This window comes from Streptomyces justiciae (assembly GCF_015163075.1).
Taxonomy (GTDB): Bacteria; Actinomycetota; Actinomycetes; order Streptomycetales; family Streptomycetaceae; genus Streptomyces; species Streptomyces justiciae.
In genome coordinates, this window is record NZ_JADDXU010000031.1 from 1 (window position 1) to 55653 (window position 55653).

Annotated in this window: 59 protein-coding genes and 1 pseudogene; 6 read left to right on the forward strand and 54 right to left on the reverse strand. The window is 67.8% G+C overall.

Annotated features, from left to right (window positions below; genetic code table 11):
* Window positions 1-141: 141 nt before the first annotated feature.
* From IQ210_RS44760 to glmS, 3 genes and pseudogenes are all read right to left on the reverse strand, one after another.
* Window positions 142-1554: pseudogene (locus tag IQ210_RS44760) on the reverse strand (NAD(P)H-hydrate dehydratase); the annotation flags it as partial.
* A 19-nt stretch (window positions 1555-1573) separates the two neighbouring features.
* A complete protein-coding gene (locus tag IQ210_RS44765; RefSeq protein ID WP_194085028.1) occupies window positions 1574-1945 on the reverse strand; it encodes a holo-ACP synthase in 372 nt (123 codons plus the stop codon).
* Window positions 1946-1978: 33 nt separating this feature from the next.
* Window positions 1979-3826 carry a glutamine--fructose-6-phosphate transaminase (isomerizing) gene (gene glmS, locus IQ210_RS44770; protein ID WP_194085029.1) on the reverse strand — a complete coding sequence of 616 codons (1848 nt, stop codon included), beginning with the start codon at window positions 3824-3826 and terminating at the stop codon, window positions 1979-1981.
* Window positions 3827-3995: 169 nt separating this feature from the next.
* Between glmS and coaA the strand changes: the two genes are divergently transcribed.
* A complete protein-coding gene (gene coaA, locus IQ210_RS44775) occupies window positions 3996-4985 on the forward strand; it encodes a type I pantothenate kinase (RefSeq protein ID WP_194085030.1) in 990 nt (329 codons plus the stop codon).
* 32 nt (window positions 4986-5017) lie between these two features.
* Window positions 5018-5956 (forward strand): DUF389 domain-containing protein, encoded by a 939-nt coding sequence (locus tag IQ210_RS44780; RefSeq protein WP_194085031.1) that lies wholly within the window; start codon window positions 5018-5020, stop codon window positions 5954-5956.
* Window positions 5957-6065: 109 nt separating this feature from the next.
* Here the strand turns inward: IQ210_RS44780 and glmM are convergent, their stop codons facing one another.
* The 3 genes from glmM to rplM all read right to left on the reverse strand — a co-directional run bounded on the left by glmM (window position 6066) and on the right by rplM (window position 8642).
* Complete coding sequence (glmM, locus tag IQ210_RS44785; protein WP_194085032.1) at window positions 6066-7424, reverse strand: phosphoglucosamine mutase; 1359 nt, start codon at window positions 7422-7424, stop codon at window positions 6066-6068.
* 209 nt (window positions 7425-7633) lie between these two features.
* The gene (gene rpsI / locus IQ210_RS44790; RefSeq protein WP_059192889.1) at window positions 7634-8155 is read right to left on the reverse strand and encodes a 30S ribosomal protein S9; all 522 of its coding nucleotides are present in this window, start codon (window positions 8153-8155) and stop codon (window positions 7634-7636) included.
* A 43-nt stretch (window positions 8156-8198) separates the two neighbouring features.
* Complete coding sequence (gene rplM, locus IQ210_RS44795; RefSeq protein ID WP_194085033.1) at window positions 8199-8642, reverse strand: 50S ribosomal protein L13; 444 nt, start codon at window positions 8640-8642, stop codon at window positions 8199-8201.
* Between the two features lie 261 nt (window positions 8643-8903).
* Between rplM and IQ210_RS44800 the strand changes: the two genes are divergently transcribed.
* Window positions 8904-9791 carry a hypothetical protein gene (locus tag IQ210_RS44800; protein ID WP_194085034.1) on the forward strand — a complete coding sequence of 296 codons (888 nt, stop codon included), beginning with the start codon at window positions 8904-8906 and terminating at the stop codon, window positions 9789-9791.
* 14 nt (window positions 9792-9805) lie between these two features.
* On the opposite strand, the gene IQ210_RS44805 is transcribed toward IQ210_RS44800, so the two are convergent.
* The 6 genes from IQ210_RS44805 to IQ210_RS44830 form a co-directional block, all read right to left on the reverse strand.
* Window positions 9806-10372, reverse strand: coding sequence for a GtrA family protein (locus tag IQ210_RS44805; RefSeq protein WP_194085035.1), 567 nt, complete (start codon window positions 10370-10372; stop codon window positions 9806-9808).
* Between the two features lie 9 nt (window positions 10373-10381).
* Window positions 10382-11143: a polyprenol monophosphomannose synthase gene (locus IQ210_RS44810; protein WP_079308648.1), complete on the reverse strand. Its 762-nt coding sequence runs from the start codon at window positions 11141-11143 to the stop codon at window positions 10382-10384.
* Window positions 11144-11228: 85 nt separating this feature from the next.
* Window positions 11229-13055, reverse strand: coding sequence for a glycosyltransferase family 39 protein (locus tag IQ210_RS44815; RefSeq protein ID WP_194085036.1), 1827 nt, complete (start codon window positions 13053-13055; stop codon window positions 11229-11231).
* Window positions 13052-14923, reverse strand: coding sequence for an ArnT family glycosyltransferase (locus IQ210_RS44820; RefSeq protein WP_228049588.1), 1872 nt, complete (start codon window positions 14921-14923; stop codon window positions 13052-13054). Before IQ210_RS44820 ends, IQ210_RS44815 begins: the two co-directional genes overlap by 4 nt.
* The gene (locus IQ210_RS44825; RefSeq protein WP_407699749.1) at window positions 14920-15963 is read right to left on the reverse strand and encodes a glycoside hydrolase family 26 protein; all 1044 of its coding nucleotides are present in this window, start codon (window positions 15961-15963) and stop codon (window positions 14920-14922) included. The genes IQ210_RS44820 and IQ210_RS44825 overlap by 4 nt, the downstream gene beginning before the upstream one ends.
* Window positions 15960-17561: a glycosyltransferase family 2 protein gene (locus IQ210_RS44830; RefSeq protein WP_194085037.1), complete on the reverse strand. Its 1602-nt coding sequence runs from the start codon at window positions 17559-17561 to the stop codon at window positions 15960-15962. Before IQ210_RS44830 ends, IQ210_RS44825 begins: the two co-directional genes overlap by 4 nt.
* A 366-nt stretch (window positions 17562-17927) precedes the next feature.
* Between IQ210_RS44830 and IQ210_RS44835 the strand changes: the two genes are divergently transcribed.
* Window positions 17928-22337 carry an Ig-like domain-containing protein gene (locus IQ210_RS44835; RefSeq protein ID WP_194085038.1) on the forward strand — a complete coding sequence of 1470 codons (4410 nt, stop codon included), beginning with the start codon at window positions 17928-17930 and terminating at the stop codon, window positions 22335-22337.
* 60 nt (window positions 22338-22397) lie between these two features.
* Here the strand turns inward: IQ210_RS44835 and truA are convergent, their stop codons facing one another.
* The 37 genes from truA to IQ210_RS45020 all read right to left on the reverse strand — a co-directional run bounded on the left by truA (window position 22398) and on the right by IQ210_RS45020 (window position 49078).
* A complete protein-coding gene (truA, locus tag IQ210_RS44840; RefSeq protein ID WP_194085039.1) occupies window positions 22398-23252 on the reverse strand; it encodes a tRNA pseudouridine(38-40) synthase TruA in 855 nt (284 codons plus the stop codon).
* Between the two features lie 72 nt (window positions 23253-23324).
* Window positions 23325-24734 carry a hypothetical protein gene (locus IQ210_RS44845; protein ID WP_194085040.1) on the reverse strand — a complete coding sequence of 470 codons (1410 nt, stop codon included), beginning with the start codon at window positions 24732-24734 and terminating at the stop codon, window positions 23325-23327.
* A gap of 140 nt (window positions 24735-24874) precedes the next feature.
* Window positions 24875-25387, reverse strand: a complete 513-nt coding sequence (gene rplQ / locus IQ210_RS44850; protein WP_194085041.1) for a 50S ribosomal protein L17 — start codon at window positions 25385-25387, stop codon at window positions 24875-24877.
* A 104-nt stretch (window positions 25388-25491) separates the two neighbouring features.
* The gene (locus IQ210_RS44855) at window positions 25492-26514 is read right to left on the reverse strand and encodes a DNA-directed RNA polymerase subunit alpha (protein ID WP_003966937.1); all 1023 of its coding nucleotides are present in this window, start codon (window positions 26512-26514) and stop codon (window positions 25492-25494) included.
* A 113-nt stretch (window positions 26515-26627) separates the two neighbouring features.
* On the reverse strand, window positions 26628-27032 hold the full coding sequence (gene rpsK / locus IQ210_RS44860) for a 30S ribosomal protein S11 (protein ID WP_003956432.1): 405 nt from the start codon (window positions 27030-27032) through the stop codon (window positions 26628-26630).
* 70 nt (window positions 27033-27102) lie between these two features.
* On the reverse strand, window positions 27103-27483 hold the full coding sequence (rpsM, locus tag IQ210_RS44865; protein ID WP_030571236.1) for a 30S ribosomal protein S13: 381 nt from the start codon (window positions 27481-27483) through the stop codon (window positions 27103-27105).
* Between the two features lie 195 nt (window positions 27484-27678).
* The gene (gene rpmJ, locus IQ210_RS44870) at window positions 27679-27792 is read right to left on the reverse strand and encodes a 50S ribosomal protein L36 (protein WP_003998809.1); all 114 of its coding nucleotides are present in this window, start codon (window positions 27790-27792) and stop codon (window positions 27679-27681) included.
* Between the two features lie 60 nt (window positions 27793-27852).
* A complete protein-coding gene (infA, locus tag IQ210_RS44875) occupies window positions 27853-28074 on the reverse strand; it encodes a translation initiation factor IF-1 (RefSeq protein WP_003948620.1) in 222 nt (73 codons plus the stop codon).
* A gap of 286 nt (window positions 28075-28360) precedes the next feature.
* Entirely contained in the window at window positions 28361-29197 is an 837-nt protein-coding gene (gene map, locus IQ210_RS44880) for a type I methionyl aminopeptidase (RefSeq protein WP_194085042.1), read from the reverse strand.
* 99 nt (window positions 29198-29296) lie between these two features.
* A complete protein-coding gene (locus IQ210_RS44885; RefSeq protein WP_097267814.1) occupies window positions 29297-29959 on the reverse strand; it encodes an adenylate kinase in 663 nt (220 codons plus the stop codon).
* Window positions 29959-31272 (reverse strand): preprotein translocase subunit SecY, encoded by a 1314-nt coding sequence (secY, locus tag IQ210_RS44890; protein WP_194085043.1) that lies wholly within the window; start codon window positions 31270-31272, stop codon window positions 29959-29961. Before secY ends, IQ210_RS44885 begins: the two co-directional genes overlap by 1 nt.
* A gap of 244 nt (window positions 31273-31516) precedes the next feature.
* Window positions 31517-31972 carry a 50S ribosomal protein L15 gene (gene rplO / locus IQ210_RS44895; RefSeq protein WP_067018996.1) on the reverse strand — a complete coding sequence of 152 codons (456 nt, stop codon included), beginning with the start codon at window positions 31970-31972 and terminating at the stop codon, window positions 31517-31519.
* 2 nt (window positions 31973-31974) lie between these two features.
* On the reverse strand, window positions 31975-32157 hold the full coding sequence (gene rpmD / locus IQ210_RS44900; protein ID WP_003974250.1) for a 50S ribosomal protein L30: 183 nt from the start codon (window positions 32155-32157) through the stop codon (window positions 31975-31977).
* Window positions 32158-32159: 2 nt separating this feature from the next.
* Entirely contained in the window at window positions 32160-32765 is a 606-nt protein-coding gene (gene rpsE / locus IQ210_RS44905) for a 30S ribosomal protein S5 (RefSeq protein ID WP_009190144.1), read from the reverse strand.
* Window positions 32766-32804: 39 nt separating this feature from the next.
* Window positions 32805-33188, reverse strand: a complete 384-nt coding sequence (rplR, locus tag IQ210_RS44910) for a 50S ribosomal protein L18 (RefSeq protein WP_055632352.1) — start codon at window positions 33186-33188, stop codon at window positions 32805-32807.
* Window positions 33189-33191: 3 nt separating this feature from the next.
* Entirely contained in the window at window positions 33192-33731 is a 540-nt protein-coding gene (rplF, locus tag IQ210_RS44915) for a 50S ribosomal protein L6 (protein WP_079308656.1), read from the reverse strand.
* 24 nt (window positions 33732-33755) lie between these two features.
* Window positions 33756-34154: a 30S ribosomal protein S8 gene (gene rpsH, locus IQ210_RS44920; protein ID WP_007384075.1), complete on the reverse strand. Its 399-nt coding sequence runs from the start codon at window positions 34152-34154 to the stop codon at window positions 33756-33758.
* A 215-nt stretch (window positions 34155-34369) separates the two neighbouring features.
* Window positions 34370-34555 (reverse strand): type Z 30S ribosomal protein S14, encoded by a 186-nt coding sequence (locus tag IQ210_RS44925; protein ID WP_003956452.1) that lies wholly within the window; start codon window positions 34553-34555, stop codon window positions 34370-34372.
* Window positions 34556-34560: 5 nt separating this feature from the next.
* Window positions 34561-35118, reverse strand: a complete 558-nt coding sequence (gene rplE / locus IQ210_RS44930; RefSeq protein ID WP_194085044.1) for a 50S ribosomal protein L5 — start codon at window positions 35116-35118, stop codon at window positions 34561-34563.
* Window positions 35118-35441, reverse strand: a complete 324-nt coding sequence (gene rplX, locus IQ210_RS44935) for a 50S ribosomal protein L24 (protein ID WP_053674523.1) — start codon at window positions 35439-35441, stop codon at window positions 35118-35120. Before rplX ends, rplE begins: the two co-directional genes overlap by 1 nt.
* A gap of 2 nt (window positions 35442-35443) precedes the next feature.
* Entirely contained in the window at window positions 35444-35812 is a 369-nt protein-coding gene (rplN, locus tag IQ210_RS44940) for a 50S ribosomal protein L14 (RefSeq protein WP_003998823.1), read from the reverse strand.
* 107 nt (window positions 35813-35919) lie between these two features.
* Window positions 35920-36207 (reverse strand): 30S ribosomal protein S17, encoded by a 288-nt coding sequence (rpsQ, locus tag IQ210_RS44945; protein WP_126273792.1) that lies wholly within the window; start codon window positions 36205-36207, stop codon window positions 35920-35922.
* The gene (gene rpmC / locus IQ210_RS44950) at window positions 36207-36431 is read right to left on the reverse strand and encodes a 50S ribosomal protein L29 (protein ID WP_059079052.1); all 225 of its coding nucleotides are present in this window, start codon (window positions 36429-36431) and stop codon (window positions 36207-36209) included. Before rpmC ends, rpsQ begins: the two co-directional genes overlap by 1 nt.
* Complete coding sequence (gene rplP / locus IQ210_RS44955) at window positions 36431-36850, reverse strand: 50S ribosomal protein L16 (RefSeq protein ID WP_009327094.1); 420 nt, start codon at window positions 36848-36850, stop codon at window positions 36431-36433. The genes rpmC and rplP overlap by 1 nt, the downstream gene beginning before the upstream one ends.
* Before the next feature lie 5 nt (window positions 36851-36855).
* Window positions 36856-37677, reverse strand: a complete 822-nt coding sequence (gene rpsC, locus IQ210_RS44960) for a 30S ribosomal protein S3 (protein ID WP_014674374.1) — start codon at window positions 37675-37677, stop codon at window positions 36856-36858.
* Window positions 37677-38024: a 50S ribosomal protein L22 gene (rplV, locus tag IQ210_RS44965; RefSeq protein WP_003974262.1), complete on the reverse strand. Its 348-nt coding sequence runs from the start codon at window positions 38022-38024 to the stop codon at window positions 37677-37679. Before rplV ends, rpsC begins: the two co-directional genes overlap by 1 nt.
* A 44-nt stretch (window positions 38025-38068) precedes the next feature.
* Complete coding sequence (rpsS, locus tag IQ210_RS44970) at window positions 38069-38350, reverse strand: 30S ribosomal protein S19 (RefSeq protein ID WP_023547380.1); 282 nt, start codon at window positions 38348-38350, stop codon at window positions 38069-38071.
* Window positions 38351-38362: 12 nt separating this feature from the next.
* Window positions 38363-39199, reverse strand: a complete 837-nt coding sequence (gene rplB, locus IQ210_RS44975; RefSeq protein WP_059192905.1) for a 50S ribosomal protein L2 — start codon at window positions 39197-39199, stop codon at window positions 38363-38365.
* A 40-nt stretch (window positions 39200-39239) separates the two neighbouring features.
* Complete coding sequence (rplW, locus tag IQ210_RS44980; RefSeq protein ID WP_079308659.1) at window positions 39240-39659, reverse strand: 50S ribosomal protein L23; 420 nt, start codon at window positions 39657-39659, stop codon at window positions 39240-39242.
* Entirely contained in the window at window positions 39659-40315 is a 657-nt protein-coding gene (gene rplD, locus IQ210_RS44985) for a 50S ribosomal protein L4 (RefSeq protein WP_194085045.1), read from the reverse strand. Before rplD ends, rplW begins: the two co-directional genes overlap by 1 nt.
* 8 nt (window positions 40316-40323) lie before the next feature.
* Entirely contained in the window at window positions 40324-40968 is a 645-nt protein-coding gene (rplC, locus tag IQ210_RS44990; RefSeq protein WP_055517290.1) for a 50S ribosomal protein L3, read from the reverse strand.
* A 17-nt stretch (window positions 40969-40985) separates the two neighbouring features.
* Entirely contained in the window at window positions 40986-41294 is a 309-nt protein-coding gene (gene rpsJ, locus IQ210_RS44995; protein ID WP_003948644.1) for a 30S ribosomal protein S10, read from the reverse strand.
* Between the two features lie 438 nt (window positions 41295-41732).
* Complete coding sequence (locus tag IQ210_RS45000) at window positions 41733-42209, reverse strand: hypothetical protein (protein WP_194085046.1); 477 nt, start codon at window positions 42207-42209, stop codon at window positions 41733-41735.
* 10 nt (window positions 42210-42219) lie between these two features.
* Window positions 42220-46764, reverse strand: a complete 4545-nt coding sequence (locus IQ210_RS45005; RefSeq protein WP_194085047.1) for a DUF6531 domain-containing protein — start codon at window positions 46762-46764, stop codon at window positions 42220-42222.
* 250 nt (window positions 46765-47014) lie between these two features.
* Complete coding sequence (locus IQ210_RS45010) at window positions 47015-47572, reverse strand: hypothetical protein (RefSeq protein WP_194085048.1); 558 nt, start codon at window positions 47570-47572, stop codon at window positions 47015-47017.
* A 123-nt stretch (window positions 47573-47695) separates the two neighbouring features.
* Window positions 47696-48310 (reverse strand): hypothetical protein, encoded by a 615-nt coding sequence (locus tag IQ210_RS45015; RefSeq protein ID WP_322658459.1) that lies wholly within the window; start codon window positions 48308-48310, stop codon window positions 47696-47698.
* A 9-nt stretch (window positions 48311-48319) separates the two neighbouring features.
* Window positions 48320-49078 carry a hypothetical protein gene (locus tag IQ210_RS45020; protein WP_194085049.1) on the reverse strand — a complete coding sequence of 253 codons (759 nt, stop codon included), beginning with the start codon at window positions 49076-49078 and terminating at the stop codon, window positions 48320-48322.
* A gap of 65 nt (window positions 49079-49143) precedes the next feature.
* Between IQ210_RS45020 and IQ210_RS45025 the strand changes: the two genes are divergently transcribed.
* On the forward strand, window positions 49144-50124 hold the full coding sequence (locus IQ210_RS45025) for a hypothetical protein (RefSeq protein ID WP_194085050.1): 981 nt from the start codon (window positions 49144-49146) through the stop codon (window positions 50122-50124).
* A gap of 21 nt (window positions 50125-50145) precedes the next feature.
* Here the strand turns inward: IQ210_RS45025 and IQ210_RS45030 are convergent, their stop codons facing one another.
* Window positions 50146-50361 (reverse strand): hypothetical protein, encoded by a 216-nt coding sequence (locus tag IQ210_RS45030; protein ID WP_194085051.1) that lies wholly within the window; start codon window positions 50359-50361, stop codon window positions 50146-50148.
* Between the two features lie 154 nt (window positions 50362-50515).
* Here IQ210_RS45030 and IQ210_RS45035 point away from each other — a divergent pair, with 154 nt between their 5' ends.
* Window positions 50516-50911 (forward strand): phage holin family protein, encoded by a 396-nt coding sequence (locus tag IQ210_RS45035; RefSeq protein ID WP_194085052.1) that lies wholly within the window; start codon window positions 50516-50518, stop codon window positions 50909-50911.
* 79 nt (window positions 50912-50990) lie between these two features.
* Here the strand turns inward: IQ210_RS45035 and tuf are convergent, their stop codons facing one another.
* The 4 genes from tuf to rpsL form a co-directional block, all read right to left on the reverse strand.
* The gene (gene tuf, locus IQ210_RS45040; protein WP_059192910.1) at window positions 50991-52184 is read right to left on the reverse strand and encodes an elongation factor Tu; all 1194 of its coding nucleotides are present in this window, start codon (window positions 52182-52184) and stop codon (window positions 50991-50993) included.
* A 143-nt stretch (window positions 52185-52327) separates the two neighbouring features.
* Window positions 52328-54454 carry an elongation factor G gene (gene fusA, locus IQ210_RS45045; protein WP_109497757.1) on the reverse strand — a complete coding sequence of 709 codons (2127 nt, stop codon included), beginning with the start codon at window positions 54452-54454 and terminating at the stop codon, window positions 52328-52330.
* A 39-nt stretch (window positions 54455-54493) separates the two neighbouring features.
* Window positions 54494-54964, reverse strand: a complete 471-nt coding sequence (gene rpsG / locus IQ210_RS45050; RefSeq protein ID WP_009330725.1) for a 30S ribosomal protein S7 — start codon at window positions 54962-54964, stop codon at window positions 54494-54496.
* 2 nt (window positions 54965-54966) lie between these two features.
* Window positions 54967-55338, reverse strand: a complete 372-nt coding sequence (gene rpsL / locus IQ210_RS45055) for a 30S ribosomal protein S12 (RefSeq protein WP_003948652.1) — start codon at window positions 55336-55338, stop codon at window positions 54967-54969.
* Between the last annotated feature and the right edge of the window lie 315 nt (window positions 55339-55653).

Sequence of the window (55653 nt, forward strand, 5' to 3'; positions counted from 1 at the left end):
CACCGCGACCCCAGAGCCCCCCCCCCCCCCCCCCCCCCCCCCCCCCCCCCCCCCACCACCCACCACCCCCACCCCCCCCCCCCACCCCCCACCCCCCCCCCCCACCCCCCCCCCCCCCCCCCCCCCCCCCCCCCCCCCCCCCCAACCCCCCCCCCCCCCCCCCGCCACATCCCCCGCCCCCACCGGCCCCCCGTCCGCCGCAAGCCGCCCAGCCAACCCATGCAGATACGCCCCCACACTCCCCGCATCCACCGCAGAAAGCCCCGCCGCCAGCAACGACCCCGTCAGCCCCGACAACACGTCCCCACTCCCCGCCGTGGCCAGCCACCCCGTCCCGGTCGAGTTCACCCGCACCACCCCACCCCCCGCATCAGCCACCAGCGTCGTCGACCCCTTCAACAACACCGTCGCCCCGTACCGCCCCGCCAACTCCCGCACCGCCCCCAGCCGAGCCCCCTCGACCTCCTCCCGAGCGACCCCCAACAACGCCGCCGCCTCCCCCGCATGAGGAGTCATCAGCGTCGGCGCGCGACGCCCCCGCACCACCTCCCGATCCGCCAGCCGCAACCCGTCCGCGTCGATCAGCACCGGCACCTCCGCCTCCAGCACCTCCGCCACGGACGCCGCGTCGTCCCCCGCCCCGGGCCCGACGACCCACGCCTGCACCCGCCCGGCCTTCGCCGGCCCCTGGTCCGACACGAGCGTCTCGGGAAACCGTGCGATGACCGCGTCCCCGGCCGGCCCGACGTACCGCACGGCCCCCGCCCCACCCCGCAATGCCCCCGCGACGGCCAGCACAGCCGCACCCGGATACCGGGCGGACCCGGCGGCGATCCCGACCACGCCCCGCCGGTACTTGTCACTCTCGGCCCCGGGCACCGGCAACAGCCCGGCCACGTCCACATGCTGCAAGGCCTCGACCTCGGCCTCACCAGGCAGCGTCAACCCGATGTCCACCAGCCGCACCACCCCGGCGTACTCCCGCGCCGGATCGATCAGCAGCCCCGGCTTGTGCGTCCCGAAGGTGACGGTCAGGTCGGCCCGTACCGCCTCCCCGCGCACCTCCCCGGTGTCCGCGTCGACCCCGCTCGGCAGATCGACGGCGACGACGGCGGCCCGCGACCGCTCGACGACGGCGACCAGAGCCGCCGCGTCCGCCCGCAGCCCGCCCTTGCCCCCGATCCCGACGATGCCGTCGAGCACGAGGTCGGCCCGCAGGATCACCCCCTCCGCACCGGCCGCCGGCACCACGGAACCGCCCGCCCGCCGCAACGCCGCGCGCCCGCCCGCATGAGCCCGCTCAGGATTCAGCAGTACGGCACTCACCCCAGCCCCACGCCGCGCGAGCCGCGCCCCGGCGTACAGGGCGTCGCCCCCGTTGTCGCCGCTCCCGACCAGCAGCACGACCCGGCGGCCGTACACCCGCCCCAGCAAGTCCGCGCAGGCGGCGGCGAGTCCGGCCGCCGCCCGCTGCATGAGCGTTCCCTCCGGCAACCGAGCCATCAGCTCCCGCTCGACCGCCCTGACCGTCTCCACGCTGTAAGCAGTACGCATACGCCCGAGTCTCCCCGGACTACCCCTCCGCCACCACCACAGCAGAGGCCACGCCCGCGTCATGGCTGAGCGACACGTGCCAGGACCGCACCCCGAGTTCCGCGGCCCGCGCCGCCACCGTCCCCGTCACCCGCAACCGCGGCTGCCCGCTCTCCTCGACGTACACCTCGGCGTCGGTCCAGTGCAGCCCGGCCGGCGCGCCGAGCGCCTTGGCGAGCGCCTCCTTGGCGGCGAAGCGGGCGGCGAGGGAGGCGATCCCCCGCCGCTCACCGCTGGGCAGCAGCAACTCGCTGTCCAGGAACAGCCGTTGAGCCATGCCCGGCGTCCGCTCCAGCGCCGCCTCGAACCGCTCGATCTCCGCCACGTCGATCCCGACGCCGATGATGCTCATGCCGAGCACCCTACGAGGACGCAACCGCCCGGCTCACTCCACCGTCACCGACTTCGCCAGGTTCCGGGGCTGGTCCACCTCGTTGCCCCGGGCCGTCGCCAGCTCGCACGCGAACACCTGCAAGGGCACGGTCGCCACCAGCGGCTGGAGCAGGGTCGGGGTGGCCGGAATCCGGATCAGATGGTCGGCGTACGGCACCACCGCCTCGTCCCCCTCCTCCGCGATGACGATGGTCCGCGCCCCGCGCGCCCGGATCTCCTGGATGTTGGAGACGATCTTGTCGTGCAGCACCGACCGCCCGCGCGGCGACGGCACGACCACCACCACCGGCAGATCGTCCTCGATCAGCGCGATCGGCCCGTGCTTGAGCTCACCCGCCGCGAACCCCTCGGCGTGCATGTAGGCGAGTTCCTTGAGCTTCAGGGCGCCTTCGAGGGCGACGGGGTAGCCGACGTGCCGGCCCAGGAACAGCACCGTGTTCTTGTCGGCGAGCGACCGCGCGAGCGCCCGTACCGGCTCCATCGTCTCCAGGACCTTCTCCACCTCACCGGAGATCTTCGACAGGTCCCGGACGACGGCCACGATCTCGTCGCCCCACTTGGTGCCCCGCACCTGCCCCAGATAGAGCGCGACCAGGTAGCACGCCACCAGCTGCGTCAGGAACGCCTTCGTCGAGGCGACCGCGACCTCCGGCCCGGCGTGCGTGTAGAGCACCGCGTCGGACTCGCGCGGAATCGTCGAGCCGTTGGTGTTGCAGATGGCCAGCACCTTGGAGCCCTGCTCGCGCGCGTGCCGCAGCGCCATGAGCGTGTCCATGGTCTCTCCGGACTGGGAGATGGCGATCACCAGCGTCCGCGGGTCCAGGATCGGGTCGCGGTAGCGGAACTCGCTCGCCAGCTCCACCTCGCAGGGGACGCGCGTCCAGTGCTCGATGGCGTACTTGGCGATCAGCCCCGCGTGGAAGGCCGTACCGCACGCCACCACCACGACCTTGTCGACCTCGCGCAGCACACTCGTCGGGATGCGCACCTCGTCCAGCGTCAGCGACCCGGCCGCGTCGATGCGCCCGAGGAGCGTGTCGGCGACCGCCTTGGGCTGCTCGGCGATCTCCTTGAGCATGAAGTAGTCGTAGCCGCCCTTCTCGGCGGCCGAGGCGTCCCAGTCGACGTGGTACGAGCGGACATCGGCCGGGCGGCCGTCGAAGCCGGTCACCGTCACCCCGTCGCGGCGCAGTTCGACGACCTGGTCCTGCCCGAGTTCGATGGCCGAGCGCGTGTGGGCGATGAAGGCCGCCACGTCGGACGCGAGGAACGCCTCACCCTCCCCCACACCCACCACGAGCGGCGAGTTCCGCCGGGCCCCGACGACCACGTCCGGCTCGTCCGCGTGCACGGCGACCAGCGTGAACGCCCCCTCCAGGCGCCGGCACACCAGCCGCATCGCCTCCGCGAGGTCCCCGGCCGAGGAGAACTCCTCGGCGAGCAGATGCGCGACGACCTCGGTGTCCGTCTCGGACGCCAGATCGTGGCCGCGCTCGGCCAGTTCGGCCCGCAGCGCGGCGAAGTTCTCGATGATCCCGTTGTGGACGACCGCGACCCGCCCCGCGTTGTCGAGGTGCGGATGCGCGTTGGCATCCGTCGGCCCGCCGTGCGTGGCCCAGCGCGTGTGCCCGATCCCGGTGCCGCCGGTCGGCAGCGGCCGGTCGACGAGCTCCTTCTCCAGGTTGACCAGCTTCCCGGCCTTCTTCCCGGCGGCGAGCCCGCCGTCGGCGAGGACGGCGACACCCGCCGAGTCGTACCCCCGGTACTCCAGCCGCTTCAGTCCGGCCATCACGACCTCGAGCGCAGACTGCGACCCCACGTATCCCACGATTCCGCACATGCGCGGCAGCCTACGCATCCCCGCCCGGCCGAAAGGGCTTCCGCGTGCCCGATATCGGAAATTCCCACGGCCATACGAACGCGGTGGTAAGGACATGGGCGTACGAGCCTCGCTGGAGGCGTGACGGACCCCACCCGCCATCTCGTTCAAACTCCGTTAACAATGGACTGTGATCTCTCCGGTCTCCTCGACCCCCCGGAGCGCCCACCGGAACAAGCCGGAGGCGACTCCCTACGTCGACCTCACCCGTGCCGAGTGGAGCGCGCTGCGCGACAAGACGCCCCTGCCCCTGACGGCGGAGGAGGTCGAGCGGCTGCGCGGCCTCGGTGACGTCATCGACCTCGACGAGGTGCGGGACATCTACCTCCCGCTCTCCCGCCTCCTCAACCTCTACGTCGGCGCCACGGACGGCCTCAGAGGCGCCCTGAACACCTTCCTCGGCGAGACCGGCACCCAGACCGGCACCCCGTTCGTCATAGGGGTCGCGGGCTCGGTCGCCGGCGGCAAGTCCACGGTCGCCCGGCTCCTCCAGGCCCTGCTCTCCCGCTGGCCCGAGCACCCGCGCGTGGAGCGCGTGACGACGGACGGCTTCCTGCTCCCCACCAAGGAGCTCCAGGCGCGCGGCCTGATGTCCAGGAAGGGCTTCCCCGAGTCGTACGACCGCCGGGCCCTGACCAAGTTCGTCGCCGACATCAAGGCCGGCAAGGACGAGGTCACGGCACCCGTCTACTCGCACCTCATCTACGACATCGTCCCCGACGAGAAGCTCGTCGTGCGCCGCCCGGACATCCTGATCGTCGAGGGCCTCAACGTCCTCCAGCCGGCGCTCCCCGGCAAGGACGGCCGCACCCGCGTGGGCCTCGCCGACTACTTCGACTTCAGCGTCTACATCGACGCCAACCCCGACGACGTCGAGCGCTGGTACCTCAACCGCTTCAAGAAGCTGCGCCAGACGGCCTTCCAGGACCCCAACTCGTACTTCCGCAAGTACACCCAGGTCTCCGAGGAAGAAGCCCTCGACTACGCCCGCACCCAGTGGCGGACCATCAACAAGCCGAACCTGATCGAGAACATCGCCCCCACCCGGGGCCGCGCCACCCTGGTCATCCGCAAGGGCCCGGACCACAAGGTCCGCCGCCTGAGTCTCCGCAAGCTGTGAACAAGTGACCGGGGCCTGTTAGAAAAGGCGTCATGCTGCATCTGCGCCTGATCACTCCGTCCGACAGGACGGACGACGTGGTCCGCCTGATCGAGAAGACCGTCGGCACCACGCACCTGGTCGTCCTGCCGGGCACCGCCCGCAACCCGGCCGGGGACGTGGTGATGTGCGACGTGGCCCGCGAGGCGGGCGACGAACTCATCAGCGCGCTGCAGGAGTTGGACCTCGACAAGACCGGTTCGATCGCGGTCGAGAACATCGACCTGTCGCTGTCGAGGCGAGCGGACAAGGCCGAGGAGGAGGCACCCGGCGAGGGCGCGGACGCGGTCCTCTGGGAGCACCTGACGGACGCCACCCACGAGGAGTCCACGCTCTCCATCACCTACGTCGCCTTCATCACCCTGGCCACCATGATCGCGGCCTGCGGCGTGGTCCTCGACAACGCGATCCTCATCGTCGGCGCCATGGCCGTGGGCCCGGAGTTCGGCCCCCTGGCCGCCTTCAGCACGTCCATCGTCCAACGCCACCCCCGCCTGGCACTGCGCTCCCTGACCGCCCTGCTGGTGGGGTTCGCGGTGGCGATGGTGGTGACGGTGGGCTTCAGCTACTTCATGAACTCCGTGAACCTGTTCAGCGCCGAGCAGTTGGACGCCACGCGTCCCAACACCAACTTCATCTACCGGCCGGACTGGTTCTCGTTCGTGGTGGCGGTCCTCGCCGGCTGCGCGGGCACGCTGTCCCTCACCTCGGCCAAGTCGGGCGCCCTGGTGGGCGTGGCCATCTCGGTGACGACGGTCCCGGCAGCGGCGAACGCGGCGGTGGCCTTCAGCTACAGCGAGTACAAGCAGGCATGGGGCTCGACGGAACAACTCCTGCTGAATCTGCTGGGGATCGTCCTGGCGGGCACACTCACCCTGCTGTTCCAGAAGTGGCTCTGGTCTTCACAGCGCCGGAAGGCCAACGCCCTTTAGGGGCGCGGGGCTGTGCTGAATTTGCGGCTACCGCCGCGCGGGCGCGACAAGCCACGACGAACCCGCAGCCCGCAACGCACAGACCCCCCCCCACCCCCAACCCGGCGTTCTAACCCAGCGCCGACTTAACGGCATCAGCCAACCGCCCAGCCACAGACCGCGCCTGATCGATATCCGCGGCCTCAACCATCACCCGAACCAACGGCTCGGTCCCAGAAGGCCGCAACAACACCCGCCCAGTCTCACCGAGTTCCCGCTCAGCCTCAGAAACGGCAGCAGCAAGCTCAGCAGAGTTCCCGACCCGGGACCGATCGACATCCGGCACATTGATCAGCACCTGAGGCAACCGCTCCATCACGCCCGCCAGTTCCCGCAGCGACCGCCCGGTCTCCGCGACCCGCGCCGCGAGCATGAGCCCGGTCAGGGTGCCGTCCCCCGTGGTGGCGTGATCCAAAATGATCACGTGCCCGGACTGCTCGCCCCCGAGCGCGTACCCGTGCTCCTTCATCGACTCCAGCACATACCGGTCCCCCACAGCCGTCTGCACCAGCGTCAGCCCCTCCCGCTCAAGCGCCAGCTTGAACCCGAGGTTGGACATGACGGTCGCGACAACGGTGTCGGCCCGAAGCGCGGACCGCTCCCGCATGGCCAGCGCGAGGACGGCCATGATCTGGTCCCCGTCGACCTCCTCACCGGTGTGGTCGACGGCAAGGCACCGGTCCGCGTCCCCGTCGTGCGCGATACCGAAGTCGGCCCCGTGCTCGATGACGGCGGCCTTCAGCAGCCCCAGGTGCGTGGACCCGCACCCGTCGTTGATGTTGAGCCCGTCCGGGTCGGCCCCGATCGTGATGATCTCGGCCCCGGCCCGCGAGAACGCCTCCGGCGACACCCGCGCCGCGGCACCGTGCGCCTCGTCGAGGACGATCTTCAGCCCGTCGAGCCGGTTCGGCAGCACACCGATCAGATGGGCGACGTACTGATCGAAGCCCTCCAGGTACTCCCGCACCCGCCCGACCCCCGCACCGGTCGGCCGCTCCCACGGCTCGCCGTGCCGGTGGGCCTCGTAGACCGCCTCGATCCGGTCCTCCAGCTCGTCGTCGAGCTTGTGCCCGCCGCGGGCGAGGAACTTGACGCCGTTGTCGGGCATCGCGTTGTGGCTGGCGGAGAGCATGACGCCGAGGTCGGCGCCGAGCACACCCGTGAGATACGCCACGGCCGGGGTCGGCAGCACGCCGACCTTCAGGACGTCGACGCCGGCGCTCGCCAGGCCCGCCACCACGGCGGCCTCCAGGAACTCCCCGGACGCACGCGGGTCCCGTCCGACCACCGCCGTCGGCCGGTGGCCCTCGAAGGTGCCCGCCTCGGCCAGCACGTGGGCCGCCGCGACGGACAGACCGAGCGCCATCTCGGCGGTCAGGTCCGCGTTGGCGACGCCGCGCACGCCGTCCGTGCCGAAGAGTCGTCCCACTTGTCCTCCTGATGAAGCGTCACTTTCGAGGTCACCTTCGGAGATCACCCAGGATCACCCGATCACACAAGCCTTTGAGCGTCTTGTGCCGTTATACGCCCACGGCTGTGATAAACGAACGCCCCGGCGGCACTGTGGCGTGCCGCCGGGGCGTTCGGACGTACTGCGTACTGCGAACGTATGCGAGTACGGGCTGCAGGCAGCGAAGCTTAACGCTTGCTGTACTGCGGAGCCTTGCGGGCCTTCTTGAGACCGGCCTTCTTGCGCTCGACCGCACGGTCGTCGCGGCGGAGGAAGCCGGCCTTCTTGAGCGGGCCGCGGTTGTTGTCGACGTCGGCCTCGTTCAGCGCGCGGGCGACACCGAGACGGAGCGCACCGGCCTGACCGGAGACACCGCCACCCGCGATGCGGGCGATGACGTCGTAGCGGCCCTCGAGCTCGAGCACCTTGAAGGGCTCGTTGACTTCCTGCTGGTGCACCTTGTTCGGGAAGTAGTCCTCGAGGGTGCGACCGTTGATCTTCCACTTGCCGGTGCCCGGGACGATCCGGACGCGGGCGATGGCGTTCTTGCGACGGCCCAGGCCGGCGGCCGGCTGCGGGTCGCCGAAGCGGGACGCGAGCGACTCGGAGGTGTACTCGCCCTCGACGGGGACGTCCGACTCGGTGGTGTAGCTGTCGATGTCGACAAGCTCGGTCTCTTCGACCGGCTGCTCAGCGGTGGTCTCGGCCACGATGCTCCTCAGATTTCTTTTCTGTCTTAGGGGGTGGCCGGAACTACTGCGCGACCTGGGTGATCTCGAACGGCACCGGCTGCTGGGCAGCGTGCGGGTGCTGGTCGCCCGAGTAGACCTTCAGCTTCGAGAGCATCTGACGGCCCAGGGAGTTCTTGGGAACCATGCCCTTGATGGCCTTCTCGACAGCCTTCTCCGGGTTGTCACGGAGCAGGTCGTCGTAGCGGACGGAACGCAGACCGCCCGGGTAGCCGGAGTGGCGGTACGCCAGCTTCTGGGTCCGCTTGTTGCCGGACAGGTGCACCTTGTCGGCGTTGATGATGATGACGAAGTCGCCCATGTCCATGTGCGGGGCATAGGTCGGCTTGTGCTTGCCACGGAGGAGGTTCGCGGCGGTGGTGGCGAGACGGCCCAGGACGACGTCCTGAGCGTCAATGATGTGCCACTGGCGAGTCACATCGCCGGGCTTAGGGCTGTACGTACGCACTTCTCAGCCTTCTTCTTCAGGGATGGGTGCTGACACAAGGCATCCTTGAAGCGATCGTGCAGCTGGGGACGACAGAAGCCGGGAACGCTGCCCGTATGCCGCCCACTGGTAACTGCTCCAGGGAACCTACGTAAGGGCTTCTGGCGTAAGTACGACCTAGCCAATACGCATAACAAACTGGAAGGGTACTAGCGCTACCCCGGACGGGTCAAAACGAGCGACCCCGGCAGCCCCACGCGTCCCCCCTCTATGATGCGCCCCATGAGCTTTGGGCAGCAGGGGGGACCCCAGTCCCAGTGGGATCCCTGGAAACCGAATTCCCAGCAGCCGTGGAACGGCGGCAACGACGGCCAGACCCCGGACTGGGCGGCCCTCGCCGAGGCATCGGAGACCCGTAACAAGCGGCGCAAGCTGCTGTTCATCGTCGGCGGCGCCCTCGCCACCGCGGCGATAGGCACCGCCGTCGCCATGGCCGTGGTCTCCGCCAACGGCGGCGACGACGAGGCGTCCACCACGTCCTCGCTGCCCGCGACGGCGGACATCCCGAGCCAGTCCGCGACGGACCCGTCCTTCGCGCCGACCAGCGCCCCGCCGCCGCTGGACCCGAAGGACTTCATCTCCAGCAGGACCAAGGACACGGCCCCGCTCAGCGCGGAGATCCTCTTCCCCGGCACGCAGCTGACCATGGGAGAGACGGTCTACAAGAAGGGCGCCACGGCCGACACCAAGAAGTGCGCCTCGGCCGCCAACGCCAACGGCACCCTCGGCAAGGTCCTCACCGCCAACGGCTGCACCAGCGTGATGCGGGTGTCGTACATGAAGGACGGCGTCGCCGTCACGGTCGGCGTGGCCGTCTTCGACACCGAGGCCGAGGCGCGGAAGGCCAAGGGCCAGGCCGACGACAAGAGCGTCATCGCCTCCCTGTCCGGCGACGGGATCAAGCCGTTCTGCAACGCCGCGGTGTGCCGCACGACGACCAATTCCTACGGCCGCTACGCCTACTTCACCACCGCCGGTTTCCTCAACGGCAAGGACGTCACGACGAAGAGCACCCAGGTCGAGAAGACCGGCAACGACCTGGCCGAGTTCACCTTCCGCCAGATCCGCCGCCGCGGCGAGGCCCAGGCCTCGGCGGCGGCGAACCAGTAGGCGCTACCAGGTCTCTATCGGGTCTCCCAAGAGGTCTCCCAGGAGGTGGTCTCCCAGGAGGTCTCCCAGGGGACGTTCAGCACCGGCTCGGCGACCGCCGCTCCGCCCCGCGCCACCGGCGCGGGGTGCTCCGGCCGCCGGGCCACGGCCCGGAAGACCCATGTCCGGTACGACCAGAACCGGAACAGCGTTGCGACGCCGATGCCGAAGAACTTGCAGACGTTCGTGGCGAGCGTGCCGTCGAGGCCGAGGCCGTACGTGGTGACGTAGAGCACCCCGTTCTCGATGACCAGCCCGATCGCGCTGAAGAAGAGGAAGAGCCCCATCTCCTTGCGCCGGCGCATCCGCGTGTCCTGGTCGCGGTCCCGGTAGGTGAAGTACCGCAGGCCCAGGTAGTTGGTCAGGATGGCGACGGCCGTCGCCAGGACGCCCGCCCGCACGGGCGGCCATCCGAGGACGCCCGTGATGACGTTGAAGACCCCGAGGTTGACCACGAATCCCGAGGCCCCCACCAGGCCGAACTTGGCCACCTCGCGGTACAGCTTGCCGAACCGTGAGGGAATCGCGTGCCGTCCGCTCATGATCCCGGCTCAGCCCCGCCGGTTGCGCATCCGCAGCCGCAGCGGCACCAGGGCCGACTCGATCTGCGTGGACAGGTTCATCTTGGAGACGCCCTCGGTGCGCTCCTCGAAGCGGATCGGGATCTCGACGGCGCTGTGTCCGGCGCGCACGGCCTTGAACTTCAGCTCGACCTGGAAGCTGTAGCCGGCGCTGTCCAGAGTGGCGAGGTCGACGTCACGCAGGGTGGCGGCGGACCACAGGTTGAAGCCGGCCGTGATGTCCCGGATCTTGGTGCCGAGCACGGTCCGGGCGTAGCGGTTGGCGAAGCGGGAGAGCAGCACGCGGTGCTTGCCCCACTCCTCGTCCAGCGAGCCGCCCTCGACGTACCGGCTGCCGACGACCAGACCGACGCCGGAGGCCACGGCCGTGCCGAGCATGCGTGGGACCGCTTCCACGGGGTGGCTGCCGTCGGCGTCCATCTGGACGACGTACGCGGCCCCCTCGTCGAGCGCGGCGGTCATGCCCGCGACGTAGGCGCGCCCGAGCCCGTCCTTCTCGGTCCGGTGCAGCACGCTCATCCGGCGCCGCCCGTCCCAGTTGTACTTCTCGGCGAGCTCCTCGGCGATCCGCCCGGTGCCGTCGGGGCTGGAGTCGTCGACGATCTTCAGATGCAGCCCGTCGATGGGCAGCCCGAGCACCAGCTCGGCCATGCGAGGCAGGTTGGCTGCCTCGTTGTAGGTCGGCATCACGATGGTGACCGGGACGCCGGGGTATCTGTCGTAGCCCGTCATGTCTTTCTCTTCCCTCCCCTAGAGGCCTGGATAGTGCCTCTCCCCCACCGGGTCACGGGCCTGTCCCGCGCCCGGAATCCTTTCCTCAGGCGTGCACCTTGCGGCGGGCGGCGTCGTCCTGGTCCTCGGCCGAGTCCCCCGTGGCACCCTTGCGGCGCTCCAGGAGCACCAGCTGGAGGGAGTCCAGCTTGCGGGTCTTCACCACCCGGAAGGTCTTCTCGACCGCGGTCTGCGTCGCCTTCGGCATGCCGCTGAACGGCTGTCCGTCGAGGGTCGTCGAGACCACCCACAGCCGCTTGGCCTTCACCAGGCAGCTCCGGGGATGCGGGCACTCGGTCGCACCGAACGAAGCCTGCTGCTGCGGAGTGCGGTACATCAGCACGTCCCGCGGCCGCATGCCGGCGTCCCGCAGTTCGTAGTCCATGGCCCGGCGCTCGCTCATCACACCGCTGAAGGCGATGCCGTCGCCCTTGCGCTGCTCGTCCAGGACGATCCGGGCCGCGCCGCGGAAGTCCGGCTCGCCCAGCGCGTTGTGCCGGGTCTCGCGGAGGCCCGGCAGCGCCTGGAAGGCCAGCCCGGCGACCGCGGCCGCGGCCAGCGCCCATCCCAGACCTCGCCGCACGGCGGCGCCGGACCCGGCCTTGGCACCGACCACGGGACCGGCGAGCCGGCCCACGGCCACGGACGCGAGCAGCACCCACGCGGGCGCGGTGAACAGCAGATAGCGCGGCAGGAAGAGGTGCAGCTGAGCGGCGGTGGCGTAGGTCGCCACGGGTGGCAGCACGATCCAGAGCGCGAGCGGAAGGGCCCATCGGCCCGCGAAGAACAGCCCGATCACGCCGAGTGCCATGACGGGTACGGCCACCGCCCAGGAGCCGAACAGGTTCTTCGGGAAATCGATCAGGTCCTGCAGCACCGGGTTGTTCCACGCGATCTGGCCGCTCTGCCCCGAGCCCGAGATGGCCATCGGCGTGACGAAGCACACGCCCAGGCCACAGGCCGCGAAGTAGGCCCAGCCGACGATCCGGTCTCCCGCCCGCCGCTTGAGCAGCACCATGGCCAGGTGCGGGGCGAGCACCGCGAGGGAGGCCAGATGGCTCCAGCCGATCAGCGGCACGGACACCGTGTAGGCGATCCAGCCCTTGAACGAGGGCCGGTCCAGGGCCCGCGCGAGCAGCAGCGTCGACAGCAGGACCGCGGCGACGGCGAAGGCGTACGGCCGGATCTCCTGGCCGTACCGGGTGGTCAGCGGTACGACGGCGAAAGCGAGTCCGGCGGTGACGCCCACCTGCGTGGTGAACAGCCGCCGACCGAGCAGGGCGAGCAGCCCCGCCGACGCGGCCATGGCCACGGCGCCCGGGATGCGCATCGCGGTCGGGGAGTCCCCGGCGACCGCGATCCAGATGTGCATCATCACGTAGTACGGCGTGAACACGACGTCGATCGAGCGGATCAGCTGGCTCAGATCGTGGAACGACAGCGTGGCCGCCCACCAGGTGGCGTGCTCGTCACGCCACAGCTCACGGTCGCCGATCCCGCGCCAGATCATGCCGAAGGCGAGCACAGTGGGCAGCAGAAACGTCACAGCGGTGGCGAACCGGCCGCCCTTCGCATCCTCGGGCTCGTCCTCCCCGGCCTCCTCCGCGGACGGCTCCGGGGCGACCGGTGCCGGTGCGACGGGTGCCGCGGGGGCCGCCGGGGTGGCGGTGCCGTACGGCGCGTACTCCGCGTACGGCTGCTGCCCCTGCCCCGGGTGGGCGTAGGCGTCCTGGGCCGGGTACCCGGGGTACCCGCTGCCCTGCCCCTGGTACTGCTGCTGGGAGGCCCCGGCGACGTAGGCGTCGTACTCGGCGAACGGGTCCTGGCCCTCGGGGTATCCCCCGTTCTGGCGCGTGACCGCGTCGTGGCTCATCGCTTCACCCAAATCCGGTAGGCGCTCTCTCCGCTGCTCGTGGTGAACGGGAACACCGCCGCCAGCCGGTAGTGGGAGTTGTTCTTCAACCCCTCCTTGACCGCTGCGTACGTCGCCGGGCTGACCGAGCCATGCATCACGATCGCGTCGAACTTTCCGTCACGAACCGCCTGCCGGAAGGCATCGGGGCCGGTGTACTGCTTGCCGTCCTTGCCGCGGTAGTCCATGAAGTAGGTGTTCTGCCACTGGTTCCAGTCGGTCTTGTCCCGCAGGTAGTAGGCGGGGACCTCCTGCTCCTCGGCGAGGTAGGTGCCCTTCTTGTCGACGACCGTGCGCAGGTAGTCGGTCATCTGCGTGGAGTCCGGGAAGCTGTACGCGCGCTGGGCCTGCACCATGCCGAACACCAGCGTCAGGACGTACAGCAGGATCCCGAGCTGCGGATGCCGGAAGTGCGGACCGACCAGGCGGGCCATTCCGAGGCCGGCCATCGGCGCCGCGAAGAGCAGCCCGAAGCCGACGTGCTTGTAGAGCGAGATCTCGGTGTGAAGGTGGATCTGGTACGCGGGGGCCAGCAGCGCGGTCCCCGTCAGCACCAGGCCGAGCGCAACACGCCGCCAGCGCCCCGAGGTCTCGGCGCCGAGCCACGGCATCTCGCCCATCCGCGCGCGCAGCGCGTACGCGATCGAGCCGCCGAGCGCGGCCAGGAAGACCAGCCCGCCCCACTCCGCGCTGTGCGACAGCATCGTCGCGGCGGTGTCCGTGCCCTTCGCACGGTCGGTGGTCGTGGAGCTGATGCCGCCCAGCGGACCGGAGAGGACGTAGCCGATCCCGAGCAGAGCCACGATTCCCGCGCCCAGCACCACCCCACGGCCGACCGCCCGGATGCCGCGATGCCGGTGCGCGGTGATCACCGCGAGCACCACCAGGGTCGGCAGATACATGCCGGACGCGTACTTCACACCGAAGGCCAGGGCGGCCGGCGGTGCCGCGAGCAGCACGGCCAGGACGTTCATCCGGTCGGTCCGCACCACCGCCCAGGCGGCCAGCGCGAGCAGGAACACGGCGGCGGCGTCGTACGTGGCGAAGTTGCCGAGCACGATCGTCGACTGGAGCACCGAGAACAGCGCTGCGGCCCCGAGCCCGGCACGCGGGTTGAACAGGCGCCTGGTGAGCGAGTAGAGCAGCCCTGTGGCACCCAGCATGAACACGAGACTGAGCAGCCGTACGCCCGTCAGGCCGAACTGGCTGTCCACGACGGCCGCGACCACCGGGTACAGCTTGGGGTGCCCGGAGAAGTAGGCGGCGAAGTCCACCGGCAGCTTGTCGCCGTGCAACAGGTTGGCCAGTTCGTAGTGGCCGGACGCGATGTAGAGCGCCTCGTCCTGGAAGGCCGTCCCGCGCAGCCGCAGGGACAGCCCGGTCTGGATCAGCAGGATGCAGAGCAGCGCGAGCCGGCCGAGCAGCCGGCTGCGCTTGGTGTCCATCTCCCAGGCCGACTCCGGTACGGGCGGCAGCACATAGCCGGGCGTCTCCGGCACCACCGGCGCGGGGGCCGGCTGCGGTGCCGGGGCGGGAGCGGTGACGGTCGCGGTGGGTGCGGTGTACGTGGCGTACGGGTCGTACGGGGCGTAGGTCTCGTACGTCTGCTGGTCGGTGTACGCGGAGATCTGACCGTCGAACATCCAGCTGCCGGACTCGGTCACCTCCCTGCGCACGACCTCGCCCGGCACGACCTGGCCCTGGTGCGCCTCGCCCGCGTAGAACTGGTGCTCCTCCTGGTACTGCCAGGGATCGCGCGGCTGGGGCTGCTGGGGGTACGGCTCCTGGTTCTGGCCATACCCCTGATAGGTGTGCTGCTGGTCGGTCATGGCTTCGTCACATCGAATCCGAAGCGGGCGTCGGCGGCCTGCTCCCGGAAGGTCTTCTCGGACAACGGACCGCTGTTGATGCGCCAGTCCGTCTCCTTGTCGAAGTTGAACCAGACGAACCCGATGAAGTCCTTCCGCTTCGCGGTCCCCTGGAAGAGGTCCTTGATGTCCGCCGGTTTGCGCTCGCCCGCCTGCGCCGCGGTCTCCGCGATGATGAACGGTTTCTTCGTGAAGGAACGGATCTGCGTGATCGAGGGTCCGTAGAGCGCGTCCCAGGTCGACGGGCCGTCCGTCGCGTAGTAGCCGATGATCCCGACCCAGTCCACGTAGTCGTCGCCCGGGTAGTACGGCTTGAGCTTCACCTTCGGCATCGGGTTGACGACGTTCGGGCTCCACACCCAGATGACCTGGGTGGCGCCCTCGTCGTCGAAGACGTCATGGATGTGCTTGTACGCGGCGGTGAACTGCGCGGCGGTGGCCTTCTTGGTGCCCCACGGGTACCAGAAGCCGTTCATCTCGTGGGCGAAGCTCAGCGCCACGGGCAGGTTCAGTTCCTTGACGGACCGCGCGTACGTCCGGATGTAATCGTCCTCCTTGCCCGAGGCGATGTCCTTGAGATCCACGTCGAAGGGTTCCCAGGCGATGAAGGAGAGACCGCCGTAGTCCCAGGCGTTCTGGACGAGGCTCGTCTCGTAGCGGTCGCCCCAGGCGGAGTAGAACTCGATCAGGTTGGGCTTCTTGCCCGCCCGCTCGGCGAAGTCCTTGACGGCGTCCATCTTCTTGGGCGCCCCGTCGGCGGCCACCCCGAGGTACTCCTTGTCCGGCTGGAGCAGCGGCCGCACGTCGTACGGCGGCTCCGGCTTCTCGGACTCGGTCGCGTCGGCCGTGGCGCCCGGCTCCTCGCCCTGCGCGCGCTCGTACGCGTTACGGCCGTCGTCGGAGAAGGTGGTGCAGCCGCTGAGCAGGGCTCCGGCGAGCAGCGCAGCGGCAACTGCCCGCACCGGCCACATGGCCCGGGCGGGGGAACTGGGGAGAGTCATGCGGTCGCTTCCTGCGTTTCCCGGGCCCGCGGCTGAACGAGGACACGGCCGACGACAATGGCGTAGAAAAGGCCTGCTGACAGCATCAGGGCGAAGTCCGGCGGGTACTCCGTGAGCATCCGCCAGCCGGCGACGAGCACCCACAGGGCGGCGGTGCCACCGGTCCAGCCGATCATGCCGATCCAGTAGCGGCGCATGCCGTTCTTCTTGGCGCCCTGCGAACCGGTCGGCTTCCAGCCCATCGGACGGCCGCGCAGCATGTCCCACACGGCGAAGACATGCGACCAGCCGTACATCATCCGCACCGCCCAGGCCTCCAGGCGGTACGGCGCCCGGTGCCACAGCGGCAGCACCAGCGTCACGTAGGCCACGCTGGGCAGCACCCACATCGCCGCCTGGGCGCGCATCAGATCGGGGCGCAGCACCAGCAGCGACAGCGGGATGATCGGCATCAGGAACGTCGCCAGCGCCGTCTGGATGTAGTAGAGGAACCCGGAGATGTAGCACAGGCGGGTCTGGAACTTCAGGTCCAGCTCCCAGAACCGCTTGCCGGTGATCAGCTCCAGCGAGCCCATGCACCAGCGGTACTGCTGGTTGTGGAAGGCGCCGGCGGTGTCCGGGCAGACGCCCGCCGACAGGGCGACCGGGACGTACCGCAGCTTCCAGCCGAGCGCTCTGAGGTCGAAGCCGGTGTACATGTCCTCGGAGTGCTCGATGAGCGTGATGCCCCCGATCTCCGCGAGCGCCGCGCGCCGGTAGACCGCGCACGAGCCGACGCAGATCGAGCCGTCCTTGTCCTCACGGGAGGTCTGCACGGAGCGGTAGAACTGCTCCTGTACCGCACCGGCCCCGCGCTCGATCCAGTTCTGCCGGTCGGTGATGCGGAAGAACTGCGGCGACTGCACGATGCCGACGCTGGGGTCCGCGTCCATGTACGGCAGCAGTTCGTCGAGCAGATCGGCACGGGGCGCGAAGTCGGCGTCGAGGATCAGGATGTGGTCGCCGTGCGTGATGCCGAAGGCGTGGTGGAGGTTGCCGGCCTTCTTGAACCAGCCGCGGTTCTCGCGCACGACGTAGTGGAAACCGAAGTCCTGCGCCATGGCGCCGACCTCGGAGTCGGCGGCGTCGTCGAGGACGTAGACGTTGACCACGCCTCGGTAGGTGTCGGCGAGCCGGTTGACGTTGACCCAGGTGTTGTGGAGCACCTCCAGGGGTTCACCGCACACCGGAAGGAAGACGTCGACACTCGGGTGGACCGCAGGCCGCCACGCACGCACGAGGGCCTTGTGCGCGCGGACGTCGAAGTCGCTGCTGAGTCCGTCGAGGTAGAGCGAGATGAGGTAGTCCGCGACGACGATGGCGAGCAACGGCATGGTCAGCCAGAACCACGGGCTGGACGCCGTGAACAGGAACTGGCTGACGGCGAGGCACGCGAAACTGATCAGCGACCCGACCGTCAGCACCCATAGGTGCCGACGCGTGTACGAGTACTTCTCCGCGTCGTCCGGCGGCTGCGGCAGCAGGCCGTGACTCTGCACACCCTTGCGCCGCCTGCGCTGCTGAGGCGCACGCGCATCAGCGCGTACTGCACTGCTCATGAAAACAAACCCCCCGGGGCCCTCAACGGCCCGGTGATCCCCACCCTGATGTCCGGCTGCCCCATGAATCCGTTCAAACCTTCAACCGGAGTTCGAAAGCATAACCGAGTGCCTGACGATGTGCTCATATACCTGTGTTACGTGAGGGTTTCGTCACGTGATGCGGAATCCCCCCGTCCATCACCTCTTGGGTGATGTGTCCATGAGGACGGGGCGGCGTCCACGCGCATTCCGATCAGTGCGGGAGTCGTGCACGAAAAGGTCAACTGATGGTATGAACAACCACTCAGTCTTCACGTTTTAGTCGCACCTGTGACAACTCCGGGCGCGAACACTAGGGGAGGTCCCGATTTGCCCGGGTTTTCCATGCCCGCCCGCGGTGGCCGCCACCGCAACCGGCGGCGCAGATGGCTGGTCGGCACCGTGGCCGTGGCCGCCGCGGCACTGATCGGCACGACGATCAGTCTGGTGACATCCTCGGCTCAGGCCGACCAGACCACGCAGGGCGTCGACAACCTGCGCACCAACTGGACGCAGGACGCGAACGGGCTCTCCCCGGCCGTGGTCCAGTCGTCCGCCTTCGGACGGCTCTTCGCCACCCAACTGGACGGGCAGATCTACGCCCAGCCGCTGGTCGTCGGCGACGAGGTCATCGCGGTCACCGAGAACAACACCATGTACAGCCTCGACCGCACCACCGGCGCGATCGAGTGGAGCAAGAACTACGGGGCGTCCTGGCCGGCCTCCGCGATCGGCTGCGGTGACCTGACGCCCCAGATCGGGGCGACCGCGACCCCCGTCTACGACCCCGCCACCGAGTCCCTCTACTTCACCACCAAGGTCGACGACGGCACCTCCACGCACCGCCACCCGACCTGGCTGATGCACGCGGTGGATCCGGCCTCCGGAGCCGAACGCACGGGCTGGCCGGTCACGATCGAGGGCAGCCCCGTCAACGACCCGACCGTCAGCTTCGACGCCTACTACGAGCAGCAGCGCCCCGGCCTGCTCCTCATGGACGGCGTCGTCTACGCGGGCTTCGGCGCCCACTGCGACGCCTGGCCGTACCGCGGCTATGTCGTCGGCGTGAGCACCACCGAGCACAGCATCACCTCGATGTGGGCCACGGTGACCGGCGCCAGCACCGGCGGCGCCGGCATCTGGCAGTCGGGCGGCGGCCTGGTCTCCGACGGCGACGGCCGGATCTTCTTCAGCACCGGCAACGGCATCAGCCCGGCCCCCGGACCGGGCACCACCGTCCAGGGAACGCTCGCCGAGTCCGTCGTACGCCTCCAGGTGGGCGCGGACAACAGCCTCAGCACGGCCGACTTCTTCAGCCCGAGCGACGCCTCCACCCTGGACCTCACCGACCAGGACATCTCCTCGGGCGCCCCGATGGCGCTGCCGGACGGCTTCGGCACCGCCGAACACCCCCATCTGCTGGTCCAGCAGGGCAAGGACGGCCGGGTGTTCCTGCTCGACCGCGACAACCTCGGCGGCATGGGCCAGGGCGCCCAGGGCGGCGACGCCGCGGTGAGCGTGTCCGGCCCCTACCAGGGCATGTGGGGACACCCCGCGTTCTGGGGCGGCGACGGCGGCTACGTCTACATCGTCGGCAACCAGGGCCCCCTGCGCGCCCTCAAGTACGGCGTACGCAGCGGCGGCACCCCCGCGCTCACCCTGACCGGCCAGAGCCAGGACACTTTCGGATACACCAGCGGCTCCCCCCTGGTCACCTCCGACGGCACGGACGAGTCCAGCGCCCTGGTGTGGATGGTCTCCGCGACCAGCGCGTCCGGGGCGGACGGCACCCTGCGCGCCTACAGCCCCACCCCCGACGGCGACGGCCTGCTCCAGCTCCTGTGGTCCGCGCCGATCGGCACGGCGGCGAAGTTCGTCACCCCGACCGCGGACCGGGGCAAGGTGTACGTCGGCACCCGCGACGGTGTGCTCTACGGCTTCGGCAGCCCGGCCAGGACCGCTCTGACCGCGTCCTCCCTCGACTTCGGCCAGGTCGGCGTCGGCGGCACGAAGTCCGCCGACATGAAGCTGACCGCCACCCAGGACGTCTCCGTCACCGGGCTCAAGGCCTCCGGCGCGTTCGCGGTCGACCCGTCCGCCGTGCCCACGGCCGAGCAGCCCACGGCACTGGCGACGGACGCCACTCTCGACGTCCCGATCACCTTCACGCCCACAACCACCGGCGGCATCAACGGCACGCTGACCGCGAACCTGTCGGACGGCCAGAAACTGGTCTTCGCCCTGCACGGCGTCGGCACCAGACCCGGCCTCGGAGCAGCCCCCGCCGCGATGGACTTCGGGGAGGTGCCCACCGGCAGCACCTCGACGCGGAACCTGCAGATCACCAACACCGGCACCGAGGCGGAGACGATCGACTCGGTCGACTCGCCCAGCGGCGCGTTCACCACCTCGGGCCTGCCGGATGCGGGCACGGTCGTACCGGCCGGCGGCTCGTTCGTCCTCTCGGTCACCTACGCACCGGTCGGCGGCGAGCAGGACAGCGACGCCCTCGTGGTCAGCAGCAGCGGCGGCGGCGCGACGCACACCCTGAGCGTGCCGGTCAACGGGACGCCCGTCACGGGCCAGGGGCACCTGGAGTTCTCCACTGGCTCGCTGGACTTCGGGACGGTTCCGGTCGGCAGTTCGAAGTCGCTCTCGTTCAGCATCACCAACACCGGCAACATCCCGGTGAAGGTGACCAAGGCCAAGGCGCCGACAGGTGATTTCAACAGCGCGGTGCAGCTGTCCGAGGGCCTGGTCATCGGCCCCGAGCAGACCGCCGTGCAGAGCGTGACGTTCACTCCGCGCTCGGCCTCGGACCTGAGCGCCTTCTACGAGGTCACCGGCACCGGGGAGGACGACAACGGCGCCGCCCAGGGCGCCATGTACGTGACGATCAAGGGCACCGGCACGGGAACCGCCACGACCACCTCGGTCAAGGACGGGAAGTGGCAGACCAACGGCTCGGCGGTCGCCGCCGACGACGGCAGCGTCCAGCTGACCCCGGCCACCAGCCAGAAAGCGGGCACGGCGGTGTACACCGAGCCGCTCCGCACCGACGGACTGCGGGCCACCTTCACCACGCAGTTCGGTCCCGGCAACGGAGGAACGGGCATGACGCTCTCCCTCCTCGACCCCGCCAAGAACTCCGCCTCGGCAGTGGGCGCGGCCGGCACCGGCCTCGGCATCGCGGGCCGGCCCGGCACGGTGATCGCCTTCGACACCGGCTGGAACGACACGCTCCAGGCGATGAACTTCGTGGGGATCGGCACCAGTTCGGCCGACTCCTCGACGATCGACTACCAGACGACGGTCAAACTCGGCACGGCTCTGCGCCAGGGCACCCACCAGGTGGACGTCCTGGTGGAGGCCGGCCATGTGTACGTCTGGCTCGACGGGACGCAGGTACTGGACGCGACACCGACGACGCTGCCCTCCAGCGCCCTCCTCGCCCTCTCCGGAGGCACGGCCGACAGCGCCGACGCCCAGACGGTGAGCGGCCTGGTCGTCAGCCAGGGACCGGCGCCGGCCGCCAAGGCCTCGGTGTCGCTCGGCCTCACCGCCCCCGGCACCGCTGTGCCTGGCCGATCACTGACCGTCAGCGGCACCATGGCCTCGACCGAGGTGCTCGCCGCGGGCCAGACGGTGAGCGTCACCCGGAACGGAACGGCGCTGACCGAGGTGTCGACGGCGGCGGACGGCTCCTTCAAGTTCACCGACACCCCGCCCGCGGAAGGCACCTACACCTACGCCGCGAGCTACGCCGGCGACGCCACCCACGAGACGGCGACCGCCACGAGCCTGGTCCAGGCGACCAAGCTGCCCGGCACGGTCGCCCTGTCGGCCCCGGGCACCGCCACCCGCGCCAAGGAGCTCACCGTGACCGGCACGCTCTCCGGCTCACCCTTCACCACCGGCCAGGTCGTCAAGGTGACGAAGACCGACCTCGGGCACACGTCCGGGGTGGCGCTCGCCGACGCCAAGGTCGCCGCGAACGGCACCTTCACCTTCAAGGACACTCCGCAGATCGGCGGCGCCAACACCTACAAGGTGTCCTACGCCGGCGACGTCTCGCACAAGTCCGCCACCTCCACCGCCACCGTCCAGGTGTCCCGGGCCGCGACGACCCTGACCATCACCGCCGACCACTCGACGTACAAGTACGCCCAGTACGGGAAGATCACCGCCCACCTGGGCACGACCTACAACAAGCGCACGGTCTCGATCTACGCCAAGCCGTACGGCGGCACGTCGGTCCTGGTGAAGTCGGGCACGGTGGATTCCCACGGCAATCTGACGGCGTCCTACAAGCTCACCCGCAACACCACGTTCAGCGCGGTGTTCGCCGGCGACTACCGGTACGCCCCGAAGACCGTCGCCAAGAGCGTGCAGACCTACGTGCGTGTCACGGAGAAACTCTCCGGCTACTACACGAGCACGTACTACGGCAGCACTCTCTACCGGGTGTACCACCACACCGCCAAGGAGCAGCTCGACGTCACCGTCGCACCCAACAAGCACGGCCAGTGCGTGAAGTTCCGCGTACAGCGCTACTACAGCGGCGCCTGGCACACCCAGAGCACCAGCTCGTGCGCCGCGCTCAGTTCCAGCAGCACCGGCCGCCAGAAGATGTCTCTGAGCAGCAGCTCCGTCGGCCGCAAGTACCGCGTCGCCGCTCAGTACGTCCACAGCAGCTCGGACACGACCAACCTCAGCACCTGGGGCGCCTGGCAGTACTTCACCGTCAAGCAGTGAGCCCGACCTCGCCCCAGCTGTGACGAGCCCCGCCCCCGGCCACCGGCCCGGGGGCGGGGCTCAGCAACAGCCCCCCGGCAGCGTCCGCCGATTCCGCGCCTCCTTGTTCCGCGCGGCCAGCAACTCATCCGCCGGATACCCCACCTCCTCCAACGTCAGCCCATGCGGCCGCACCACATGCACAGCCGAGTCCCGCACCCCCGCCGCCAACACCTTCCCCGGCCACTCGGCGCCCCGATGCCCGTCCCCCACGAACAGCAGCGCCCCGATCAGCGACCGCACCATGTTGTGACAGAAGGCATCCGCCCGCACCGTCGCCGTGATGATCCCGTCCGCGCCCCGCTCCAGCCGAAGCTCCTGGAGCGTACGGATCGTCGTCGCCCCCTCCCGCTTCTTGCAGTACGCGGCGAAGTCGTGCTCCCCCAGCAGCCGTTCGGCCGCCTCGTTCATCGCGTCGACGTCGAGCGGCCAGTCGTGCCACAGCACATGGTTGCGCAGCAGCGGATCGACACCGCCCGGATTGTCGGTCACCCGGTACGCGTACCGCCGCCACACCGCAGAGAACCGCGCGTTGAACCCGCTCGGCGCCTCCCGCAGCGCCCACACCCGCACGTCCTTCGGCAACCGCCCGGCAAGCCGCTTCAGCAGCTTCTCGTGATGCTCGCGCCAGACGGACTCCGGCAGGTCCACATGAGCCACCTGGCCCCGGGCATGGACCCCGGCATCGGTCCGCCCGGCGACCGTCAGCTCGTACGTCGTCCCGCCCGACCGCGTCACCGTCCGCAGGGCATCCTCGATCTCCCCCTGCACGGTCCGCCGCCCGCCGGCCTGCTTGGCCCAGCCGGAGAACTCGGTCCCGTCGTAGGACAGGTCGAGGCGGACACGGACATCACCTGGCTTTACTTCGTCACTCACGCCTGAATCCTCTCAGGAACGCGCGACGGGTCCGCCCGAGCGGCGGACCCGTCGTGACGCAGCGGAGGCCGATCAGCCCCGGCGCGTCGGATTCAGCACGATCTCCCCGGAGTCGTTCGCGGGGTTCCCCTCGTTCGGCATCGTGTACGCGAAGAACGCCCGCCCGGTGGCGTTCTTGATCACCTCGTCGACGCGCAGGCCGAAAGTGAAGGTGCGGGAGGCGTCCTCCAGGATCGGCGTGCCGATGAAGCAGAAGTAGTCACCCTCGGAGCCCTCCCAGCCCGGCCGGCAGTCCTCGGGGACCGTGGTGGCCGTGGTGCCCGGGGGCAGGTCGACCCAGAACGAGATCGGCTCGCCGCCGGACCGGAGCAGCGCCAGCCAGGCGGGACCGTGGTTGGCGAAGCCGACGTCCACCGACACCGTCTCGCCCTTGTGGGCCCGCAGCCGCTCACCGGTCAGATCGAGGTCGAAGGTGTTCGTCGTCGGGAAGTCCGTCTCGGCCCACCGCGCGTACCCGGCCGGGTCCGCGTCGGGCAGCGGGACCAGGTCCAGCGCCGGGCCCTGGCCCGCCTGGTAGTCACCCTCGGCCAGCAGCTCGCGCGCCTGCTCGGCGGGCACCGCGCTGAAGGAGTACGACAGGTTGTCGTACAGCGCGAAGTCGGCCGTCGCGACGGGGAAGGGCGCGCTCAGCCCGTACGCCGCCTCTCCCGCGAACTCGCTGTCAAAGATGCACAGCGCCGTGGAGCGCCCGAGCAGGTCGTCGGCCTCCCGCGGGTCGTACCAGCAGTTGCCGAAGCTGCTGGGGAAGGACAGGCCCCGGCTGCCGGAGACCCGCAGCACGACCCCCTGTCCGCCCAGCCCGCCCACGTTGCGGAAGCCCAGCGGCGCCTGGAAGGTGTCGCCGGCCTGGAAGCCCGCGGGCTCGGTGAGCTGCTTCATCTGGAGTTCCGGCCCGCCGACCAGCACGTCCACCGTGTGCCCCGTGAAGGCCAGCCCCTCGCCCGCGGCGGTGATCTGGATGGTGCCGAGGTCGCCCGCGGCGCTCTCGTCGGTCACGTCCAGCCGGATGCCGCCGAGGTCGTTGTAGTCGCTCCCGGCGTAGATCTCGTAGCCGGTGCAGGTGGCGACCAGGCCCTCCACGGTGCACCCCTGAGACCCGCCCAGCCGGGAGAAGTCCACCGCGGCCACGCCCGCCAGGGAGCTCGCGTCCACCGTGACCGTGTACGCGCCGTTGTGGATCGGCCAGATGACGCCGTTGTCGTCGGGCACGGCTTCGCCGGGCGCCTGCAACCCCAGCTGGATCTGCGGCTCGTCGGACCCGTCGGGGTCCGGGTGCAGCGACAGGTTCACGCTGTCCGGCCCGGTGACGGTGACCGGCAGCGGGCCGTCCTCGGCCTGAGCGGGACCGGCCAGCGCCGTACCGACCAGCGCGGCCAGCGCGAACGCGGACATGCTGCGCCGCACTGCGGCGAGAGAAATCATGGGACCCCCGGGGTTCAGCCGTCGAGCGCCGCAGGATCAGCGGCGCACTTGCATGACCTGTGAACCCGCTGTGAGGTTGCCCCGGAAAACGGCGAACGGGCCCGCCCCCGAAGGGGCGGGCCCGTCACGACGCGGGAGCGTCAGGCGTCCTTGGACTCCTCGGTGGCGGCGTCCTCAGCCTCGTCGGCCTTGGTCACGTCGACCTTGGTCTCCTCGGCGGCCGGAGCAGCCTCGGCGTCCTTCGCGGCGCGCTTGGTGGCGGCCTCGGCCTCACCCGTCGCCTGCTGCGCGACCGTCAGCGCCTCGACCAGCTCGATGACAGCCATGGGCGCGTTGTCGCCCCGGCGGTTACCGATCTTGGTGATACGGGTGTAGCCACCCGGACGGTTCTCGTACCGCGGGCCGATCTCGGTGAAGAGCGTGTGGACGACGCTCTTGTCCGTGATGACCTGGAGCACCTGGCGGCGGTTGTGAAGGTCGCCCTTCTTCGCCTTGGTCACCAGACGCTCGGCGTACGGCCGCAGACGGCGGGCCTTCGCCTCGGTGGTGGTGATGCGGCCGTGCTCGAACAGCGACTTCGCGAGGTTCGCGAGGAGCAGCTTCTCGTGCGCGGCGCTGCCGCCCAGACGGGCACCCTTGGTGGGCTTCGGCATTTCTTTCTCCTTGGTCTGCCCCGGCCGTATCAGGTACCGGGGTCAGGAACCCGATGAGCGGATGCTCACCGGCAACGACCGATCAAGCACTGATCAGTACTGACTCAGTACTGCTCGGTCTCCACAAAACCCGCGTCCGCGTCGTCGTCGGCGCCGAAGGCGTCGGCGGCGGCGGTCGGGTCGAATCCGGGCGGGCTGTCCTTGAGGGCCAGGCCCATGCCGGCCAGCTTCGCCTTGACCTCGTCGATGGACTTCGCACCGAAGTTGCGGATGTCCAGGAGGTCGGCCTCGGAGCGGGCGACGAGCTCACCCACGGAGTGGATGCCCTCACGCTTGAGGCAGTTGTACGAGCGGACCGTGAGCTCCAGCTCCTCGATCGGCAGCGCGAGGTCGGCGGCCAGGGCGGCGTCCGTGGGGGACGGGCCCATGTCGATGCCCTCGGCGTCGATGTTCAGCTCGCGGGCGAGACCGAACAGCTCGACCAGCGTCTTACCGGCGGACGCCATGGCGTCACGCGGCCGCATGGCCTGCTTGGTCTCGACGTCGACGATCAGCTTGTCGAAGTCGGTGCGCTGCTCGACACGCGTGGCCTCGACCTTGTACGTGACCTTCAGCACCGGCGAGTAGATGGAGTCGACCGGGATACGGCCGATCTCCTGGCCCACCTGCTTGTTCTGCACGGCGGAGACGTAACCGCGGCCACGCTCGACCGTCAGCTCCATCTCCAGCTTGCCCTTGCCGTTGAGCGTGGCGAGGACCAGGTCGGGGTTGTGCACCTCGACACCGGCCGGGGGCGCGATGTCGGCGGCGGTGACCAGACCCGGGCCCTGCTTGCGCAGGTACATCACGACCGGCTCGTCGTGCTCCGAGGAGACGACCAGCTGCTTGATGTTGAGGATCAGGTCGGTGACGTCCTCCTTGACGCCCGGCACGGTGGTGAACTCGTGCAGGACACCGTCGATGCGGATGCTGGTGACAGCAGCGCCGGGGATCGACGACAGGAGGGTGCGGCGCAGGGAGTTGCCGAGGGTGTAGCCGAAGCCCGGCTCCAGCGGCTCGATCACGAACCGGGAGCGGAACTCGTCGACGACCTCTTCGGTCAACGAGGGACGCTGAGCGATCAGCATGTTGCGTTCCTTCTGTCAGGGGCGCCCGCTATTTGACGCCCTGATATGTGACAAGGGTACGGGCGATACGACTCAGAAGAGCCGTACCGCCCGAGAAGCCCTGCGAAGCGAGGTCAGACGCGACGACGCTTCGGCGGACGGCAGCCGTTGTGCGGGGTGGGCGTGACGTCCTGGATCGAGCCGACCTCGAGACCGGTGGCCTGGAGGGAGCGGATCGCGGTCTCGCGACCGGAGCCCGGGCCCTTCACGAAGACGTCGACCTTGCGCATGCCGTGCTCCTGCGCGCGGCGGGCGGCCGACTCGGCGGCCATCTGCGCGGCGAAGGGGGTGGACTTGCGCGAGCCCTTGAAGCCGACGTGGCCGGCGGAGGCCCAGGAGATCACGTTGCCGGACGGGTCCGTGATCGAGACGATCGTGTTGTTGAACGTGCTCTTGATGTGCGCGTGGCCGTGAGCGACGTTCTTCTTTTCCTTGCGGCGCACCTTCTTGGCAGCGCCCTGACGACCCTTGGGGGGCATCTACAAACTCCTACGGGGAGGTGGTCGGTCCTACAGCGAAGACCGCTGATGAAGCGTTGTCCGCTGAGGACTACTTCTTGCCCGGCTTCTTCTTGCCGGCGATGGCGCGACGCGGGCCCTTGCGGGTGCGGGCGTTCGTGCTCGTACGCTGACCGCGGACGGGCAGACCACGACGGTGACGGAGACCCTGGTAGCAGCCGATCTCGACCTTGCGGCGGATGTCGGCCTGGATCTCGCGACGGAGGTCACCCTCGGTCTTGATGTTGTTGTCGACGTACTCACGAATCGCGACGAGCTGCTCCTCGGAGAGGTCGCGAACGCGGGTGTTCGGGTCGATACCGGTCTCGGCCAGCGTCTGCTGGGAGAGGGTCCGGCCGATGCCGAACACGTAGGTGAGGGCGACCTCCACGCGCTTGTCGCGCGGGATGTCAACACCGGAAACGCGTGCCATTCAATGGCTCCTGGTGATCTTCGGAGGTCTTCCGCAGAACCGGCTCCCAGCCGCCGTACCAGGTACGAACTGGGTCCTCGGCCTCCGAACCGAGGGTGTCAGACGGACGATCGTCCGCCTGGGTCCTGCGTATGAACAATTCAGCTCGCGTCGCGCGAATCTCTGCGATGTCGATGCAGAGGGATTGGTCGTGCGTCAGCCCTGGCGCTGCTTGTGGCGCGGGTTCTCGCAGATGACCATGACCCGACCGTGACGGCGGATCACCCTGCACTTGTCGCAGATCTTCTTGACGCTCGGCTTGACCTTCATTGGGTGAGGTTCTCCGGGTCAGTGCCACCACCCCGTCCGAGGACGGGATGCGGGCAAGATCTACTTGTAGCGGTAGACGATCCGGCCACGCGTCAGGTCGTACGGAGACAGCTCCACCACGACCCGGTCGTCAGGGAGGATGCGGATGTAGTGCATACGCATCTTGCCGCTGATGTGTGCCAGGACCTGGTGGCCGTTCTGGAGCTCGACCTTGAACATGGCGTTCGGAAGAGACTCGACGACAGTGCCCTCGATCTCGATGGCACCTTGCTTCTTGGCCACGCTTCGCCCTTCGAATCGACTACCTTGATCGACTCCCGCACTTTTCCCTTACGGGTGCATGCGGACATGCGGGTGCACGAGAGCCGACGAGTCAGTCTACGTCAGCGCACCCGGAAAGACGAATCGAGGAAGAATGCCCGGCGGCGGAGATCATTAAGCACGCCGGGTACACAGACGCCGGTAGGGGCGCGGGGCTGTATCGATATGCGGCTCCGCCGCGTGGGCGCGAGCGACCACGACGAACCCGCAGCCGCCCGCCGACCGGACCGCCCTCCCCGGAACGCGCTCAGGCCAGCGGATCCGGAGCAGCAACCACGCCATACTCCGCCAGCTTCGCCTTGCCCCCGTCGGGAGCCGTAAGCACCAGCGGCCCCGCCTCCGTCAGCGCCACCGAGTGCTCCCAGTGAGACGACCACGTGCCGTCCGTCGTGATGACCGTCCAGTCGTCCGAGAGGACCTCGGTGCGCGGAGTGCCCAGCGACACCATCGGCTCGATCGCGAGGCAGAACCCGGGGACCAGCTTCGGGCCCTTGCCCCGGCGCCGGTCGACGTAGTTCAGCAGGTGCGGGTCCATGTGCATCTCGGTGCCGATGCCGTGGCCGCCGTAGTCCTCGATGATCCCGTACTTGCCGCCGCCCGGCTTCGGCTGGCGGCGGATGTACGTCTCGATGGCCTTGGAGACATCGATCAGCCGGTTGCCCTGCTTCATGGCGGCGATACCGGCCCACATCGACTCCTCCGTCACCCGGGAGAGCTCGATCAGCTCCGGAGCGTGACCCGAGCCGACGAAGGCGGTGAAGGCCGCGTCCCCGTGCCAGCCGTCGACGATCGCGCCGGCGTCGATGGAGATGATGTCGCCGTCCTTGAGGACGACCTCGTCGGAGGGGATGCCGTGGACCACGACCTCGTTGACGGAGGTGCAGATCGTCGCGGGGAAACCGCCGTACCCGAGGAAGTTCGACTTCGCGCCGTGCTCGGCGATCACCTTGCGGGCGACCTCGTCGAGGTCCTTCGTGGACGCCCCCGGCACCGCGGCCTCACGCGTGGCGGCATGGATCGCGGCGACGACCAGCCCCGCCTGACGCATCTTGGCGATCTGCTCGGGGCTCTTGATCTGCACCATGGGGTCCTGCGCTCTCCGTGACTCGACGGGTTCGGGTTACCTACACAACAGTACGGCCGTGCAGTCCCTCGGGACTCCACGGCCGTACCAGGACGACGACTACTGGTCGTCGCCCTCACGCTTCAGTGCGGCCAGCGCACGAGTGGTGACCTCGTCCACCGGGCCCATGGCCTCGATCGTCACCACCAGGCCCTGGGCCTTGTAGTAGTCGATGATCGGCTCGGTCTGCGTGTGGTAGACCTCCAGCCGCGTCCGGACGGTGGCCTCGGAGTCGTCGTCACGCTGGTACAGCTCGCCGCCGCAGACGTCGCAGACGCCTTCCTTGGCGGGCTTCTTGTACGAGACGTGGAAGACGTGCGCGGAGTCGTTGCGGCAGATGCGCCGGCCGGCGATCCGCTTGACGACCTCCTCCTCCGGGGCCTCCAGGTCGAGCACGGCGTCCAGCTTGATGCCCTCGGTGTTCAGCAGCTCGTCCAGCGCCTCGGCCTGCGAGACGTTCCGCGGGAAGCCGTCCAGGAGGAAGCCGTTGACGGCGTCCGCCTGCTCCATACGGTCCTTGGCCATCGCGATGGTCACCTCGTCGGGGACGAGGTTGCCGGCGTCCATGTAGGACTTCGCGAGTTTGCCGAGCTCCGTCTGCTGGCTGATGTTGGCGCGGAACAGGTCGCCCGTGGAGATGTGCGGGACACGCAGTTTCTCGGCGAGGCGCGTGGCCTGCGTTCCCTTTCCGGCGCCAGGCGGCCCGACGAGGACGATTCGCATCAGCGGAGGAACCCTTCGTAATTGCGCTGCTGGAGCTGGCTCTCGATCTGCTTCACCGTCTCGAGACCGACACCCACGATGATCAGGATGCTGGTACCGCCGAAGGGGAAGTTCTGGTTTGCCCCGAAACCAACCAACGCCATCGTCGGGACGAGAGCAATCAGGCCCAAGTACAGCGAACCCGGCCAGGTGATCCGGTTGAGCACGTACGACAGGTACTCAGCGGTCGGTCGGCCAGCCCGGATGCCCGGGATGAAGCCACCATACTTCTTCATGTTGTCGGCGACTTCCTCGGGGTTGAACGAGATAGCCACGTAGAAGAAGGCGAAGAACACGATGAGCAAGAAGTACATCGTGATGTAGATCGGGTGGTCGCCCTTGGTCAGGTTGGTCTCGATCCACGTCTTCCAGCTCGACGTACCACTCGAGAACTGCGCGATCAGGGCCGGGATGTAGAGCAGCGACGACGCGAAGATGACGGGAATCACACCCGCCTGGTTCACCTTCAGCGGGATGTACGTCGACGTGCCGCCGTAGGCGCGGCGGCCGATCATCCGCTTCGCGTACTGCACGGGGATGCGGCGCTGGGCCTGCTCGACGAAGACCACCAGGCCGACCATGACCAGGCCGACCGCGATGACGGTGCCGAACTCGATCCAGCCGTCGGCCAGGGTGCCGGACTTCTTGATGGCCCACAGGGCGGACGGGAAGGTCGCGGCGATCGAGATGAACATCAGGATCGACATGCCGTTGCCGATGCCGCGGTCGGTGATGAGCTCACCGAGCCACATGACGACGGCCGTACCGGCGGTCATGGTGATGACCATGACGACGGTGGTGAAGATCGAGCGGTCCGGGACGATCGTCGACGCGGCCGAGCAGCCGGAGAAGAGCGCGCCGCTGCGGGCGGTGGCGACGAGGCCGGTGCCCTGCAGGATGGCGAGCGCGACGGTCAGGTAACGCGTGTACTGCGTGATCTTCGCCGTACCGGCCTGGCCCTCCTTCTTGAGGGCTTCCAGACGCGGGATCACGACGGTCAGCAGCTGGAGGATGATGCTCGCCGTGATGTACGGCATGATCCCCAGCGCGAAGATCGTGATCTGCAGCAGTGCGCCACCGCTGAACATGTTGACCAGACCGAAGAGGCCCTGGTTCGCGGACGCCTCGTCGACGCACTGCTGGACGGACTTGTAGTCGACGCCCGGGATGGGGATGTGGGTACCGACCCGGTACACCACGATGATGCCCAGCGTGAAGAGCAGCTTCTTGCGCAGGTCGGGCGTCTTGAACGCCCGGGCGAACGCGGTGAGCACGGTGCCTCCTGCGACCCCCGCGCTACTGCGTCAAGGGTGACGGTCTTGAGGTTCGACGGATACAGACGAATGCATAACGGTCAACTGCCGCTCAGGGTGCCTCAGGTGAAGCACCCTGTGAAAGTTGGCAGTGCAGGCCACCTTACCGGCGAGACTGCCACCCTAGGAACGACCAACCGGGGATACCCCTTTTGTGGGGTATCCCCGGTCGGGATCGCTCAAGTCATCGAGACGCCTGAGGTGTTCAGACGAGCTCGGTGACGGTGCCGCCGGCGGCGGTGATCTTCTCCTTGGCGGAGCCGGAGACGGCGTCGACCGTCACCTGCAGCGCCACGGAGATCTCACCCTGGCCGAGGACCTTGACGAGGCTGTTCTTGCGAACGGCACCCTTGGCCACCAGACCCTCGACCGTGACCTCGCCACCCTCGGGGTAGAGCGCGGCCAGCTTGTCGAGGTTCACGACCTGGTACTCGGTCTTGAACGGGTTCTTGAAGCCCTTCAGCTTCGGAAGACGCATGTGGAGGGGCATCTGCCCACCCTCGAAGCGCTCCGGAACCTGGTAACGGGCCTTCGTACCCTTGGTACCACGACCGGCCGTCTTACCCTTCGACGCCTCACCACGACCCACACGGGTCTTGGCGGTCTTGGCGCCCGGGGCGGGACGGAGGTTGTGGATCTTGAGCGGGTTGTTCTCCGCCATGATCAGTCGACCTCCTCGACCGTCACGAGGTGGCGGACGGTGTGCACCATGCCGCGGAACTCGGGGCGGTCCTCCTTGACGACCTGCGTGTTGATGCCCTTGAGACCAAGGGAACGCAGGGTGTCACGGTGGTTCTGCTTGCTGCCGATGTAGGACTTGACCTGCGTAATCTTGAGCTGAGCCATGATTACGCACCCGCCCCGGCACGCGCACGGAGCAGAGCCGCGGGGGCGACGTCCTCGAGCGGCAGACCACGGCGGGCCGCGATCTCCTCGGGACGCTGCAGACCCTTCAGGGCCTCCACGGTCGCGTGCACGATGTTGATCGCGTTGTCGGAGCCGAGCGACTTCGACAGCACGTCGTGAATACCGGCGCACTCGAGCACGGCACGCACCGGACCACCGGCGATAACACCGGTACCCGGGGACGCGGGCTTGAGCAGCACGACGCCGGCAGCCTTCTCACCCTGGATGGGGTGCGGGATGGTGCCCTGGATACGGGGGACCTTGAAGAAGTGCTTCTTGGCCTCCTCAACGCCCTTGGCGATGGCGGCCGGCACCTCCTTAGCCTTGCCGTAACCGACACCCACGGTGCCGTCACCGTCGCCCACCACGACCAGCGCGGTGAAGCTGAAGCGACGACCACCCTTCACAACCTTGGCGACACGGTTGATCGCGACAACGCGCTCAACGTAAGCGGTCTTCTCGGCGGCAGCTGCGCCGCCGTCACGGCCCTTCCGGTCCCGCCGCTCGCCGCCACCGGCACCGCCACCGCGGCGCTGGGGTCCAGCCATTGGAATTACCTCTCTCTTTTTCCGCTAGCTACGAACGGCTCAGAACTTCAAGCCGGCTTCGCGGGCGGCGTCCGCCAGGGCGGCGATGCGCCCGGCGTACTGGTTGCCACCACGGTCGAACACGACGGCCTCGACACCGGCGGCCTTGGCACGCTCGGCGACCAGGGCGCCGACCTGCTTGGCCTGCGCGGACTTGTCGCCCTCGCCACCGCGGACCGACGTGTCCAGGGTGGACGCCGACGCCAGGGTGTGCCCCTTGATGTCGTCGATCACCTGGGCCACGATGTGGCGGTTCGAGCGGGTAACGACCAGGCGGGGACGCTCCGCCGTACCGGAGATCCGCTTGCGGATCCGGATGTGACGGCGCTTGATCGCGGCGCGCTTGTAGGCGTCGCCCTTCAGGATCTTCTGTCCGTATGCCATGGCTTACTTACCCGCCTTTCCGACCTTGCGGCGGATGACTTCGCCCTCGTACTTGACGCCCTTGGCCTTGTACGGGTCGGGCTTGCGCAGCTTGCGGATGTTGGCCGCAACCTCGCCGACCTTCTGCTTGTCGATGCCCTCGACCTGGAAGCGGGTCGGGGTCTCCACCTTGAAGGTGATGCCCTCGGGCGCCTCGACGGTGATCGGGTGGCTGTAGCCGAGAGCGAACTCGAGGTTCGAACCCTTGGCCGTCACGCGGTAACCGACACCGCTGATCTCGAGCTTCTTCACGTAACCCTCGGTCACGCCGGTGATCATGTTCGCCACCAGCGTGCGGGACAGGCCGTGGAGGGCCTTGTTCTGACGCTCGTCGTTGGGGCGGGTGACGTTGAGAACGCCGTCCTCACCCTTGGCGATGTCGATCGGCGCGGCAACGGTGTGGGTCAGCGAGCCCTTGGGGCCCTTGACCGAGACCGTACGGCCGTCGATGGTGACGTCCACGCCGGCGGGAACCGTGATGGGGAGCTTGCCAATACGCGACATAGCTGTTTCCTCCGTTCCCTTCCGCTACCAGACGTAGGCGAGGACTTCCCCACCCACGCCCTTCTTGCCGGCCTGCTTGTCGGTCAGGAGACCGTGCGACGTGGAGATGATCGCCACGCCGAGGCCACCGAGGACCTTGGGCAGGTTGGTGGACTTCGCGTACACCCGGAGACCGGGCTTGGAGATCCGCTTGATGCCCGCGATGGAGCGCTCACGGTTGGGGCCGAACTTCAGCTCCAGGACGAGGTTCTTGCCGACCTCGGCGTCCTCGACCTTCCAGCCCGTGATGAAGCCCTCCTGCTGGAGGATCTCCGCGATGTGAGACTTGATCTTGGAAGCGGGCATCGTCACGGAGTCGTGGTATGCCGAGTTCGCGTTCCGCAGACGCGTAAGCATGTCTGCGATCGGATCAGTCATGGTCATGAATTGGCCTTCGGCCTCTCTCGCCGGGGTTTCCTGATGCGCCATCCCTCTCCCCGATCCGAGACGGGACGGGTGCGGCGCGGTGGACCTACGGCGTAGTAAGTCGTACGGGCAGTCGTCAGACGCCCAACCCTCCCAGCCTAAGCCATGGAGAGGAGGGCGTCTGACACGCCCATTGCTTACCGAGAGCTTCGGGAATCCCTAAAAAGCGGGGATTACCAGGAGCTCTTGGTCACGCCCGGCAGCTCGCCACGGTGAGCCATCTCACGAAGGCACACGCGGCACAGGCCGAACTTGCGGTACACGGAGTGCGGGCGGCCGCAGCGCTGGCAGCGGGTGTACGCACGCACACCGAACTTGGGCTTGCGAGCAGCCTTGGCAATCAGAGCCTTCTTCGCCATCTCGCTCACGCCTCCTTGAACGGGAAGCCGAGGTGACGAAGGAGGGCGCGGCCCTCGTCGTCGTTGGTCGCCGTGGTGACCACGGTGATGTCCATGCCCCGGGTACGGTCGATCTTGTCCTGGTCGATCTCGTGGAACATGACCTGCTCGGTGAGACCGAAGGTGTAGTTGCCACGGCCGTCGAACTGCTTGGGGGACAGACCACGGAAGTCGCGGATGCGCGGCAGCGCGAGCGACAGGGTGCGGTCCAGGAACTCCCACATGCGGTCGCCACGGAGCGTGACGTGGGCACCGATCGGCTGGCCCTCACGCAGCTTGAACTGCGCGATGGACTTGCGGGCCTTGGTGACGGCCGGCTTCTGACCGGTGATCGTGGTGAGGTCGCGGATGGCGCCCTCGATCAGCTTGGAGTCGCGGGCGGCGTCGCCCACACCCATGTTGACCACGATCTTGACGAGGCCGGGGACCTGCATGACGTTCTCGTACTTGAACTCGTCACGCAGCTTGCCCGCGATCTCCTCGCGGTACTTCGTCTTGAGACGCGGAGTCGTGGTGGTAGCCATCAGATGTCCTCACCCGTCCGCTTGGCAACGCGGATCTTGTTGCCCTCGTCGTCGAAGCGGTAACCGACACGCGTGACGACCTTGTTGCCGTCCTTCTCAACGACCAGCTGGACGTTGGAGACGTGGATCGGCGCCTCGGTCGTGACGATGCCGCCGGCCTGGGAACCGCGAGCGGTCGGGCCGGCCTTGGTGTGCTTCTTGACCCGGTTGACACCCTCGACCAGGACGCGCTCGTCGCGCGGGTAAGCGGCAATGACCTTGCCCTGCTTGCCCTTGTCCTTACCGGTGATGACCTGGACCAGGTCGCCCTTCTTGATCTTCATGCTTACAGCACCTCCGGCGCGAGCGAGATGATCTTCATGAACTTCTTCTCGCGCAGCTCACGGCCGACCGGGCCGAAGATGCGGGTGCCGCGAGGGTCGCCGTCGTTCTTCAGAATGACGGCGGCGTTCTCGTCGAAGCGGATGTACGAGCCGTCCGGACGGCGGCGCTCCTTGACGGTGCGAACGATGACCGCCTTGACGACGTCACCCTTCTTCACGTTGCCACCGGGGATCGCGTCCTTGACGGTGGCGACGATGACGTCACCGATGCCCGCGTAGCGGCGACCGGAGCCACCGAGCACACGGATGCAAAGGATTTCCTTCGCACCAGTGTTGTCGGCGACGCGCAGTCGCGACTCCTGCTGGATCACGTCTATCTCCTGTTTGTCTGCCGGTTCCCGGCAGGGGCCCTTCTCTTACGAGGGGAGCCCCTGCCGAGCCTGGCGGAACTGACCTGCGGGGGGTGCCCCGCAGGAAATTACTTGGCCTTCTCGAGGATCTCGACGACGCGCCAGCGCTTCGTCGCGGACAGCGGCCGGGTCTCCGCGAGGAGGACACGGTCGCCGACACCCGCGGCGTTCTGCTCGTCGTGCGCCTTGAGCTTGTTCGTACGGCGGATGACCTTGCCGTACAGCGCGTGCTTCACGCGGTCCTCGACGGCGACGACGACGGTCTTGTCCATCTTGTCGCTGACGACGAGACCCTCACGGGTCTTGCGGAAGCCACGGGCCTCAGTGGTGTTCTCAGTCACGTTGTTCTCGCTCATCAGGCGTTCTCCACCGTTTCGATGCCCAGCTCACGCTCGCGCATCAGGGTGTAGATCCGCGCGATGTCCTTGCGGACCGCCTTCAGACGGCCATGGTTCTCGAGCTGGCCCGTCGCCGCCTGGAAGCGGAGGTTGAACAGCTCTTCCTTGGCCTCGCGGAGCTTGTTCAGCAGCTCCTCGTTGCCCAGCTCGCGCAGCTCGGACGCCTTGGTACCGGCCGACATCACGCTTCACCTGCCTCGCGCTTGACGATCCGGCACTTCATCGGCAGCTTGTGGGCCGCACGGGTCAGCGCCTCACGGGCGATCTTCTCGTTGGGGTACGACAGCTCGAACATCACGCGTCCGGGCTTGACGTTGGCGATCCACCACTCCGGCGAACCCTTACCGGAACCCATGCGGGTCTCGGCAGGCTTCTTGGTGAGGGGACGGTCCGGGTAGATGTTGATCCAGACCTTGCCACCACGCTTGATGTGACGCGTCATGGCGATACGAGCGGCCTCGATCTGGCGGTTCGTCACATACGCCGGGGTGAGCGCCTGGATGCCGTACTCGCCGAACGCAACCTGCGTGCCGCCCTTGGCAGCGCCGGAGCGCTTCGGGTGGTGCTGCTTGCGGTGCTTGACCCTACGGGGGATCAGCATGTCGGTCAGGCCTCCGTTCCGGTGCTCTCAGCCGGAGCGGCGGCGGGAGCCTCGGCCTTGGGGGCCTCGGCGCCGGCAGCCTGCTGCGGCTTGCGACCGCGCCGCTCGCCACCACGGCCACCACGGGCCGGGCGGTCGGCACCACCACGGGCCGGGCGGTTACCCGCACGGGCCGCAGCGTTCTCGGCGCGGACCTCGGCGATGTTCTTGACGTCGCCCTTGTAGATCCAGACCTTCACACCGATGCGGCCGAAGGTCGTCTTGGCCTCGAAGAAGCCGTAGTCCACGTTCGCGCGGAGCGTGTGCAGGGGCACACGGCCCTCGCGGTAGAACTCCGAGCGGGACATCTCGGCGCCACCGAGGCGGCCACCGCACTGGATCTTGATGCCCTTGGCGCCGGCCTTCATCGCCGACTGCATGCTCTTACGCATGGCGCGGCGGAAGGAGACGCGGGAGGAGAGCTGCTCGGCAACGGCCTGGGCAACCAGCTGAGCGTCGGTCTCGGGGTTCTTGACCTCGAGGATGTTCAGCTGGACCTGCTTGCCCGTGAGCTTCTCGAGGTCACCGCGGATGCGGTCGGCCTCGGCGCCACGGCGGCCGATGACGATGCCCGGACGAGCGGTGTGGATGTCCACCCGCACGCGGTCACGGGTGCGCTCGATCTCCACCTTCGAGATGCCGGCGCGCTCCATGCCGGACGTCATCATCCGACGGATGGCGACGTCTTCCTTGACGTAGTCCTTGTACAGCTTGTCGGCGTACCACCGGGACTTGAAGTCCGTGGTGACACCGAGCCGGAACCCATGCGGGTTAACCTTCTGGCCCATTACCGGGTTCCTTCCTTGCTGCTGACGACCACGGTGATGTGGCTGGTCCGCTTGCGGATCCGGTAGGCACGGCCCTGGGCGCGCGGACGGAACCGCTTCAGGGTCGGACCCTCGTCGACGTACGCCTCGGAGATGAAGAGGCTGTCGGCGTCGGTGTGGTCGTAGTTGTGCGCGGCGTTGGCGATGGCGCTGTCGAGCACCTTGCCGACCGGCACTGAGGCTGCCTGCGGAGCGAATCGCAGAACAGCCTGAGCCTCCGTGGCATCCATGCCACGGATCAGGTCCACCACGCGGCGGGCCTTCATGGGCGTGACGCGGATGTACCGCGCCTGGGCCCTGGCTTCCATGGTTGTCCCTCTCAGTTACTTACGTGTCTGAATGCGATCCGCTACTAGCGGCGCTTCGACTTCCGGTCTTCCTTGACGTGACCCCGGAAGGTGCGCGTCGGCGAGAACTCGCCGAGCTTGTGGCCGACCATCGACTCGGTGACGAACACCGGGATGTGGGTCTTGCCGTTGTGCACCGCGAGCGTGTGGCCGAGCATGGCCGGCACGATCATGGAGCGACGGGACCAGGTCTTGATGACGTTCTTGGTGCCGGCTTCGTTCTGGGCGTCCACCTTCTTGATCAGGTGGTCGTCGACGAAGGGCCCCTTCTTGAGACTGCGCGGCATCTAAACCCGCTCCTAGCGCTTCTTGTTCGTCTTGCGGCGGCGGACGATGTACTTGTTCGAAGCCTTCTTCGGCGAACGAGTACGACCCTCCTTCTGACCCCACGGGGAGACCGGGTGGCGACCACCGGAGGTCTTGCCCTCACCACCACCGTGCGGGTGGTCGACCGGGTTCATCGCGACACCACGGACGGTCGGGCGAACGCCCAGCCAGCGCTTGCGGCCGGCCTTACCCCAGTTGATGTTGCTCTGCTCGGCGTTGCCGACCTCGCCGACGGTGGCGCGGCAGCGCACGTCGACCAGGCGGATCTCACCGGAAGGCATGCGGAGGTGAGCCATCTGGCCCTCCTTCGCGAGCAGCTGCACGGAGGCACCGGCGGAGCGGGCGAACTTGGCGCCGCCACCGGGACGGAGCTCGATCGCGTGGATCGTGGTACCGACCGGGATGTTGCGGAGCGCCAGGTTGTTGCCCGGCTTGATGTCGGCCCCGGGACCGTTCTCGACGCGGTCACCCTGCTGCAGGTTGCGCGGGGCGAGGATGTAGCGCTTCTCGCCGTCGGCGTAGTGCAGCAGCGCGATGCGCGCGGTGCGGTTGGGGTCGTACTCGATGTGCGCGACCTTCGCCGGCACGCCGTCCTTGTCGTGACGACGGAAGTCGATCACTCGGTAGGCGCGCTTGTGTCCGCCACCCTGGTGGCGAACGGTCACACGACCGGCGTTGTTACGGCCGCCCTTGCTGTGCAGCGGGCGGACCAGCGACTTCTCCGGCGTGGACCGCGTGACCTCGACGAAGTCGGCGACGCTGGAACCACGACGGCCCGGCGTAGTCGGCTTGTACTTGCGGATTCCCATTTCTCAGTCCTCGTCCGATATCGGACGATCCGGACCGCCCTTAGGCGGTCGGACCGCCGAAGATGTCGATACGGTCGCCCTCGGCGAGGGTCACGATCGCGCGCTTGGTGGCCGCACGCTGGCCGAAGCCGGTGCGGGTCCGCTTGCGCTTGCCCTGACGGTTGATCGTGTTGACCCCGGTGACCTTGACCGAGAAGACCGCCTGGACGGCCTGCTTGATCTGGGTCTTGTTGGCGTTCGGGTCGACGATGAACGTGTACTTGTTCTCGTCCAGGAGCGCGTAGCTCTTCTCCGACACGACCGGCTTCAGCAGCACGTCACGGGGGTCCGTGTACGCCTTGCTGGGCGCGGTGATGACGGTGTTCTTGCCCTCGGCGGCGTGGCGGCGGGCCTTGGCGACGCGCGCGGCCTTGGCCTTCTTCGCGGCCTTGGAGGCAATCGCGGGGTGACGGATGGCCATCAGACCTCAGTCCCTTCGGTGTCGTTGGCCTTCGGGCCGGCGACGAAGGACTCGAGAGCGGCCTGGGTGAAGACCACGTCGTCCGAGACGATCACGTCGTACGTGTTCAGCTGGCCCGGCTCCAGGATGTGCACCTGGGGCAGGTTGCGGGCGGACAGCCACGCGGCCTCGTCGGCGCGGTCGACGACCAGGAGCAGGTTCTTGCGCTCCGAGATCTTGCCGAACAGCGTCTTGGCGGCCTTGGTGGAGGGGGTCTCGCCCTCGATCACGCCGGTGACGACGTGGATGCGGTTGTTGCGGGCCCGGTCGGTGAGGGCGTGACGCAGCGCGGCAGCCTTCATCTTCTTCGGGGTCCGCTGCGAGTAGTCACGCGGCACGGGACCGTGCACGACGCCACCACCGGCGAACTGAGGGGCGCGGGTAGAGCCCTGGCGCGCACGGCCGGTGCCCTTCTGACGGTAAGGCTTCTTACCGCCACCACGAACCTCGCCGCGGGTCTTGGTCTTGTGGGTGCCCTGGCGGGCAGCCGCGTTCTGCGCAACGACGACCTGGTGGATCAGCGGGATGCTGACCTTCTCCACGCCGAAGATCTCCGCGGGGAGTTCGACGCTACCGGTCTTCTCGCCGGCAGGCGAAAGGATGTCAACAGTGCTCATCGGTTACCTCAGGCCCCCTTGGCCGCGGTGCGGACCAGGACGAGGCCGCCGTTCGGACCGGGAACCGCGCCCTTGATGAGCAGCAGACCCTTCTCCGCGTCAACGGCGTGGACGGTCAGGTTCTGGGTGGTGACCCGCTCGTTGCCCATGCGACCCGCCATGCGGAGGCCCTTGAACACACGGCCCGGGGTGGCGCAGCCACCGATGGAGCCGGGAGAGCGGTGCTTGCGCTGGGTGCCGTGTCCGGCGCCGAGGCCCTTGAAGTTGTGACGCTTCATGACACCGGCGAAGCCCTTGCCCTTGCTCTTGCCGGTCACGTCGACCTTCACGCCGGCCTCGAACACCTCAGCGGTGATCTCCTGGCCCAGCGTGTACTCGGAGGCGTCCGCGGTGCGGATCTCGACGAGGTGGCGACGGGGGGTGACGTCGGCCTTGGCGAAGTGGCCCTTGAGGGGCTTGTTCACCTTGCGCGGGTCGATCTCGCCGAAGGCGATCTGGACCGACTCGTAGCCGTCGGCGTCGTTCGTACGGACCTGGGTGACGACGTTCGGGCCGGCCTTGACGACGGTGACCGGAACAACACGGTTGTTCTCGTCCCACACCTGCGTCATGCCGAGCTTCTCGCCCAGGATGCCCTTGATCTGCTTAGCCATTCTCAGCTCACCGACCCTCAGAGCTTGATCTCGATGTCGACACCGGCCGGGAGGTCGAGTCGCATCAGAGAGTCAACGGTCTTGGGGGTGGGGTCGAGAATGTCGATCAGGCGCTTGTGCGTGCGCATCTCGAAGTGCTCGCGCGAGTCCTTGTACTTGTGCGGCGACTTGATGACGCAGTACACGTTCTTCTCAGTGGGCAGCGGCACCGGGCCCGCGACCGACGCACCAGTGCGGGTCACCGTCTCGACGATCTTCTTCGCCGAGGAGTCGATGACCTCGTGGTCGTAGGCCTTGAGCCGGATGCGGATCTTCTGTCCCGCCATGGCTACTCAGTAGTCCTTTGTCTCGTAACGCTCTGGAACCCGGTGTTCCTGACCCTCGCTCCGACCCACGCGGTCGGGCGTGTCGCGCTTTCGCTGACACAGATGTCCCTTGTTCGAACATCCCTTGCCTGAGAAAGAGAATCACCGGGTGCCTGGCCGGTGCCGCACCTTGCTTCCCGAAAGATTCCCGTACGTCCGCCCCAGCGCTGCCGTGTGGCAGTTAGGGCGACGAGTACTGTGGGACTCGCTTCCGGTCCTCCCGGCGGGAGGCGCGCAGCATCAACACTCGACCGAGCAACTCCGACAGTCTGCCATATGGGGCGGGGGCTCCGCCAATCGAGCCGGAGAGAATACCCCGGGAGTGACGCAGGTCAAACAAGGGTGCTCACCGCGAGCGGCCACACAGGACCGGAAACAGCCCAGTGGACCGTGCTGCCGTCAGAAGGCCGGGTTCTCGTGGGAGACGAGGGCGGCCGTGAAATAGAGGGGAAGGCCGTCCTCCGGGTCCACCGGTACCTCCTGCGAGGTCTCGCGACTGAAGACGATCGTCAGGTCCCGCACCACCGGCTCCTCCGGACGGGAGTCATCGATCTCGTAGCCGGCGGCGGAGAAGATCTTCAGCAGCTCACGCGCCGGGGTCCGGAAGACGTCGTTGCCCCGCCACAGGACCCGCACGTCCGATTCCTCTTCTTCGGGGGCGGAGACATCCACGGCATTGACCGTCTCCTGGTCCCGGAGAATCACAATGACGTCGAAGCCGTCACCCATGGCCTGGATCTTGACGGTGGGGTTGTGCTCAAGAGGACCCACCACACGAACCTCACCCCAGGATGACGCGGCCTGCACAGCCTCCTCGAAGGGCATTCCCATGCGCACCGGCAGAACACCGTTCGGCGGGTCCAGGATGATCTCCATGCCGTCTGCCTCACTTCAGTAGGTCGTAGTTGATCGTCCAGCCGTTGTCGGTCAGCATTTTCTGCAACCCGGGGTTGTCCTTCATGCTGGCGACCATGTCGGCTATGTGCTGGTCGTACTTGTCGCCGAACAGGCCTCGAATATCGTCGATGTCCATCTTCATCGCCTCGTCGAACTTCCCCTGATCTATCAGGTCACGTTGGGCGTTACGCCAGGGGGTCGCCGAGTATCCACGTGAGTCCGTGCTGGAGACGAGCCGGTGATCGCGCCTTTCCATACGGATGGCGGGTCCCATCCAGTCGGTGAGACTCAGATGGGAATAGGCGGCCTTGGCCGGTATGTGGTTGATTTCGTTGCCCTTGCGTGCGGGCGAGAGCCTTCCGTACCAGCCGCCCAGGTCTGTACAGACAAGCCCGAGCGGATCGCTCCAGGTGAGGGGATTCGGGACGTAGGCGTAGTTGTTGGGAGCCGCGTCCAGGCCGAGGGGATCCGGTGAGATGTAGCGCGCGTTCTCCGCGTCGTAGTAGCGCCGGACGTTGTAGTCGAGTCCAGACTCCGGGTCGCGGTACTGGCCGGGAAAGCCCAGTGGACAATGTGCTTGCTCATCTGCGACGTCGAGGGGAAGTCCCCAGATCGACGCATGGCGGCTCCAGCGAATCCTCCCCTCCTCGTCGATGAGTTCTGTTGGTGTCCCGATCAGATCGGTGATGATCGCGTAGAAGCGGGTGTCGAACTCCTCCTGGCCCTCCGCGATGTGGTCGGACGCGGCACGCGCTGTCTCCGTCTGAGCCAGCGGCCGATGTTCTCCCGGCTGCCAGTGCCATGTGGTCGTCTTCAGGGCACCGTCGCCGCACGTCTGGATCTGCTCGGCAAGGCGGGTGCCCTCCCAAACGAAGTCGGTCTGTTCGGCGACCGCGCCGTCCTCTGTCAGTCGTTGTTTGGCAATGCGACGACCGTGCGGGTCGTACAGGTAGTGCCAGCGAGAACCATCGGGAGTGATCACCTCGGTGAGGCAGTCCAGGGCATCCCAGCGGTACCGCCACACCCGCTTTCCACCCGACAGCAGACGCCGCGTCACAGACACGACCCGTCCCTGACCGTCGTATTCGTAGCGGGTGCGGTCCAGTCGGCGCAGCAATGCCCCCTCGTATTCCCGGTTCCCGGAGACACCGGCCGCCTCGCCGGGCTCCGGGACTACTTGGCTGTTCACCAGGTTTCCGGAGCTGTCGTAGGTGTAGGTCTCCTGCCGGTCCGCGGTGCGGGCAGCGAGGATCCGGCCAACGGAGTCGAGAGTGAGCCGGTGAGATCCCTGCACGTTGTCGTCAATGGCTGTCAGGAAGTTGTCCGGGCGATAACCGTATGTGCGTCGCCAGATGTCGCTTCCCGATCGTGCGGAACGCAGCGCCAGCCCTGTGGTGCGGCCGACGGCATCCCAGCTCTGGTCGAGTACCGAGCCGGCCGCCAGGGTGCGCTGGACCTCCCGGCCCACGGCGTCGTAGGCGAGGCGAACACTGGTGCCCGCCGCGTGCAGTGCCGTCAGTCTGTGCTCCGCGTCGTACTCCCAATGCGTGGTGACCCCCATGGGAGTACGACGACGGGTGCGGCGCCCCATGAGGTCGTAATCGAGTTCCAGCGCGCGTCCGTTGCAGGTCTCGCGGACAACAGCGCCGAGTACGTCTCGCTCATAGGTGATCACGGCGGACGGGCTCGCTGCCTCCAGCAGTCGGCCGGCGCCGTCATACCGGTAGTGGGACACTCCGTCGTCGGTGGCCCGGGTGCGGAGATTGCCGCGCGGGTCGAAAGTGCAGACCACTCTCTGGCCGGCCCCGTTGAGACGTTCGATGGGCTGCCCCGCCGCGTCGTAGCAGTACTTCGTCTCCCTGCCGCTGAAGTCGCACTCGCCGAGCAGGTTGCCGACGGCGTCGTAGCTGTACGACCATGTCTGCCCCAACGCGTTGGTGACAGATGTGAGCCGCAGCTCCGTGTCGTATGTGTATGTGAGGCGGGACCCGTCCGACTGGGTCACAGCGATGGGCAGTCCGAAAGGGCCTTGTTCGTAGCGGGTGAGCGCTCCTGTCGCGCTCTCGAAAGCCACCGGGTTGCCGGCTGCGTCCAGCCGCCAGCGTTCGGTCGCCCCGTCCGGCCGCGACCGCGCCAGCAATCGACCCTCCACCGTCCACACGAATCTCGTGACGGCTTCGATGGCGTCCGCGACGGCCACCACCTGCCCCAGGGGGTTGCGACGATAGCTGGTGGTGTGGCCCAGGGAATCGGTGATCGAGACCGGGAGACCGACGGGATCGTTCTCGATGTGGCGAGAGTTTCCCAACGGATCGACGACCCGGGACCTCGCTCCCGTCTCGTCGTAGACGTAGCGCGTCGTACCTCCGACCGGATTCTCCGAGCTTGTGAGACGCCCACGCTCATCGTAGGTGTGCTGCCACCGTGCGCCATCGGCCTCGATGACTGTCACGGGCAGATGGGAGTCGTTGTACTCGGCACGCACGCTCGAACCGTCTGGGAGATGCAGTTCGACGAGATCGCCGCGATCGTCGTAGCTGTAGCGGGTGGTACGGCCCAACGGATCGGTCTCACACAGCAGACGGTCGTACCGGTCCCACTCACGAACCGTGGTCGAACCCAGCGGATTGATTTCGCGGACCACTTGGAAATGGTCGTTCATCTCGTACGTCGTGACATGACCGAGCGAATCGCTGTACTTCGTACGCCTATTCGCCTCGTCGTACGTGAAGTCACCGTTCATCAGGCCGCCCGGCCCGCGCGTCCGGACACAGCGTCCTTCGGCGTCGTATGCGTAACGGAAGATCGTTCCGATCCGGTCTTCCCAACTGCTGATGCGGCCCCGCTCGTCGTAGAAGAGCTTCTCGGAGTTGCCAGAGGTGTCGGAGACGCTTGTCAGCTGTCCCGTTGCGTCGTACCCGTATCGCCTCAGCACCGGCGCGGCAGGATCATTGGCAAGGACGACCCCTGTGATCCGGTCCGATGCGACGGATATGGCCAGCTGGTAGCCGCCGCTGTGCCTGACGGCTTCGGGTACGCCCTTGTCGCTGTAGGAGACAGTGATGGAATTTCCATGCCGGTCCGTAATCCCGACGAGAGACAGCTCGGCCGGCCGAGATCGGTTGATCGGAGCGAAGTGCAGGTCCTGACCGATCTCCGGCTGGTTGACGGTCAGCGGGTTGCCGGCCGCGCCGTCCCATGCGAGTTCCCAGCGAGGCCCCTCGACCGGCATGACGGGTAGACCTGGCTCTGGCGTCGGGTACTCGAGAACCATGCCGTCTTCGGTCACGAGCCGGACGCCGTACTCCTCCAGGATCAGCCTCTGGTCCAGCGTAGAAGTCCACGCCTTTCCGAACCAACGGCCGGCACGCTGATCCGTGACGTAATGCCGCCTGAGGATCAGCGGAAGCACACCCGGCAAGAAAACGTCGTCCTCAGTCATGACCATCTCGCCGGTCGCGACATCGATGGGGTCGTTCTTACAGGTGCGTTTGAGCATGCTCAACGCACGCTTGCGCAGGTTGCTTCCCAGTCCCTTGGCCATGCCCTTGAGGCCGACTTTGGCAAATGCCTTCATACCCTTGGCGAGCCCGCCGAGGGTGGTCAGGCCCTTCATCCCCGGTATGCAGTCCAGCGCGGCCAGGCCCACATCCCACAGGGAGGCCTGGCCTTTGGAGTATTTGTAGAGCGTGTCGGCGAGCACGACGAGTGCCGCGATCAGCACGATCGCGCCGAGGATCGGCCCACCGATGATCATCGCGATGACACCGACCACCGCCACGACGACCTTGCAGACGGCGACGATGTTGTCCCAGTTGTCGGAGAACCAGTCCCCGACCTCCTCCCACCACGACCGGTTCTGAATACCCGCGTCAGAGGCCTCGTCGATCTTCGTCTTCGCGGTGTGCGCGGCCTCCTCACGCATCTTGCGCGCGTCCTCGGCCATCTTCTTCGCCGCCGCCAGCGCACCCTGCGCGCTGTTCACGTCCGACTGAGCGCTGGTCTGCGCGGACTTGGCGTGCTGGGCATCACGGGTGGCGGCCCGGACCTTGCCCTCGTCCGGCTTGTCACCACCCGACTTACTGCCGGTGGGATCGTCCTTGTACTTGTCGGCTTCCTTGTTCGCGCGGGTCACCCACGAATCAGCGGACGCGAGACGGGAGTTCGCGGAGGAGAGATCGCTCTGAGCTTCCCTCCCCTTGGCGAGAGCCCGGTCGGCCAGGGCCTGGGCGCGCTCCAGCTTCGGCCAGAAGTCGGTCAGCGCGTCGCCGCACAACTCGTACGACTTCTTCAGCTTCTTGAGGTTCTTCGGGACGTCGCCGAACTCGTCCTTGAAGACCTCCGCCGACTTCCCGGCCCACTCCAGCAAGGTGTCCTCACCCGCCATGCCATTGACCAGGCGAAGGGCATCCGAGACGTCATCGGCGAAGTCGTGCAGCGTCTTCGCCAGCAGCTTGATCCGGTCCGGATCACCCGGCGTCGGGTCCTTGTCCAGATCCAGGACATGCCAGTCCGTGGGCCGATGCCCCGCCATACCGCAACCCCCGTCACGCACGCATCGTCAACAACCGTATGCACACGCGAACTTACCTGGAACAGCCGTTTGTCGAAAAGGTCAGCCGACCGCCGGGTTCTCGTCAGAAACGAGCACGGCTGTGAAGAAGCGGGGCAGGCAGGCCCGTCATCCGGATCCAAAGAATCGTCGCCGGCGACTGCCTCCCTGGCCTGCTCGAAGGCATGCCAATGAACACCGGCGGGCCCCCTTCGGCGGGTCCAGGTGGATCTCAGCCACCGAGCAGCAGCCCCTCCAGCTCCTCGTCATACGCCCGGAACCCCGCCCTGCCGTACTCAGGAGCGTCCGACTGCGGGTGCAGGACCCCCGGCAGATGGGCGACCCGCCATGTCCTGTACACCTGTGCCGGTACGACGCCGCCCGTCGCGTCCGCGAGGTCGCAGGCGGTCGTGAGTACGACGACGATCGCCGCCGCGCCTCGCCGGGGCTCCGTCCTCGCCGCGACGGCGGTCGTGATCACGGCGTGCAGGAACTTCGTGAGTTGCAGGTCCGCTGCCATGCGGCACATGCGCCGGACGGCGAGCGGTTCGTCGAGTCTCTCGATGGGGTCCGGGACTCCCGTGACGCCCGCGGACCACAGCAGCAGGTGCGCCGCCTCCACCCTGTAGTCGCGGAACCAGCCGACCTCGTCCGCCATCCGCATGGCCGCGTCGTCGAACCCGCACGCCTTCCGGACCCCGTCCATCAGCCGCCCGACGTCAGCGTGCCGCCGCGCCAGGAACTCCCCCACCGAGACATCGGCGAGCACCCACGTGCCGGTGGCGTTCACCGCACCGACCTCCAGCACTCCGCCGAGGGGCGCGAAGACTTCCCGCGCGAGGTTCGTGCTTGTCCGCGGTTGCAGGGGGCGCCCTCCGATGCTGTAACTGCCCATAGCGCTGCCCGCACTGGTTCAGAACCCCCAAGGGGCAGGATGTGGGGCCAGGTTCCGGTCCTCGGACCAGATCAGGCGCGCCTCCAGGTCGTCGCCGAGGAGATCGGTCAGACAGCGTACCGCCCAGCCGTTCCAGTGGACGCCGCCCGGGAACTCGGGCACGCGGAAGGCGGGGAGGTGGGAGGGGAGGGCGTCGGGGCGGAGGACCGTGATCTTCATCTGGCCCGTGGTCTTCTTACGCTTGGCGGACCTACGGGTGTCGACGCAGTCGATGACCTGCTCCACGAGCTGGAGGACGTACGGCGACTCCGCGTCCTCCGGGACGACAACCGGGAGCTGCCGGCCCGCCGCCTCGAGGTCGTACGCCAGCAGATCGGCGACGCGGCGGCTGAACACCGGCGCCCCCGGATATCCACAGGGGAACTCGGCCCGTCGCAGCCGCGGATCGCCGACCCACTCGGCGCGCAGCGACTCCGGCAGATCCTCGGCGGCATCGGTGCGCAGCCAGCGGATCAGCCTGCGGTGGGCGTGCTCCTCCAGGGACAGAGTCCGGAACCGGCGCATGCTCGGCATCAACCGGTACACCGCCAAAGGCTCACCCGCCGTACGCACTCCCGACCCCGTCAGAGCCACTCCCCCTCCTCAGCCGTCCCGGCCGTACAGCCGAGCCATCGCGAACTCGACGGCCTCCTCGACCCCGACCTCCCGAGGCGCCTGCCCGTACTCCGCCATGAGCCATCCGTCACGCCACTCCACCCGCCACACCCGCCCATGCCGGTTCTCGAACTCGACGAAGCTCCCGTCCCCGCCCTCCATCCACCGCAGCTCCTCCACCAGCCGACGAGGCTTGGTGAAGCCACGGCCACGGTTCGTACTCCGGCCCTGCGTACGGGTGTTGGCGTACCGCATCTTCAGATACGGCAGCGGATCGCGGCCGAGCTCGTTCAGCCGCAGCATCTGATATCGGGTGATCGCCTCGTCCAGCGTCTCGTCAGCCGCGGCGGCGAACTCACACGCGTACGCCGGGAAAACCATCCGGACATGCGAGGTCAGCTCCGGATGCTCCACGGGGTAGGCGCGGTGGACGTCAGGTGAGATGCCGATGACCGAGTCGAAGTCGGAGTCCCGACGCCCCGCAGGCGGTTGGAATCCGTCGAGCGCTCCCCAATGGGCGTTGCGCGCGAAGAGCTCCCCCTCCCGTTCCCTCGCGAACCCCAGTACCGCGACCGCGAGTTCCTCGTCGTACGAGCCCCGCCCGCTCAGCTGAAGCAGCCGCTCACCATCGGCACTCAGCGCTCCCGCGAAACCGAAGAGGGGAACGCGCGACCAGTACCAGGCATCCCGCAGCCCATCCAAGGGCCGCACCCCAGGGAAGTCCGCCAGTACGGCACGCAGGTCCATCGGCTCATCGTAGATCGAGCACAACTGCCCAGGTCCGACGCCCCGTTCCCGCATACCCTCCCCCCATGCCGCCCCTCACCACCCCACCCCGCCCCCTCGACGTCCCCGCCCACTTCCCCGAACTCGCCCCGCTGGCCCGCACCACCGTCCGCCTCCACCCCCGCCCCGGCTCCCCCACCGCGGCCGACAGTTCCCTCGGCGGCCCCCTCCTCTGGCCGGCCCACGAACCCTGGCCCACGTGCTCGGAACACCCCGCAGCACCCGGCCACGCCCCGGACGAGGTCCGCCACCGCCGCCGCATCCTCGCCGCAGCCCACGACCGTCCGCGCACCCCGGGCACCGACTTCCTCACCCCCGAGGAGCGAACCGCCGTCGACCGAGCCTCGACACCCAGGCTCATCCCCCAGACCGGCCCGGTCCCCTTGATCCCCGTCGTGCAGCTCTACGCCCGCGACACCCCTGAGGCCGTCGCCTTCCCCGGCCCGCCCGGCACCGACCTGCTCCAGCTCCTCTGGTGCCCCTTCGACCATGAAGGCCCCCTGGGCCCCACGCCCCGCACCGAACTCCGCTGGCGAACCACCGCCCACATCACCGACCCGCTCACCACCACCCCCCACTCGGCAGCGATCGGCAAGGACCGCTACCTCCCCGAACCCTGCGTCCTGCACCCGGAACCCGTCACCGAATACCCCGCCCCGCACGAGCTCCCCGAACCCCTCGCCGACCGCGTCGAGGACTGGGCGGAGAGCCATGGCGTCGACTATCAGTACGACCTCGCCGTCGCCCCGGGCTGCAAGCTCGGCGGCCACGCCCCCTGGAGCTACATCGACCCGTTCCCCATGGCCTGCACGGAGTGCGGCGCGCCCATGAAACCCCTGCTCACCATCGACGGCTACGAGTGCGACGGCGGCAGCAGAAGCTGGTGGCCGGGCAAGGGCACCGAATCGGTCCGCCCCACCCACCTCGGCATCGGCCGCGACCACGCCCTCCAGCTCTACGTCTGTACGACCTCGTACGACCACCCGCACCAGCAGTACATCCAGTGACCCCGGCCCGAAGCGCGCACATCAAGGCCCCTCGACCGCTGAAACCCCCTCCACCACCTGCCCCACCACATCCAGCACCTCGTGCCCGAACGCCGTCGGCGCCACCAACACCCCGAACACCAGCGCGAGCCCCACCGTCACACTCTGATCGGACCGGCTCCGCGCATGCACCGTCCGCCGCAACCGCAGCACGAGGATGACGGCCAGCAACACCGCCACATCGACCGTCAGCACCATCGGGCGAGTCCCTCCATCGGCGAAGTCCAGTGAGCCATGGGCGACATGTACGGTACGCACCCCACCTAGCGCCCGACTCGACCCCGACGGAACACCGACCCTCCGGTAACGCGCATCTTGCCCACGCCCCCGAACCGCCCCCATGATCACGCCCATGTACAAGCGAAGACGCGCCCTCGGCGCCTACCTCGGCGCGCTGCTCGCCGCCGTCCTGCTCCCCGGCATACGGCCGATCGACGACAACGTGGCCTGGGCGGCGTTCCTGCCCGGCCTCGTCTTTCTCATCGTGAACCAGCTAATCTCCAGCTACCCCAGCAGCATCCGCACCGCGCCCCCGGTCATGCTGCTCATCCTCGGCGCGGTCGGGATCGTCCAGGACACGCTCATCTGGCTGCTCGTCTCCTGGATCGGCGCGCAGATGGACTCCGGGCTCGATGTCGACGGGTTCCTCGCCGCGCTGCTCGGCGGAGTCGTCGTACGGCTCACCGTCCTCACCCTCATGGCCCTCGGCCCGCAGCCGTCGCCCGAAGCCGAAGCCGAAGCCGCTTAAAACGCGAAAAGGGCCCGCACGACCGAAGTCGTACGGGCCCCTTCGAAGAGACCTACCGGTCAGCCCTGTCGGGCCAAGATCACTTGTTGATCTTGGTGACCTGGCCGGCGCCCACGGTCCGGCCACCCTCACGGATGGCGAACTTCAGGCCCTCTTCCATGGCGACGGGCTGGATGAGCTCCACCTTCATCTCGGTGTTGTCACCCGGCATGACCATCTCGGTGCCCTCGGGGAGGGTCACGACGCCGGTCACGTCCGTCGTACGGAAGTAGAACTGCGGACGGTAGTTGTTGAAGAACGGCGTGTGGCGGCCACCCTCGTCCTTGGACAGGATGTAGGCCTGGGCCTCGAACTCGGTGTGCGGCGTGACCGAACCGGGCTTGATGATGACCTGGCCGCGCTCGACGTCCTCGCGCTTGATGCCACGGAGCAGCAGACCGACGTTCTCACCGGCCTGGCCCTCGTCGAGCAGCTTGCGGAACATCTCGATGCCGGTGACCGTGGTGGTGGTCTTCTCGGTCTTGATGCCGATGATGTCGACGGTCTCGTTGACCTTGAGGACACCACGCTCGATACGACCGGTGACGACGGTGCCACGACCGGTGATCGTGAAGACGTCCTCGATCGGCATCAGGAACGGCTTGTCGACGTCACGCTCGGGCTCCGGGATCGACTCGTCGACGGCCTTCATCAGGTCGAGGACGGTCTGGCCCCACTCCTTGTCGCCCTCAAGGGCCTTCAGAGCGGAAACCTTGACGACCGGCAGGTCGTCGCCCGGGAACTCGTACTCGGAGAGCAGCTCACGGACCTCGAGCTCGACGAGCTCCAGGATCTCCTCGTCGTCCACCATGTCGGCCTTGTTCAGGGCGACGACGATGTACGGAACACCGACCTGGCGGGCCAGGAGCACGTGCTCCTTGGTCTGCGGCATCGGGCCGTCGGTGGCGGCGACCACGAGGATGGCGCCGTCCATCTGGGCAGCACCGGTGATCATGTTCTTGATGTAGTCCGCGTGACCGGGGCAGTCGACGTGGGCGTAGTGACGGGTCTCCGTCTGGTACTCGACGTGCGCGATGGAGATGGTGATACCGCGCTGGCGCTCTTCGGGAGCCTTGTCGATCTGGTCGAACGCCGAGGCCTCGTTCAGGTCCGGGAACGCGTCGTGCAGCACCTTGGTAATGGCGGCCGTGAGGGTCGTCTTACCGTGGTCGATGTGACCGATGGTGCCGATGTTGACGTGGGGCTTAGTCCGCTCGAACTTCGCCTTCGCCACTGGGTCCTCCTGTGGAGTGGTTCTGGTACGCCTTACTCATCGGCGCCAGGTGATCTTTGCTGGGATGCCGCCCGCCGGGGTTCTCCCGTGCCGGGCGATCCCCGGCGGTCGGTGTCAAGCCTAAAGCGTGTAACGGGGGTGCGTTACTCGCCCTTGGCCTTCGCGATGATCTCCTCGGCGACGTTCCGCGGAACCTCGGCGTAGGAGTCGAACTGCATGGAGTAGCTCGCACGGCCGGACGTCTTGCTGCGCAGGTCGCCGACGTAGCCGAACATCTCCGAGAGGGGCACGAGGCCCTTCACGACGCGGGCACCGGCCCGCTCCTCCATGGCCTGGATCTGGCCACGGCGGGAGTTGATGTCGCCGATGACCTCACCCATGTAGTCCTCGGGCGTGGTGACCTCGACGGCCATCATCGGCTCAAGGAGCACGGGGGACGCCTTGCGCGCGGCCTCCTTGAAGGCCTGCGAACCGGCGATCTTGAACGCGAGCTCGGAGGAGTCGACCTCGTGGTAGGCACCGTCGAGAAGCGTGACGCGGACGCCCGTCATCTCGTACCCGGCGAGGATGCCGAACTGCATGGCCTCCTGCGCACCGGCGTCCACCGAAGGGATGTACTCCTTCGGGATGCGGCCACCGGTCACCTTGTTCACGAACTCGTACGAGGCGTCGCCGCCCTCGATCGGCTCGATCGCGATCTGCACCTTGGCGAACTGGCCGGTACCACCAGTCTGCTTCTTGTGCGTGTAGTCGACGCGCTCGACGGCCTTGCGGATCGTCTCGCGGTAGGCCACCTGCGGCTTGCCGACGTTGGCCTCGACCTTGAACTCACGGCGCATACGGTCGACCAGCACCTCGAGGTGCAGCTCGCCCATACCACCGATGATGGTCTGGCCCGTCTCCTCGTCCGAGTGGACCTGGAACGACGGGTCCTCCTCGGCCAGGCGCTGGATCGCGACGCCCAGCTTCTCCTGGTCGCCCTTCGACTTGGGCTCGATGGCGACCTGGATGACCGGCGCCGGGAAGTCCATGGACTCCAGGATCACCGGCTGCTTGTCGTCGGACAGCGTCTCACCGGTGGTGGTCTGCTTCAGGCCCATGACGGCGACGATGTCGCCGGCGCCCACCGACTCGATCTCCTCACGCTTGTTCGCGTGCATGCGGTAGATCTTGCCGATGCGCTCCTTCTTGCCCTTGACGGAGTTCAGCACGGCGGTGCCGGACTCCAGGCGACCGGAGTAGATCCGGACGAAGGTGAGCTTGCCGAGGTGCGGGTCGCTCATGATCTTGAACGCCAGCGCCGACAGGGGCTCCTCGTCGGACGGCTTGCGCTTGATGACGACCTCGGGGTCCTTCACGTCGTGGCCCTCGATGGCCTCGACGTCAAGCGGGGTCGGCAGGTAGCGCACGACCGCGTCGAGCAGGGGCTGGACGCCCTTGTTCTTGAACGCGGTGCCGCAGAACACCGGGGTGACCGTGGTGTCCTTGGACTTGCCGGAGGCGATGGTGATACGACGGATCGCGGCGTACAGCTGCTCCACGGAAGGCTCCTCGCCCTCCAGGTACAGCTCCATGATCTCTTCGTCGTTCTCGGCGACGGCCTCGATGAGCTTGCCGCGGTACTCCTCGGCAGCCTCGGTGTGCGTGGCCGGGATGTCGACGACGTCGTACATCTCGCCCTTGGCCGCCTCGGCGGACCAGACCAGGGCCTTCATCGTCACGAGGTCGACGACGCCCTTGAAGTCGGCCTCGGCGCCGATCGGGAGCTGCATGACGAGCGGCTGGGCGCCCAGGCGGTCCGAGATCATGTCCACGCAGCGGTGGAACTCGGCGCCGGTACGGTCCAGCTTGTTGACGAAGCAGATGCGGGGCACGCCGTAACGGTCGGCCTGACGCCACACCGTCTCGGACTGCGGCTCCACACCGGCAACGCCGTCGAACACCGTCACGGCACCGTCGAGAACGCGGAGCGAACGCTCCACCTCGACGGTGAAGTCGACGTGACCCGGGGTGTCGATGATGTTGATGGTGTGGTCGACACCCTCGAGCGGCCAGTGACAGGTGGTGGCAGCAGAGGTGATCGTGATGCCACGCTCCTGCTCCTGCTCCATCCAGTCCATGGTGGCAGCACCGTCGTGGACCTCACCGATCTTGTACGACACACCGGTGTAGAACAGAATCCGCTCGGTGGTGGTCGTCTTGCCCGCGTCGATGTGGGCCATGATCCCGATGTTGCGGACCCTGGCCAGGTCAAGCGAAGTGGTAGCCATAAGGCTTCAGTCTTCTCTCGGTCTCGATGTGGACTGCGACTACCAGCGGTAGTGCGCGAAGGCCTTGTTGGACTCGGCCATCTTGTGCGTGTCCTCGCGCTTCTTGACGGCCGCACCGAGGCCGTTCGAAGCGTCGAGAAGCTCGTTGAGGAGGCGCTCGGTCATGGTCTTCTCGCGACGGGCGCGGGAGTAACCGACCAGCCAGCGCAGCGCCAGGGTGTTGGCACGGCCGGGCTTGACCTCGACCGGCACCTGGTAGGTCGCGCCACCGACACGGCGGGACTTGACCTCAAGCGTCGGCTTGATGTTTTCCAGAGCGCGCTTCAGCGTGATGACCGGGTCGTTGCCCGTCTTGTCACGCAGGCCCTCCATGGCGCCGTAGACGATGCGCTCGGCGGTGGAGCGCTTGCCGTTCAGCAGCACCTTGTTGATGAGCGACGTGACCAGAGGAGAACCGTAGACCGGGTCGATGATGACCGGGCGCTTCGGGGCGGGGCCCTTACGAGGCATTCTTACTTCTCCTTCTTGGCGCCGTAGCGGGAACGGGCCTGCTTGCGGTTCTTGACACCCTGGGTGTCGAGGGAGCCACGGATGATCTTGTAGCGAACACCCGGCAGGTCCTTCACACGGCCGCCGCGCACGAGCACGATGGAGTGCTCCTGCAGGTTGTGTCCCTCACCCGGAATGTAAGCGGTGACCTCGATCCCGCTGGTCAGACGCACACGCGCGACCTTACGCAGGGCCGAGTTCGGCTTCTTCGGGGTGGTCGTGAACACACGCGTGCAGACGCCACGACGCTGAGGGGAACCCTCGAGTGCGGGCGTCTTGTTCTTCTCGACCTTGTCCTGCCGGCCCTTACGGACCAGCTGCTGGATCGTAGGCACTACTTCTCCGGTTTCTGTGTGCCGATGGGTACAGCTAACCTGGAACGTCGCCGACCCACGCGGTCGGGTGTGTCGAATCCGGCAGACTCTCGCCGCGAAGCGAAAAGGGCGCAGATTACGGCGGCCGTGTCACGGCTCGCGATGCGGCTGAAGACACGCACGAGAGCCAGGGCACACCCCAGGCACAAGGTCTGAGCGTACCTACCTCATGGACTTCGGTCAAAACAAATGAGACGGGGTGCGACGCGCCGGAATTATCCCCGTTCCATTCGGCTCCCGACGATCTTCTTCCTGTCCACATCTGTGAATGTCGCT

Bases quoted from the DNA above. Each gene is read 5' to 3' on its own strand.
- IQ210_RS44765 (WP_194085028.1), bottom strand. From the start codon at position 1,945: ATGAGCATCATCGGCGTCGGGATCGACGTGGCGGAGATCGAGCGGTTC.
- glmS (WP_194085029.1), bottom strand. From the start codon at position 3,826: ATGTGCGGAATCGTGGGATACGTGGGGTCGCAGTCTGCGCTCGAGGTC.
- IQ210_RS44780 (WP_194085031.1), top strand. From the start codon at position 5,018: ATGCTGCATCTGCGCCTGATCACTCCGTCCGACAGGACGGACGACGTG.
- IQ210_RS44800 (WP_194085034.1), top strand. From the start codon at position 8,904: ATGAGCTTTGGGCAGCAGGGGGGACCCCAGTCCCAGTGGGATCCCTGG.
- IQ210_RS44805 (WP_194085035.1), bottom strand. From the start codon at position 10,372: ATGAGCGGACGGCACGCGATTCCCTCACGGTTCGGCAAGCTGTACCGC.
- IQ210_RS44810 (WP_079308648.1), bottom strand. From the start codon at position 11,143: ATGACGGGCTACGACAGATACCCCGGCGTCCCGGTCACCATCGTGATG.
- IQ210_RS44815 (WP_194085036.1), bottom strand. From the start codon at position 13,055: ATGAGCCACGACGCGGTCACGCGCCAGAACGGGGGATACCCCGAGGGC.
- IQ210_RS44820 (WP_228049588.1), bottom strand. From the start codon at position 14,923: ATGACCGACCAGCAGCACACCTATCAGGGGTATGGCCAGAACCAGGAG.
- IQ210_RS44825 (WP_407699749.1), bottom strand. From the start codon at position 15,963: ATGACTCTCCCCAGTTCCCCCGCCCGGGCCATGTGGCCGGTGCGGGCA.
- IQ210_RS44830 (WP_194085037.1), bottom strand. From the start codon at position 17,561: ATGAGCAGTGCAGTACGCGCTGATGCGCGTGCGCCTCAGCAGCGCAGG.
- IQ210_RS44835 (WP_194085038.1), top strand. From the start codon at position 17,928: ATGCCCGCCCGCGGTGGCCGCCACCGCAACCGGCGGCGCAGATGGCTG.
- IQ210_RS44845 (WP_194085040.1), bottom strand. From the start codon at position 24,734: ATGATTTCTCTCGCCGCAGTGCGGCGCAGCATGTCCGCGTTCGCGCTG.
- rplQ (WP_194085041.1), bottom strand. From the start codon at position 25,387: ATGCCGAAGCCCACCAAGGGTGCCCGTCTGGGCGGCAGCGCCGCGCAC.
- IQ210_RS44855 (WP_003966937.1), bottom strand. From the start codon at position 26,514: ATGCTGATCGCTCAGCGTCCCTCGTTGACCGAAGAGGTCGTCGACGAG.
- rpsK (WP_003956432.1), bottom strand. From the start codon at position 27,032: ATGCCCCCCAAGGGTCGTCAGGGCGCTGCCAAGAAGGTGCGCCGCAAG.
- rpsM (WP_030571236.1), bottom strand. From the start codon at position 27,483: ATGGCACGCGTTTCCGGTGTTGACATCCCGCGCGACAAGCGCGTGGAG.
- rpmJ (WP_003998809.1), bottom strand. From the start codon at position 27,792: ATGAAGGTCAAGCCGAGCGTCAAGAAGATCTGCGACAAGTGCAGGGTG.
- map (WP_194085042.1), bottom strand. From the start codon at position 29,197: ATGGTGCAGATCAAGAGCCCCGAGCAGATCGCCAAGATGCGTCAGGCG.
- IQ210_RS44885 (WP_097267814.1), bottom strand. From the start codon at position 29,959: ATGCGAATCGTCCTCGTCGGGCCGCCTGGCGCCGGAAAGGGAACGCAG.
- rplO (WP_067018996.1), bottom strand. From the start codon at position 31,972: ATGGCGGAGAACAACCCGCTCAAGATCCACAACCTCCGTCCCGCCCCG.
- rpmD (WP_003974250.1), bottom strand. From the start codon at position 32,157: ATGGCTCAGCTCAAGATTACGCAGGTCAAGTCCTACATCGGCAGCAAG.
- rpsE (WP_009190144.1), bottom strand. From the start codon at position 32,765: ATGGCTGGACCCCAGCGCCGCGGTGGCGGTGCCGGTGGCGGCGAGCGG.
- rplR (WP_055632352.1), bottom strand. From the start codon at position 33,188: ATGGCATACGGACAGAAGATCCTGAAGGGCGACGCCTACAAGCGCGCC.
- rplF (WP_079308656.1), bottom strand. From the start codon at position 33,731: ATGTCGCGTATTGGCAAGCTCCCCATCACGGTTCCCGCCGGCGTGGAC.
- rpsH (WP_007384075.1), bottom strand. From the start codon at position 34,154: ATGACCATGACTGATCCGATCGCAGACATGCTTACGCGTCTGCGGAAC.
- IQ210_RS44925 (WP_003956452.1), bottom strand. From the start codon at position 34,555: ATGGCGAAGAAGGCTCTGATTGCCAAGGCTGCTCGCAAGCCCAAGTTC.
- rplE (WP_194085044.1), bottom strand. From the start codon at position 35,118: ATGGCTACCACCACGACTCCGCGTCTCAAGACGAAGTACCGCGAGGAG.
- rplX (WP_053674523.1), bottom strand. From the start codon at position 35,441: ATGAAGATCAAGAAGGGCGACCTGGTCCAGGTCATCACCGGTAAGGAC.
- rpsQ (WP_126273792.1), bottom strand. From the start codon at position 36,207: ATGAGCGAGAACAACGTGACTGAGAACACCACTGAGGCCCGTGGCTTC.
- rpmC (WP_059079052.1), bottom strand. From the start codon at position 36,431: ATGTCGGCCGGTACCAAGGCGTCCGAGCTGCGCGAGCTGGGCAACGAG.
- rplP (WP_009327094.1), bottom strand. From the start codon at position 36,850: ATGCTGATCCCCCGTAGGGTCAAGCACCGCAAGCAGCACCACCCGAAG.
- rpsC (WP_014674374.1), bottom strand. From the start codon at position 37,677: ATGGGCCAGAAGGTTAACCCGCATGGGTTCCGGCTCGGTGTCACCACG.
- rplV (WP_003974262.1), bottom strand. From the start codon at position 38,024: ATGGAAGCCAGGGCCCAGGCGCGGTACATCCGCGTCACGCCCATGAAG.
- rpsS (WP_023547380.1), bottom strand. From the start codon at position 38,350: ATGCCGCGCAGTCTCAAGAAGGGGCCCTTCGTCGACGACCACCTGATC.
- rplB (WP_059192905.1), bottom strand. From the start codon at position 39,199: ATGGGAATCCGCAAGTACAAGCCGACTACGCCGGGCCGTCGTGGTTCC.
- rplW (WP_079308659.1), bottom strand. From the start codon at position 39,659: ATGGCCATCCGTCACCCCGCGATTGCCTCCAAGGCCGCGAAGAAGGCC.
- rplD (WP_194085045.1), bottom strand. From the start codon at position 40,315: ATGAGCACTGTTGACATCCTTTCGCCTGCCGGCGAGAAGACCGGTAGC.
- rplC (WP_055517290.1), bottom strand. From the start codon at position 40,968: ATGGCTAAGCAGATCAAGGGCATCCTGGGCGAGAAGCTCGGCATGACG.
- rpsJ (WP_003948644.1), bottom strand. From the start codon at position 41,294: ATGGCGGGACAGAAGATCCGCATCCGGCTCAAGGCCTACGACCACGAG.
- IQ210_RS45000 (WP_194085046.1), bottom strand. From the start codon at position 42,209: ATGGAGATCATCCTGGACCCGCCGAACGGTGTTCTGCCGGTGCGCATG.
- IQ210_RS45005 (WP_194085047.1), bottom strand. From the start codon at position 46,764: ATGGCGGGGCATCGGCCCACGGACTGGCATGTCCTGGATCTGGACAAG.
- IQ210_RS45020 (WP_194085049.1), bottom strand. From the start codon at position 49,078: ATGGACCTGCGTGCCGTACTGGCGGACTTCCCTGGGGTGCGGCCCTTG.
- IQ210_RS45025 (WP_194085050.1), top strand. From the start codon at position 49,144: ATGCCGCCCCTCACCACCCCACCCCGCCCCCTCGACGTCCCCGCCCAC.
- IQ210_RS45030 (WP_194085051.1), bottom strand. From the start codon at position 50,361: ATGGTGCTGACGGTCGATGTGGCGGTGTTGCTGGCCGTCATCCTCGTG.
- IQ210_RS45035 (WP_194085052.1), top strand. From the start codon at position 50,516: ATGTACAAGCGAAGACGCGCCCTCGGCGCCTACCTCGGCGCGCTGCTC.
- fusA (WP_109497757.1), bottom strand. From the start codon at position 54,454: ATGGCTACCACTTCGCTTGACCTGGCCAGGGTCCGCAACATCGGGATC.
- rpsG (WP_009330725.1), bottom strand. From the start codon at position 54,964: ATGCCTCGTAAGGGCCCCGCCCCGAAGCGCCCGGTCATCATCGACCCG.